Origin of the sequence: uncultured Ramlibacter sp. (assembly GCF_936925435.1) — a bacterium.
Taxonomy (GTDB): Bacteria; Pseudomonadota; Gammaproteobacteria; order Burkholderiales; family Burkholderiaceae_C; genus Ramlibacter.
Map to the genome: position 1 here is coordinate 1 of NZ_CAKZHQ010000022.1, position 56,489 is coordinate 56,489.

The window sequence follows — 56,489 nt, forward strand, 5'->3', positions numbered from 1 at the left end:
GCGTGGGCGGGGAGCGGATAATTGGGGTCAGAGCCAATTTCGGACGGTACCTCGGGCTCCGGCATGAGCTTTGTCTCTAATTTGGATCCGACCCCATTTCTCCGTCGGGCCGGCGCCCAGATTCCGCTGGGCTCGCTACGGTTTCCATAGCGCCTCAGGTCCATTGGACGGGGGTTACAGAATGATTTTCCTTTTGCAGGGTCGCCGCATTACAATTGCAATGCATTTCCAGGAGCCGCCATGAAAACCGCCACCTTGCCCGCTCTGCGCGTGAACCCCAAGCTGCGCGATGCGGCCGAACGGGCCTTGCTCCCTGGTGAGACGCTGTCCAAGCTGATGGAAGCGGCGCTGGAAAGCCACATCGACCAGCGCGCCGCGCAACAGGAATTCATCGCGCGCGGCCTGCACTTTGCGCAAGAGGCTCGCGCGCAAGGCCAGTACATCAGCGCAGCCACCGTTGTGGCCAAGATGGAGAAAAAGCTGGCTGCCGCCCAAAGAAAGGCGAAGCGCTCCACGGACAAGCCGTGAACAGCTACCGCGTCCGGTTCACCCCGCACGCCGAGGCAGATTTGCTACGGCTCTACGACTTCCTGCTTGAGCACGATCTGGACACCGCGGAGCGCGCCCTGGCCGTCATCGGGCAGGCCCTGAAACTGCTGGAGCAGTTCCCCTTCTCATGCCGCAAGGCCGGCGACGGCCAGCACGGCCCACGGCTGCGCGAGATGGTGATCCCGTTTGGCGCGGCAGGCTACGTGGCGCTGTTCGAGATCGAGGACGCCAGCACGGTCACCATCCTGGCGGTGCGCCACCAGCGCGAGAACGACTACCACTGAGACCGGGCACGCCAACGCTCCGGCGCGGCTCACAGGCGGTCTAAGGGGTTTTGCGCATGCTGCGCAAACCGGTGCCCCCTATACTTTTGCAATGAACGAACTAGTACAAAAGCGCCGACTGGCCCCTGCCAGCGAGGCGCCGGCCAAGGAGACAGGCCGCACCAACGATCCGGAGCGGACCAAGGCCAACATCCTGCAGATTGCCGCTGCCGAATTCGCCGACAAAGGCCTGGCCGGCGCGCGCATCGACGAGATCGCCGCCGCCACCCAGACCAGCAAGCGGATGATCTATTACTACTTCGGCAGCAAGGAAGGCCTGTACTTGGCCGTGCTGGAGGAGTCCTACCGCCAGGTGCGCGACATCGAGGGCGAGCTGCACCTGCAAGACCTGGAGCCAGAGCAGGCCCTGCGCCGCCTGGTGGCCTTCACCTTCGACCACCACCTGCAGCACCAGACCTTCATCCGCCTGGTGATGTCCGAGAACATCAACCGCGGCCTGTTCCTGGCGCAAAGCGCCCGCATCCAGGAGCTGAACGTGCCGGCCATCGCCGCCATCGAGCACCTCTACAAGCGCGGCCTGGCCAGCGGGGTCTTCCGGCCCGGGCTGGATGCGCTGGACATCCATGCCTCGATCTCGGCGCTGAGCTTTTTCAACGTCTCCAACCAGCACACCTTCGGCCTGATCTTCAAGCTGGACATGCTCTCGCCGGCCTACGTCGCCCATCGGCGCGACAGCGTGATCGAGATGATCGTGCGTTTCATGCGCTCGCCTTGAGGGGGCCACCCCACCAAATCCGGCATAACAGCTATCGCTGGTATGTCGAAACCGTGCGGGTTTCCACGTACCCGCCAAAGTAACCAGTCCGTACAAAATCCCTGCCAGGAGACTTTTTGATGGTAGATAAATTGATTGACCAGGCCTGCCGGCTGCTCACGCTGCTGATGGTGGTGGCGCTGGCCCTGATGGTGCTGATGGTGTTCGGCAACGTGGTGCTGCGCTACGGCTTCAACACCGGCATCACGGTGTCGGAAGAACTCTCGCGCTGGATGTTCGTCTGGATGACGTTCATGGGCGCCCTGGTCGCGCTGCGCAAGCACGGCCACCTGGGCACAGACAGCCTGGTGTCGCGCCTGCCCAAGCTGGGCAAGAAGATCTGCCTGGGCCTGACCCATCTGCTGATGATCTGGCTGTGCTGGGTGATGCTGCAGGGCGCCATCGCCCAGACCAAGATCAACTGGGGCTCGACCAGCGCCGTGATGGAAGCCTCGATGGCCTGGTTCTATGCCAGCGGTGTGGTGTTTGCCGCCCTGGCCATGGTCATCATCGCCGCCGATTTCTGGAAACTGGTCACCGGCAAGCTGTCGGAGAAAGACCTGGTCGCCGTGGTCGAGTCCGAAGAAGAAACCCCCACCGAGAAGAACGCGCAAGCCAAGGCCTGAGACCATGACCATTGCAATTTTCCTGGGTGCCCTGCTGGGCACCATGGCCCTGGGCCTGCCGATCGCCTTCGCCCTGCTGGCCTGCGGCGCCGCGCTGATGTGGCAGATGAACATGTTCGACGCCCAGATCCTGGCGCAGAACGTGATCGAGGGCGCCAACAGCTTCCCCCTGCTGGCCGTTCCCTTCTTCATGCTGGCCGGCGAGGTCATGAACACCGGCAGCCTGTCGCGCCGCATCGTCAACCTGGCCATGGCCCTGGTGGGCCACGTCAAGGGCGGCCTGGGCTACGTGGCCATCCTGGCCGCGGCCCTGATGTCGGCCCTGTCGGGCTCGGCCGTGGCCGATGCCGCCGCCCTGACCGCTTTGCTGCTGCCCATGATGGTCAGGGCCGGCTACAACAAGCCGCGCTCGGCCGGCCTGCTGGCCTCGGCCGCGGTGATGGGCCCCATCATCCCGCCGTCCATCGGCTTCGTGGTGTTCGGCGTGGCGGCCAATGTGTCGATCTCCAAGCTGTTCATCGCCGGCATCTTTCCGGGCATCCTGCTGGGCGCGGCCCTGTGGGTGACCTGGTGGTTCCTGGTGCGCAAGGAAGTCCATGCGCCGCCGCCGCGCGCCAGCCGCGCCGACGTGATGGTCGCCCTGAAGGACGCCGCCCTGGCCATGGGCCTGCCGGTGATCGTGATCGTCGGCCTGAAGTTCGGCGTGTTCACACCGACCGAGGCGGCCGTGGTCGCCGCCGTCTACGCCCTGTTCATCTCCATGGTGGTCTACCGTGAGCTCAAGATCTCGCAGCTGTACGGCCTGTTCGCCGCGGCGGCGCAGACCACGGCGGTGATCATGTTCCTGGTGGCCGCCGCCATGGTCTCGGCCTGGATGATCACCGTGGCGAATCTGCCGGCAGAACTCGTGAGCCTGCTCAAGCCCCTGCTGGACCAGCCCATCCTGCTGATGATGGCCATCATGGTCATCACCATGCTGGTGGGCACGGCCATGGACATGACGCCCACCATCCTGATCCTCACGCCGGTGTTCATGCCCATCGTCAAGGCCGCCGGCATCGACCCGGTGTACTTCGGCGTGCTGTTCATGATCAACAACTCCATCGGCCTGATCACCCCGCCAGTGGGCACCATCCTGAGCACCGTTGCCGGCGTCGGCAAGATGAGCATGGACGAGGTGACCAAGGGCGTCTGGCCCTTCATGCTGGCGCAGTTCGCGGTGATGTTCCTCATGGTTCTGTTCCCCAGCATCGTCATGGTGCCGGCTAAGTGGTTCTTTGGCTGATCGATCCGAATCCCAACCCCCCAGGAGACAAAAGATGAAGCGACTGTTCCTCAAGACCGTGGTGGCCGCTGTTGCAGTGGCCGGCTTTGGCCTGGCGCAAGCCCAGACCAAGACCATCAAGTTCGCCAACCAGAACGCCAAGGGCCATCCCATCGTGATGGGCATGGAGAAGTTCGGCGAGATCGTTGAAGCCAAGTCCGGCGGCAAGCTCAAGGTCAACATCTTCCCGGGCGGCGCCCTGGGCAACGACCAGGCCAATGTGTCGGCCCTGCAGGGCGGCACGCTGGAGATGGCCTCGATGAACTCGGGCATCTTCGCCAGCATCGTCAAGGACTTCGCGATCTACGACTTCCCCTTCCTGTTCGCCAGCGCCAAGGAAGCCGACACCGTGGTCGACGGCGCCTTCGGCAAGGGCCTGCACGCCAAGCTGGAAGACAAAGGCCTGGTCGGCCTGGCCTACTACGAACTGGGCTTTCGCCAGATCACCAACAGCAAGCGCGCCATCGCCAAGGTGGAAGACATCGCCGGCCTGAAGCTGCGCGTCATCCCCAACCCGATCAACATCGACTGGGTCAGCGCGCTGGGCGCCAACCCCACGCCCCTGCCCTTCCCCGAGCTGTACGCCGCGCTGGAACAAAAGGCCGTGGACGGCCAGGAGAACCCCTTCGCGACCATCCAGGGCGCCAAGCTGTTCGAAGTGCAGAAGTTCATGACGCTGACCAACCACCAGTACAACCCGCAGTCGGTGGTCATCAGCAAGAAGTTCTGGGACTCGCTGTCGGCCGAGGAGAAAAAGATCGTGGCCGACGCCGCCAACGAGTCGGCCAAGTACCAGCGCGAGCAGTCGCGCGCTGCCGCCGGCGGCATCCTGGAGCAGCTCAAGAAGAGCGGCATGCAGGTCACCGAGCTGCCGCCCGCCGAAGTGGCCAAGCTGCGCGAGAAGATGAAGCCGGTCATCGCCAAGCACGCGGCCAGCGTCGGTGACGCCACCGCCGCGGCCATGATGGTCGAGCTGGACAAGCTGCGCAAATAAGGGCCTCGCCCTCCCGGTCCCGGCCCGTACGGCCGGGACCACACCCCTCTCGCAATGAACGCACGCATTCCCACTCCCATGCAGATCGACGGCCACACCGAGCTGATCGCCCACGTCGGCTGGCCGACGCACACGTTCAAGTCGCCGATGATCTACAACCCGTATTTCGCATCGGCGGGCATCAACGCCCTGGTCGTGCCCATGGGTTGCAAGCCAGAGAACTTCGCCGGCCTGCTGCGCGGCCTGTTCACCCTGGAGAACATCCGCGGCGCCCTGATCACCATGCCCCACAAGGTCAGCGTGGTCGGCCTGCTCGATGAGGTGACCCCCACCGTCAAGGTGGCCGGCGCCTGCAATGCGGTCAAGCGTGCGCCGGACGGCCGCCTGCTGGGCGACATGTTCGACGGCGCCGGCTTCGTGCGCGGCGTGCAGCGCAAGGGCCTGGAATTGAAAGGCGCGCGCTGCCTGGTCGTGGGCAGCGGCGGCGTGGGTTCGGCCATCGCCGCATCGCTGGCCGGCGCCGGCATCGCCGCGATCTCGCTGTACGACGTCAATTCCCCCGCAGCCGAAGGCCTGGCCCAGCGGCTGCGCACCCATTACCCGGCCATCGAAGTGGCCACCGGCAGCAACGACCCGGCCGGCCTGGACCTGGTGGTCAACGCCACGCCCATGGGCATGAACCCGGGCGACCCGCTGCCGCTGGACGTGGCGCGGCTCGATGCCCGCACCTTCGTCGGCGAAGTGGTCATGCAGGCCGAGATGACGGCCTTCCTCACCGCCGCCCAGGCGCGCGGCTGCCGCATCCAGGTGGGATCGGACATGCTGTTCGAGCAGATCCCCGCCTACCTGGAGTATTTCGGTTTCCCCACCACGACCGCGCAGGTGCTGCGCGATGGTGCCCGCCTCCAGTATTGAAGGAGTCACCCCCATGAGCGATCTGCTTGCCCGCGAGCCTTTGCAAGACTCGTACAGCGACGATGCCAACCCTCTGGGTCTGGACGGCGTCGAGTTCATCGAATACGCCACCTCCCAGCCCCAGGCGCTGGGCAATGTGCTGGAGATGATGGGCTTTCGCCCGGTGGCGCGGCACCGCTCGCGCGAGGTGCTGCTGTACCGCCAGGGCGGCATGAACATCATCGTCAACGCCCATCCGATGGAGGCGCCCTCGACCGTGCCCACCATCAGCGCCGTCGCCCTGCGCGTGCGCGATGCGCGCGCCGCCTACCGCCATGTGCTCGAGCGCGGCGCCTGGGAGGTGCCCACCCACCCCGAGGCCATGGAGCTGAACATCCCGGCCATCCATGGCGTGGGCGGCAGCCGCATCTACTTTGTCGACCGCTGGCGCGAGTTCTCCATCTACGACGTGGACTTCATCAAGATCCCGGCGGTGGAGCAGAACCCGCCGGCCACGGCCGGCCTGCATTTCTTCGGCATCGTGCAGTACATCGGCGTGGGCCGCGGCTACGACTGGATCGAGTTCTACAAGGAGCTGTTCGGCACGGCCCTGATCCCCGACGAACAGCGCTTTGGCATCATGCCCTCGGGCAAGCTGCTGCGCGCGCCGGCGGTGGAGGCAGCCAACCGCTTCATGCTGCAGCTGGTCGAGCCCGAAGCCGACTCCTTCTCGCGCGAAGAGCGCCTGCAGCGCCTGGGCCTGGGCGTGCCCGACGTGCTGGCCGCGGTGCGCGCCCTGCGCGCGCTGGGCATGGAGTTCGTCGAGACCGAAGCAGCGCACACCGAAAAGCGCGGCGCCCTGTCCAAGACCTACCTGGGCGGCGTGGTCTTCGAGCTGGTCCACAGCGAACAAGCCTGAGGACCCGGCCGTGAACCACGAGCGCAGCATCCGCCAGGCCATCGCCGGCCTGGGCATGGACACCATCACCCTGGCCGGCCCGCTGGAGGCCAAGCTGGAGGCAATGAAGGACGCGGGCTTCAGCCAGGTGATGCTCAAGGCCAACGACCTGGTCGGCCACCCGCAGGGCTGGAAGGCCGCCGTGCAGGCGGTCAAGGCCAGCGGCCTGCGCGGCACGGGCTTCCAGGTGCTGCGCGACTTCGAGGGCCTGTCGGGCCATCTGCACCAGTACAAGGTGGACATCGCCAAGACCATGCTGGAGATGTGCGCCGCCCTGGGTTGCGATGTGCTGCTGGCCTGCTCGTCGACCTCCACCCACGCCAGCCAGGACCTGGACCACATCGCCCGCGACCTGCGCAAGCTGGCCATGCTGGCCATCCCCTACGGCATCCGCATCGCCTACGAAGGTTTGAGCTGGGGCCGCACGGTCAACGAGTACACCACCGCCTGGGATGTGGTCACGCGCGCCGACTGCCCCAACCTGGGCCTGGGCCTGGACTCCTTCCACATCTTCGCGGCCAAGACGCCGCTGGCCGGCATCGAGGAGCTGGACCCGTCCTGGATCTTCCTGGTGCAGCTGTCGGACTTCATGTGGCAGGAGACCCGCACCTTCGAGGAGCGCATGGCGACGGCGCGCACCTTCCGCGTCTTCCCCGGCGAAGGCGTGCACACAGAGCAGGTCGTCGACCTGGTACAGAAGATTGACGCCCTGGGCTACACCGGCGACTACAGCTTCGAGGTCTTCAACGACGACTACGTGCAGATGCCTCTGCCCATGGTGGCCGAGCGCGCCCGCCGCTCCGCCCTGTGGCTGGCCGAAGACGTGCTGCGCCGTGCCGCGCCGCTGCCGGGGCAGCTGAAGCTGCGCACCTGATGCGCACCTGATTTCCGACAACAACAGGAGACAAGCATGAGAGTTCAGACATTGGCACGCGCAAGTGTGCTGATCGGCGCAGCCCTGCTCGCCGGCTGCGCGGGCATGGCGCCCACCGGCAAGCCGCTGGCCTGCGACGACGGCCTCAAGACCGCCTTCAAGCCCGACGCCCTGACCACCGTGGTGGCCGTGCGCGACATCAAGAAGGGCACGGCCCTGACAGCGGTGGACTCGGCCACGCCCATCGTCGCCGCCAACGACATGTGCCTGGTCAAGCTGCTGGTCGGCCCCGGCGTGACGGCCGAGAAGGACAAGACGGCGCGCTCCTATTCCGAGGGCATCGGCATCGAAGTCTGGCTGCCGGCCCATGCAGTCTGGAACGAGCGCATCCGCAACTACGGCGGCGGCGGCTGGGTCGGTGGCGGTCACCGCTACGCCGGCCAGATCGGCAGCAAGGTGCCGGCCCTGGTCAATGCCAACATGGGCTATGCCTCGGGCACGACCGACGCCGGCCAGCCCTTCTACCAGGACCCGTCCTTCGCCTTCCTGTCGGACGGCAAGGTCAACCTGGAAGCCTTCCGCGACGTCTCGGCCCGCGCCATGTACGAGCAGGCCATCAAGACCCAGGCGCTGGCCCAGCTGTATTACGGCAAGCGCCAGAAGTACGCCTACTACGACGGCCACTCGCAGGGCGGCCGCCAGGGCATGAAGGTGGCGCAGGAGCGCCCCGAGCTGTACGACGGTTACCTGATCGCCCAGCCGGCGCTGAGCGTGCCGCAGTTCGGCCTGTCGGGTTTCTGGACCCAGGTGGTGATGAAGAGCGAGCTGGGCATCAATGCCCTGAACAAGCCCGCTGCCGCCGCCTTCGCCAAGAAGGTCGATGCCGCCACCGCACGCGCAGTGAAAAGCTGCGACAAGGAAGGCCTGGGCTTTCTGCTCGATCCCTTCAGCTGCAGCTATGACCCGGTGCGCGACAGCGCGGGCCTGTGCACCGCGGCCGGCGGCAGCAATGCAGACGCCGCCACCTGCCTGTCGGCCAAGGAAGCCCTGGCGCTGGCCAAGATCTGGAACGGCCCGACCCGCGACGGCAGCTACGACGCCAACGCCTCGGTTGCCGCGCGCAGCGGCAAGACGCAGGCGCCACAGCAGCTGTGGTGGACGGTGACGCGCGGCTCTTCGCTGGGCGGCCAGATCAACAGCGCCGGCACCGACTTCATCGCGCTCACCATGCAGGATGTGAGCTACTCGGCCGACGGCAGTGCCACCAGTTCCATCCCGCCGGCCAATGCCTCGACCACGCGCCGCAACCGCTGGGCCGAAATGGGCTACGCCGCCTATGCCGACACCTATGCCAAGGCCGCGACCCTGCCCTTCCTGCGCGACTACGCCACCGACAACACCGATCTGGCCAAGCTGCGTGACCAGGGCCGCAAGATCCTGTTGTGGAACGGCCTGGCCGAGGACGTGATCCCGCCCCAGGGCGCAGTGCGCTACTACGAGCAGGTGGCGGCCCGCCTGGGCGGTGAAGCCCAAGTGCAGAAGTTCTTCCGCATGTACAACATCCCCGGCATGGCGCACAGCTCGCAGGGCCGGGCCTGGACCGTGGGCAACGTGAACAACACTGTGCCCATGCCCAAGCTGCCGGGCAATGCCAACCAGAACCCCACGCGTGAACAGGACACCATGTTCAGCGCCCTGGTCGACTGGGTGGAACGTGGCACGGCCCCGAACGACATCGTGCTGGCTTCGCGCGACAACGCCACCAGCTACCCGGTCTGCGTCTACCCGAAGAAGATCAGCTGGAACGGCACGGGCCCGGCCCGCCAGGCCGCCAGCTACAGCTGCCGCTGACGGACCACTGCGCCTTTAGAGGGAGGCGCGGCGGCCCGGCCCTGGGCACAATGGCCCATGCAAGAGCTCCTGCGGCTTTTTGACCAGCACGGCCCGCTGCTGGTCTTTCTCAATGTGCTGGTCGAGCAATTCGGCCTGCCGGTGCCGGCCGTGCCCAGCCTGCTGGTGGCCGGCATGCTGGCCGCCCAAGGCCAGCTTGTGGCCTGGCAGGTGCTGCTGCTGGCGGTGCTGGCCTCGGGCATCGCCAACTTCAGCTGGTTCCTGGCAGGCCGGCGCCACGGCATGCGTGTGCTAGGCCTGATGTGCCGCATCAGCCTGTCGCCCGACGCCTGCGTGCGCCGCACCGAGAGCGTCTTCACCCGCTGGGGCCTGGCCGCGCTGCTGGTGGCGCGCTTCATCCCTGGCCTGTCGGCCGTGTCCTCGCCCCTGGCCGGCGCCATGGGCTTTGGCGCCGGTCGCTTCCTGCTGTTCGATTCGGTGGGCACGGCCTTGTGGGCCGGCAGCGCCATCGGTGCCGGCATGCTGTTCCATCGCCAGGTCGACGCATTGATCGACACCTTGTCGCAGATCGGCGGCCTGGCCATCCTGGTGCTGGCCGGCCTGCTGGCCTTGTTCATCGCCTGGCGCTGGGTCGAACGCCAGCGCCTGCTGGGCTTTGTACGGCGCCACCGCATCGACGTGCTGCAGCTGCGCGCCCTGCTGGCGGCCGAGGCGCCGCCGGTGGTGGTGGACGTGCGCTCGCAGGCCACACGCGACCTGGACCCGCGCCGCATCCCCGGCGCGCGCGAATCCGACATCGAGGGCGTGCGCGCCCTGCTGGCCGACATACCGCTGGACCGCGAGGTCGTGCTGTACTGCGACTGCCCCAACGAAGCCTCGGCGGCGCGGGCGGCGCGCCTGCTGCTCAAGGCCGGCTACCAGCGAGTGCGCGCCCTGCACGGCGGCCTGCAAGCCTGGGAAGACCAGGGCTAGCTCCTATTTTCATAGCGCCTCAGGCTCATTTGACGGGGGCTAGAGGCTTATTTCCCTCTGAACGCCGCAAAAGAGGGCATGCCCGGCCGGCCCCATGCACCGCTCGCGTGCATTTTGTACGCAATGCTGCGCTGCGATTGCGTACAAAGCTGGCACGGCTGTTGCATCCGGCCCAGGCATGGATGAAGTCACCCCCACGCCTGCCGCCATCGAACTGGTCGCGCTGACCAAGCGCTATGCGCAAGGCGCGCCGGCGGTGGACGCCATCAACCTGCGCATCGCCAGCGGCAGCTACTGCTGCCTGCTGGGGCCCTCGGGCTGCGGCAAGAGCACCACCTTGCGCATGATCGCCGGCCATGAGAGCGCCACCAGCGGCGACATCCTGCTGGACAACCGCAACATCACCAACCTGCCGGCGGCCGGCCGCGGCACGGCCATGATGTTCCAGAGCTTCGCCCTCTTCCCCCATCTGAGCGCGCTGGACAACGTGGCCTTCAGCCTGAAGATGAAGGGGGTTGGCAAAGCAGAACGCCACAAGCAGGCCGGTGATCTGCTCGAACGGGTGGCCATGGGCCATCTGGCGCAGCGCAAGCCCGGCGAGCTCTCGGGCGGACAGCAGCAGCGCGTGGCCCTGGCCCGCGCGCTGATCACCCAGCCCAAGGTGCTGCTGCTGGACGAGCCGCTGTCGGCGCTGGACCCCTTTTTGCGCGTGCAGATGCGCGCCGAGCTGCGCCGCTGGCAAAAGGAACTGGGCCTGACCTTCATCCACGTGACCCACTCGCAGGAAGAGGCCATGGCCCTGGCCGACACCATGGTGGTGATGAACCAGGGCCTGATCGAACAGGTGGGCTCGCCGCACGAAATCTACAACGCGCCAGCCACCGAGTTCATCGCCCGCTTCATGGGCGGCCACAACGTGATCGAAACCGGCGTCGGCAAGATCGCCGTGCGCAACGACCACATGCTGATCGCCCCCTCCGAGCCGACGGCTCCTGCACAGGGCATCGCCGGCATGGCCGCGACCATCACCGACGTCGAGTACCAGGGCACCTATGTGCTGCTGGGCCTGGATGCGCGCACCGCCACCGGCTCCACGGGGGTCTCGGTGATGTTGCCCGAAGCCGCCTTCGCCCAACGCCCCTACACGCTGGGCGAAGACGTTCATTTGTCCTGGCACGCTGCCCATTCGTTGCGCGCCTGATTCGTTTTTTACCAAGGAGAGCCACCATGTCCGACGACACCATTGAATCCACCAGCGGCCTGCAACGCCGCACCGTGCTGACCGGCATGGCCGGCATCCTCGCCACCGGCATGGCGCCGGCCATCGGCCAGGAAAAAATCACCCTGCGCTACCTGGGCACGGCAGTGAACCAGGACAAGGCCATCGGTGAGAAGTTCGAGAAGGACACCGGCATCAAGATCCAGTACGTGGCCGTCACCACCGACGACGTCACCAAGCGCGCCGTCACCGCGCCCAACAGCTTCGACCTGATCGACACCGAGTACTTCTCGCTCAAGAAGATCGTGCCCACCGGCAACCTCAAGGGCATCGACACCAAGAAGATCAAGAACGCCGACAAGATCACCTCCCTGTTCACCACCGGCACCGTCGCCGGCAAGGCCGTGGGCGACCAGGGCACGGCGCCCAAGAAGGTGATCTACCTGGAGAGCGAGAAGAGCAAGAAGTTCTCGGCCACGCCGACGCAGTTCATGTCGCTGATCCCCACGGTCTACAACGCTGACACGCTGGGCATCCGTCCCGACCTGATCAAGCGTCCGATCTCCTCCTGGGCCGAGCTGCTCAACCCCGAATTCAAGGGCAAGGCCGCCATCCTGAACATCCCCTCCATCGGCATCATGGACGCCGCCATGGTGGTGGAAGCCAAGGGCATCTACAAGTACCCGGACAAGGGCAACATGACCAAGAAGGAGATCGACCTGACGATCGCCACCTTGATCGAAGCCAAGAAGGCCGGCCAGTTCCGCGCCCTGTGGAAGGACTTCAACGAGTCGGTCAACCTGATGGCCTCGGGCGAAGTGGTGATCCAGTCCATGTGGTCGCCGGCCGTCACCGCCGTGCGCACCAAGGGCATCGCCTGCAACTTCCAGCCCCTGAAGGAAGGCTACCGCGCCTGGGCCGCCGGCTTCGGCGTGCCGGCCACGCTGTCGGGCAAGAAGCTCGACGGCGCCTACGAATTCATCAACTGGTTCCTCGACGGCTGGGCCGGCGCGTACCTCAACCGCCAGGGCTACTACAGCGCCGTGCTGGACACGGCCAAGGCCAAGATGGAAGCCTACGAGTGGGCCTACTGGATGGAAGGCAAGCCCGCTTCGCAAGACATCAAGAGCCCCAACGGCGACGTGCTGGCCAAGACCGGCGCGGTGCGCGACGGCGGCAGCTACGAAGCACGCATGGGCGGCATCGCCTGCTGGAACGCCATCATGGACGAGAACGAGTACATGGTGAAGAAGTGGAACGAATTTGTTGCAGCCTGATTGACTGAGCAATGACCACAAGCACGAGCACCACCAAGACCCTGCCCGCCTGGCTGCAGGCGGCGCCGTTCACGGCGGTGTTCGTGCTGTTCTTCCTGGTTCCGCTGGCCCTGATCGCCATGGTCAGCTTCTGGAACTTCAACGAGTACGAGCTGCTGCCCGGCTTCAGCCTGCGCAACTACTTCGCCATCTTCGAAGGCTGCGGCGCGCTCAACGAGCGGGGTGACCTGTGCGTCACGCTCGCCACCTATTTGTCCACCCTGAAGTTCTGCCTGCTGGTCTGGGCCATCACCCTGGTGGTGGGCTTCGCGGTGGCTTACTTCCTGGCCTTCCACGTCAAGTCGTCCGGCATGCAGACGGCGCTGTTCGTTCTGTGCACCGTTCCCTTCTGGACCTCGAACGTGATCCGCATGATCTCCTGGGTGCCCCTGCTGGGGCGCAACGGCCTGGTCAACCAGGGCCTGATGGCCACCGGCCTGGTCCACGAACCTGTGGAGTGGCTGCTGTTCTCCGACTTCTCGGTGGTGCTGGCCTTTGTGCACCTCTACACCATGTTCATGATCGTGCCCATCTTCAACAGCATGATGCGCATCGATCGCTCACTACTGGAAGCGGCCAGCGACTCGGGCGCCTCCGGCTGGCAGACCCTGTGGAACGTGGTCGTGCCGCTGTGCAAGACCGGCATCCTCATCGGCTCGATCTTCGTCATCACCATCGTCATGGGCGACTTCGTCACCATCGGCGTGATGGGCGGCCAGCAGATCGCTTCGGTCGGCAAGATCATCCAGGTGCAGACCTCTTACCTGCAATTCCCGCTAGCGGCGGCCAACGCCGTCATCCTGCTGGCGGTCGTCCTCATGATCATCTGGGGCCTGACCCGGCTGGTCGATATCCGCAAGGAACTGTGATGCGTGAAGCGCGCGCTCCCGGCTTCTGGCCACTGGCCACCGTCTTCGGCCTGTTCGTGCTCTTCATGTACGGGCCCATGCTGACCATCTTCGTGCTGTCCTTCCAGGGACCGGAGGGCGGCCTGACCTTTCCGCTGCGCGGCCTGTCGCTGCACTGGTTCCGCAAGCTGGCCGAAGGCCTGGGCACGGTGGACATCGGTGGGGCCTTCCAGCGCTCCCTGATGCTGGGCGCGGTGGTGATGGCTTTCACCGTGGTCCTGTCGGTGCTGGCCGGCCTGGCCTTCCGCAAGAAGCTCACCGGCGGCAACCTGCTGTTCTATGTGACGGTGGCCAGCCTGATCATGCCGTCCATCATCGTCTCGCTGGGCATCGGCCTGCAGTTCCGCCTGCTCGACACCGGCATCAAGGCCATGCTGCCCGAGAGCATGCTGGAGGACTACGGCACGGCCCTGGGCCTGCTGACCTCAGCGCTGGGCGCGCACCTGACCTGGACCTTGCCCTTCGGCCTGCTGATCATGTTCGCGGTGTTCAACCGCTTCAACCCGGCTTACGAAGAAGCGGCACGCGACCTGGGCGCCACGCCCTGGCAGAGCTTCCGCTTCGTCGTGCTGCCGCTGATCGGCCCCTCGGTGGTGGGCATAGGCATGTTCGGCTTCACCCTGAGCTGGGACGAGATCGCCCGCACCTCGCAGGCCATCGGCGACGTCAACACCTTGCCGCTGGAGCTGCAAGGCCTGACCTCCACCGTCACCACGCCGTCCATCTACGCGCTGGGCACGGTGACCACCATCGTCTCCTTCCTGGTGATGGGTGTGGCCGTGGGCCTGGCCATGGCACTGGGCAAGCGGCAGAAGAAGGGCAGGACGTGAGCGTCAGCCCGCTGCCGCTGACCGACAACGAGATGTACGAGCGCATGGTCTCGGCCATCCTCGACCACCGCCTGCCGCCGGGCACCAAGCTGGTGGAAGACAAGCTGGCCACGGCCTTCGGCGTCTCGCGCACGCGCATCCGGCCTGTGCTGGTGCGCCTGGCCAACGAGCAGGTGGTGACGCTCACACCCAACCGCGGCGCGGCCATCGCCCAGCCCAGCGAGCAGGAGGCGCGCGAGGTGTTCGAGGCACGGCGCCTGATCGAGCCCACCCTGGTGGCGCTGTTCATCGCCAAGGCCGACGCCGCCGACATGGCGCACCTGGCCTCCAGCATCGAGGCCGAGGAAGCGGCGCGGCTGGCCGGCGACATGCGCCGTGCCATCCGCCTGTCGGGCGACTTCCATCTGCAGATCGCCGAGCGCGCCGGCCACCAGACCCTGGGCCGCATCCTGCGTGAGCTGACCTCGCGCACCTCGCTCATCCTCATGACCTACAGCTCGGCCCATGCCGGCGAGCGCGAGGAAGCCACGGCCTGCGGCTGCCGCGAGCACCGCACCTTGCTCGACGCCATCCGCCTGCGCGATGCGGCGGAAGCGGGAAACCGCATGCGCGAACACCTGAACCGGCTGGAGTCGCAGCTGCAGTTCAGCGCGGCGGCCGAAGCCGCGCCCGACCTGGCCGTGCTGTTCGGCACCTGATGCCCACCATGCGCCGGCTGCTGGTCGTCAACCCCAATACCTCGGCCTCGGTGAGCGCGCTGCTGCAACAACACGTGCAAGCCGAGGCCGGCCTGCATGTGCGGGTGCGCACCGTCACCGCGCGCTTTGGTGCGCCCTACATCGCCGACGAAGCCAGCTACGCGGTGGCGGGACACGCCACGCTCGATGCCTGGGCAGCGGCGCTGGCGTCCAGGGAGGCCGAGCCCGATGCGGTGCTGATCGGCTGCTTTGGTGACCCAGGCCTGCTGGCCCTGCGCGAGAGCAGCCCCGTGCCCGTCACCGGCCTGGCCGAAGCAGCTTTCATCGAGGCCGCGCGCCACGGCCGCTTTGCCATCGTCACCGGTGGCCAGCGCTGGGGGCCGATGCTCCAGCGCCTGGCCCATGCCCTGGGCCATGGGCCAGCGCTGGCCGGCATCCACACCGTAGTTCCCACCGGCGCGCAACTGGCGGCCGACCCCGTGGCCGCGCGCGAGCTGCTCAGCCAGGCCTGTCTGGACGCGGTGCGCCAGCTTGGCGCGCAAGCCGTCATCCTGGGCGGCGCCGGCCTGGCCGGCATGGCGGCGCAGATCCAGCCTTCGCTGGGCGTGCCCCTGATCGACAGCGTGCTGGCCGGCGCCCGCTGGGCCCTGCGCAGCCATGTGCTTGCGCCGGCGCGCGAGACCGCGGGCTTCGACCTGCCCTGGCAGGGCCTGTCGCCAGAACTGACGGCGCTGGGAACGAAGCCAGCCTGAAGCGGCTCAGGTGGCTTCGGAGGGATGCGCGATCGCCGCATCCGTCTTGCGCTTGAAGATGGCGAAGCTGCCGCTGGCCTTGGCCACCAGCACGCCATCGAGATGAATGCTGGCCTCCATGGCCGCCACCGTCTTGCCCCGGCTGATGGTCTCGCCGGTGCAGACCAGCTCGCCGTCGAAGACCGGCTTGAAGTAGGTAATCTTGCATTCGATGGTGGCGCAGATCTCGCCGTCTTCCAGCGTCGAATACAGCGCCGCCCCCATCGCCGTGTCCGCCAGCGTGAACAGCACCCCGCCATGGACCACGCCCGTGCCGTTGCGGTGCAAGTCCTGCACTTTGAGCAAGCAGCGCGACCGCCCCTGCGCCGGCTGCTCGAACTGCAGGCCGATGTGGTTGGTGAAGCGCGCTTTTTTGGGCATCAGAAGCCGGCAGCCAGGCCGTCGCGGCGCGGGTCGCTGGCGACGACGTAGCCTTCCTTCTTGGGGTTGCCCATGCGCCAGATGAACTGGCCGGCGCCGAAGTCCTGGTAGTTGTCGTTGATGACCTCCACCTGGTGGCCGCGCTGCTGCAGCGCCGCCACGGTGGTCTTGTCCATCTGCTGTTCGACGTTGATCTCCAGGCCGGCGTTGTAGCGCCAGCGCGGCGCGTCGCAGGCGGCCTGCGGGCTCTGCTTGAAATCGAGCATGCGCACCAGGGTCTGCATGTGGCCCTGCGGCTGCATGTTGGCGCCCATCACGCCATAGCTCATCACCGGCTGGCCGTCCTTGGTCAGGAAGGCCGGGATGATGGTGTGGAAGGGCCGCTTGCCCGGCGCCACCTGGTTCGGGCCTTCATTGAGGCTGAACGCGTGGCCGCGGTTTTGCAGGCTGATGCCGAAGTTCGGCTCGACGCAACCCGAGCCGAAGCCCATGTAGTTGCTCTGAATGAAGCTGACCATCATGCCGTTCTCGTCGGCCGTGGTCAGGTAGATGGTGCCACCCTTGACCGGGTTGCCGGCGCCGAAGTCCTGCGCCTTCTTCATGTCGATCAGCTTGGCGCGGCTGGCCAGGTAGGCGTCGTCCAGCATCTGGTCGACCGTCACCTCCATGTTGGCCGGCTCGGCCACGTACTTGTAGACGTCGGCAAAGGCCAGCTTCATGGCCTCGATCTGCAGGTGCTGCGCGTCGGGGCCGTCCACCGCCATGCCGGCGATGTCGAACTTGTCCAGGATGCCCAGTGCGATCAGCGCGGCGATGCCCTGGCCGTTGGGCGGGATCTCGTGCAGGGTGTGGCCGCGGTAGTTCTTGCCGATGGGCTTGACCCACTCGGGCTTGTAGTCGGCGAAGTCGCGCGCCGTGATGCTGCCGCCATTGGCCTTGGAGAAGCGCTCGATGGCGTGGGCGATCTCGCCGCCGTAGAAGGCCTCGCCCTTGCTGCGGGCGATGGCGCGCAGGCCCTTGGCCGCCGCCTTGAACTGGAACAGCTCGCCGACATTGGGCGCGCGGCCCCAGGGCATGAAGGCCTGGGCAAAGCCCGGGCCCTGGCCCAGTTCGGCCAGCGCCGCGGCCCACTTCTGCTGCACCACCACCGGCAGCAGGTAGCCACGCTCGGCGATGTCGATGGCCGGCTCCAGCAGGTCGCCGAAGGGCAGCTTGCCAAAGCGCTCGCTCATGGCCATCCAGCTGCCGACGGCGCCGGGCACGGTGACCGAGTCGAAACCGCGCTTGGGCGGCGTGGCGGCGTCCTGGCCGTACTTGCTCTTGAAGTTCTGCGCGGTCCAGGCGGCGGGCGCGCGGCCCGAGGCGTTCAGGCCGTGCAGCTTCTTGCCGTCCCACAGGATGGCGAAGGAGTCGCTGCCCAGGCCGTTGCTGACCGGCTCGCAGATGGTCATCACGGCGGCGGCGGCGATGGCGGCGTCCACCGCGTTGCCGCCCTTCCACAGCATGCGCAGGCCGGCCTGCGAGGCCAGCGGGTGCGAGGTGGAGACGGCGTTGCGGGCAAAGACCGGGATGCGCGTCGTGGGATAGGGGTTGTGGAAATCGAATGCGTGGGCCATGGAACTGTTGGTCTTTGTCTGTTTAGTCGGTCGTGATCTTGCGGTCGGCGATGATCTTCTTCCACTTGGCGCGGTCGGCCGCGGCCATGGTGGCGAACTGCTGGGGCGTGCCGCCCACCGGGTCGATGCCCAGGCGCGCCAGGCGCTCCTTGACGTCGGCTTCCTTGAGCGCCTGGACGATGCCGGCGTTGACCTTGGCCACCATGTCGGCCGGCAGGTTCTTCGGGCCGTACATGCCGAACCAGGTGACCGACTCCCAGCCGGGGATGGTCTCGGAGATGGCCGGCACGTCCGGCAGCAGCGGCGAGCGCTTCAGGGACGTGATGCCCAGGGCGCGCAGACGGCCTTCCTTGACATGAGGCAGGCCGCTGGGCAGCGAGTCGAACAGCACGTCGACCTTGGCGCTGACCAGGTCGGGGATGGCCAGGGCCGTGCCACGGTAGGGGATGTGGACCAGGAACAGGCCGGCCTGGGCCTTGAAGTACTCGGACGTCAGGTGCACCACCGTGCCGTTGCCGCTGCTGGCGTAGTTGAGCTTGCCGGGGTTCTTCTTCGCGTGCTCGATCCACTCCTTGACGGTCTTGGCCGGCGAGTTGTTGGGCACGACCATGATGCTGGGCGCGTCGCCAATGTGGGAGATCGGCGTGAAGTCATTGACCGCGTCGTAGGGCAGCTTGCCGCCGAAGGCCGGCGCGATGCTGTGCGTGCTGGAGGTGGCCAGCAGCAGCGTGTAGCCATCGGGATGGGCCTTGGCCACGATGTCCGAGCCGATGGTGCCGCCGGCGCCGGGCTTGTTGTCGACCACCACGGTCGTGCCCAGTTTCTCGCCCAGCTTTTGCGAGACCGCGCGCGCGAAGATGTCGGTCGCGCCGCCGGCCGGGAACGGCACGACAAGGCGGATCGGCTTGTTGGGATAGGCGGCTTGGGCCAGGGCCTGGGACGGCGCAACGCCAAAAGCCAGGGCGGCGAGCAGGAAAGAGGAGATGAGCTTCATGGCTGCAATTATCCCGGCCCCAGGCACAAGCAAACGCGAATATTGCTTTATCAACGCTAAACCATTGCTTTAGCATGGAGGGATGAGCAGCATCCGCCTCCTGAAGACTTTCCTGGCCGCGGCCGGCGAAGGCTCGTTTGCCGGAGCTGCCCACCGCGTGGCCTTGACGCAGGCGGCCGTGGGCCAGCAAATGCGGGTGCTGGAGGCCGAGCTGCGCCGCCCGCTGTTCGAGCGCCAGGGCAAGGCCGTGGTGCTCAACGACGCTGGCCGCGAGTTGCTGCCCATGGTGCGGCGCCTGGTGGCGCAGTACGAGCAGATGCTGGCCAGCGCGCCGGCCCCCGAGCCCATGGCCGGCACGGTGCAGCTGGGCGCGGTGGTCTCGGCCCTGCGGCCGCTGATCCAGGCGACGCTGGCGCTCAAGGCCCGGCACCCGGCGCTGGAACTGCACGTCTCGGCCGCCAAGTCGGTGGACCTGGTGGCGCGGGTGCAAGCCGGGGAACTGGACGCCGCCATCGCGGTGCGCGAGCCCATGCCGGCCCAGCCGCAGCTGGCCTGGACCGCCTTGCATACCGAGCCCATGGTGCTGCTGGCCGGCCGCTCGGTGGAAGACGCGCCGGCGCGCGCCCTGCTGCTGAGCCACCCGTTCATCCGCTTCGACAGCACGCAGCACACCGGCCAGCTGGTGGAGCGCGCCCTGCGCAAGCTGCGCGTGCAGCCGCAGGAGTTTCTGGAGCTCAACGCCATCGAGACCATGGTAGAGCTGGTGCGTTCGGGCTTGGGCCTGGCCATCCTGCCCCTGTTGCGCGATGCACGCTGGCAGGCCGATGCCCGCCTGCGCGTGATCGAATTACCGGGTGTGCAGCAGCGCCAGATCGCGCTGGTGCAGCAGCGCCAGGCCGCCAACGCCGCCGTGGTGGCGGCCATCGTGCGCGAATTGCAGGCCCAGACAGCAGCCGGGCAACAGGCCGCCTGACTGCCAACAAATTCCGGGTTCCGCTGGAATTTCTGTCGCTTTTGTTCTCCGATGAACAAATCAATACAAAGCTGACAGTTTCCTGAAACATCCTGAGTTACCGCTGGCAACAAATAGCCCGTTGCCGCCTTACTCAACCACAAGGATGTTCAACGTGGCCACTCTCGACTTCAACGCCGTCAACACCGCATTTCGCACCGTGTTCGCCCGCGCCGCCACCACGGCGGAAGCACAAACCTATTCCAGCCATGCCTCCGTCGCCGCCGTATCGGCTGCGCTCTATGCGCAGGATGCGTACCAGACACAGACGCTGCCTATCGCCCGGCTGTACACCGCCATCCTGGGACGTGATCCGGAAGCCGGAGGCCTGAGCTTCTACATCAACCAGATCCGCGACGGCAAGATGAGCATGCAGACCGCCACGTCCGGCTTTCTCAACTCGCCGGAGGCGCAGGCGAAGTTCGGCTACACGGCGGCCAGCAACCTCGATTTCATCCAGACCCTGTACCGCACCTGCCTGGGACGCGAGGGCGAACAGCAGGGCGTCAACTACTACCTGAACGAGCTGTCCAACGGCACGCGCGACCGCGCCAGCGTCGCGCTGTCGTTCTCGTACTCGCCAGAGAACGTCGCCAAGGTGGGCAACAAGCAGTATTCGGCGTTCGACGCGACGCTCACCGCCAGCGGCTCCGTGCTGGACGGCTACCTCAAGGGCGCGATGGTGTTTGCCGACGCCAACGGCGACGGCATCTGGAACGAAGGCGAGGCCAAGACCTTCACCGACGACAAGGGTGCCTTCTCGCTGACCGGGGCGCAGGGCTCGCTGCTTGTCACCGGCGGCGTCGACATCTCCACCAACCTGGCCCACACCGGCGTGCTCAAGGCGCCCGAGGGCGCAACGGTGGTCAATCCCCTGACCTCCCTGCAGGAAGCGCTGATCGCCCAGGGCCAGACCGCAGCGCAGGCCCAGAGCGCCGTGGCCAAGGCCTTCGGGCTGAGTCCAACGATAGACCTCAAGAACTACGATCCGCTGGCCGTTGCCTTCAGCCCAACCGCCACGGCAGCCGAAAAGGCAGCGGCTGTGCAGGTGCAGGCAGCAGCGGCCAAGCTGCAGAACCTGATGGTGACGGCCGCCAGCACTCTGGTGGGCGCCGCCGGCGCGGGCGGCATCACCGATGCCGCGGCCTCCGACGCGGTGCTCCAGTCGATTGCGCAGGCGGTGGGCAACGATGCCGACGGCGTGGTGAACATGAGCGACCAGTCCTTCCTGAGCGCGGTGCTCCAGGACAGCGTGGCCCTGAGCGGCAACGCCAGCTTGCAGGCCACCGCCGCCAGCGTCACCGCCATGTCCGGCAGCTTCGCCAGCATCATGGCGGACTCGGCGGACAAGGTCGACGCCATCATCAGCGCCGGCACAAGCAACACCATCGCCGCGCTGGCCAAGATCAGCCAGGTCCAGACGGCCGTGCAGGGCGAGGTGGCCAACCAGATCGAAGCCGCCGCCGGCGGGGGGACGCTGAGCGCCATCGTCGACAACGTGACGGGCGACTCGCTCACGGACATCGTCAACAACTCCGACGTCGGCGACCTCGACCCCGACAGCACAGACGACACCAGGATCATCGAAGCGGTCAACGCCGGCGCCGGCGCCGTGATTCCCGAGGGCCCTCCTCCCGCACCGGCTCCGCCGCCTGCGCCTCCTCCGGCCCCCGCGCCACTGGCTGTCACACGCTCCGTTCGGGCAACGCTGGATGCATCGGCCATCGACACCGACGGCGACATGTATCCCGGAGACGGCAACCTGGTCACCGGTTTCGCGATCGCGCGCTCAGCCGACGTGGGTCTGGAGCTGGCGCTCAAGGCCAAAATCCGCGGCGGCGCCGACGGCACCGGCAGCGACAACGTGTACTTCGTGCCATCCGGCACTCCGGACGGCCGCGCCGATCTCGCGGTCTGGAACATCGACTTCTCCATCGCGGCCGACACCGACGCCAACGGCGCGAACGTGCTCGGCCGCTACACCTACCAGTTCCTGCTCGACGCCGACAAGGGGGAGGGAACCGACTTCAAGATCTTGCCGATCAACTACACGGCAGACCACAACTTCAAGAGCGGCACCGCGAACCCGACATCGGTGGGCAAGGGCGTGCTGCAGAACAGCTTCAACTATGGCTTCAACAGCCTGGATGCCACGCTCGGCACCACCATCGACTACGCCGCTCCCGGCCGCTACGACATCAAGCTGCAGGTCCTGGACAGCGGCACCGTTGTGATGGAGAACGCCATCCAGGTTGTCGCGCAAAAGACCGGCTCCAACGTGAGCCTGGACGCCTCCGCCACCGGTGCCGACGGCAAAATGTACGTGGGCAACGGCAACCCGGTGACCGGCTTCCATACCGTGCGAGCCGACGACATAGGCCTGGAACTGGCGATCAAGGCCAAGGCCAGGGAGGGCTCGATCACGGTCAACAAAGAGGCCTACACCGTGGCCAGCGGAAACCTCAGTACCAATTCCAACCTCGCCAAGTGGAACATCGACTTCTCCATCGCTGCGGACACCGACCACAACGGCAGCGTGCGCAACGAGTACGGCTACCGCATCCTGGTGGACGTGGACCCCACCGTGGCCACGCGCTATGTGACGCTGAACGCGCTGACCTACGCTGGCGACAACAACTTCTATGACCCGCCCCCCGCCGGTGGCGGCCAGGTGCCCAACCCCGCGGCGGTGGCCGCTGCAGTGGAGCAGAACAGCTTCAACATCGGCTTCGCCAGCTTCCGGGCAGCTTTCGACAACCCGGCCACCAACGGCGTGACCGAGAACTATGCCTTGGGCAACGGCCGCTTCGACGTCAAGCTGCAGGCGCTGGACCTGGTCAGCGGCAACGTGCTGCTGGAAAACGCCATCGTCGTCATCGTGGGCACGGGCGTGGCCTGAGGGCTGCGCCAGCCGCCCTACACTGGGCGGCATGAAACGCGAGTCGATCGGGCCCTTCTTCGCCACCCTGCAGGCCGCCAACCCGCAGCCCAAGACCGAGCTGGAATACAGCTCGCCCTTCGAGTTGCTGGCGGCGGTGCTGCTGTCGGCCCAGGCCACGGATGTCAGTGTCAACAAAGCCACGCGAGTGCTCTGGCCGGTGGCCAACACGCCGCAGCAGCTGCTCGAGCTGGGCCTGCCCAAGCTGGAGGGCTACCTCAAGACCATCGGCCTGTACCGCAGCAAAGCCAAGAATCTGCTCGAGACCTGCAAGCTGCTGATCGAGCGCCACGGCAGCGAGGTGCCGCGCACCCGTGAAGAGCTCGAAGCCCTGCCGGGTGTGGGCCGCAAGACCGCCAACGTGGTGCTCAACGTGGCCTTCGGCGAGCCCACCATGGCGGTGGACACCCACATCTTTCGCATCGGCAACCGCACCGGCCTGGCGCCGGGCAAGACGCCGCTGGCGGTGGAACTCAAGCTGCTCAAGCGCATCCCGCCGCAGTACATGCTGCACGCCCACCACTGGCTGATCCTGCACGGCCGCTATGTCTGCGTGGCGCGCACGCCCAAGTGCTGGCAGTGCGCGGTGGCGCCGTACTGCGACTACAAGCCCAAGACTCCGTCGCCTGCTTGAGTCCCTAGAATCTCCCGCATGTCCGACCAGGCTCTTGCCGCCCTCAGCACCCAGGTGCTCTGGGCCGCCTTCTTCGTTGCCATGGCCTTCGGCGCCATCGTGCAGCGCACGGGCTTTTGCACCATGGGTGGGGTCGCCGACGTGGTCACCATGGGCGACTGGACGCGGCTGCGCCAGTGGGCCCTGGCCGCCGGCGTGGCGATGCTGGGCTTCGCCCTGATGGCACAGGCCGGCGTCATCCGGCCTGGTCTGGTGCTCTATGCGTCCAACCGCCTGATCTGGCTGTCGGCCCTCGTGGGCGGCGTGCTCTTCGGCTTCGGCATGGTGCTGGCCTCGGGCTGCGTCAGCAAGAACCTGGTGCGCATCGGCGGCGGCAACATGAAATCGCTGGTGGTCACCCTGGTGCTGGGCCTGTCGGCCTTCGCCACACTCAAGGGCCTGAGCGCGGTCTGGCGCAGCGCCACGGTGGACCGCGTGGCCGTCGACTTCGCGGGCAACGCCAACCTGGCGGCCTGGGCCGCGCAGGCGACCGGCCTGGCGCCCGCGACGGCGGGCCTGACCGTGGCCCTGCTGCTGGGCGGCGCGCTGCTGGCCTGGGCACTGGCGGGCCGCGAGTTCCTGTGCACCAACAACCTGCTGGCGGGCCTCGGTGTGGGCGCCGCCGTGCTGGCCATGTGGTGGGTCAGCGGCCATCTGGGTCACCTGGCCGAGCACCCGCAGACGCTGGAAGAAAGCTTCATCGCCACCAACTCCGGCCGCGCGGAAGCCTTGAGCTTCGTGGCCCCGGTGGCCTACACCCTGGACTGGCTGATGTACTTCAGCGACCGCAACAAGCTGTTGACAGTGGGCATGGCCTCGGTGTTTGGCGCCATCGCCGGCTCCTTCACGATGGCGCTGGCGCAGCGCAGCTTCCGCTGGGAAGGCTTCGGCTCCACCGGCGACCTGGGCCACCATCTGGCCGGCGCGGTGCTGATGGGCGTTGGCGGTGTGACGGCCATGGGCTGCAGCATCGGCCAGGGCGTCTCGGGCGTCTCCACGCTCAGCGCCACCAGCTTCATCGCGGTGGCGGCGATGGTCGGCGGCGCGGTGGCCGCCCTGCGCTACCAGGCCTGGCGGGCTTAAGATCTGCCATATATTCGCGCAGAGCGATTCATTGATAGAAGAAACGGAGACCGAAATGAAACCCATCATGCAATGGCTGGCCGCCCTGACCCTGGCGTTCGGTGCCCTGGCCGCGCAAGCGCAGGACAAGGTCGTCTACCACATCGACAACGCCGAGAACCAGGCCACCAAGGGCCTGCGCAACGTGCGCAACCACCTGGACGTGGCGCCCGACACCAAGATCGTCGTCGTCACCCATGCCGAGGGCATCGACTTCCTGATGGAAGGCGCCAAGGACAAGAAGAACCCCAACATCGACTACGCCTCGCTGGTCAGCGCCCTGAAGGCGCGCGGCGTGCGCTTCGAGATCTGCGAGATCACCCTGCGCAACCGCAACATCGACAAGAAGCAGTTCATCATGGACGCCGACTTCACACCTTCGGGTGTGGCGCGCATCGGCCAGCTGCAGGCGCGCGAACACTACGCCTACATCAAGCCCTGAGGCAGGCATGGCCAAGCGAGCTGCCGCCACCGCAAGCGCCCAGGGCATCGAGTCCGACGAGGTCTTCGAGCTGGCGGCCGAGGTCTTTCGCGTGATGTCGGCGCCGATGCGCCTGAAGATCATCAGCAGCCTGTGCAACGGCGAGAAGAACGTCAGCGAGCTGCTCGAAGAGATAGTGACCACCCAGCCCAATATGTCGCAGCACCTGAACACCCTGTACCAGGCGGGCGTGCTGGGCAAGCGGCGCGACGGCGTGCAGATCTACTACCGCATCATCAACGACCGCGTGGTCACGCTGTGCCGGGCGGTCTGCACCCAGATCGCCATCGAGACCGACCTGGGCTGAAGGCCTCGCCATGAAGCGCCGCCTCGCCTGTCTCTGCGCGGCCTGGGCCTGCGCCGCCTTCGCCCAGGTGCCATTGCCCTCACCCGTTCCAGCCGCCACGCCGCGGCCCGTGCTGGCACAGCAAGTCTCGCCCTCGGCCTGGTATGTGCAGGGCGACGCCGCCCTGGGCAGCCCCGCCAACCGCAACTTCATCTCCAACGCCGGCTTCATCGCCACGCCGGCCGGCGCGGTGGTCATCGACGCCCTGGGCTCGCCGCAGTTGGCGCGCGAACTGATCGCCGAGATCCGCCGCGTCACAGGCAAGGGCGTGAGCCACGTCATCCTCACCCACTACCACGCCGACCACATCTACGGCCTGCAGGAGTTCAAGAAGGCCGGCGCCACCATCGTGGCCCAGCGCGCCGCCCAGGAGTACCTGAACTCCGACACCGCCGCATCCCGGCTGGCGGTCTCGCGCACCGAGCTGGCGCCATGGATCGACGCGGCGACGCAGCTGGTGCCGGCCGACCAATGGCTGGACGGCCCGCGCGAGCTGGTGGTGGGAGGCACGCGCATCCACATCCGCCCTGTGGGGCCGGCCCACACGCCGGAAGACCTGGTGGTCTGGCTGCCATCCGAGAAGGTTCTGTTCGCCGGCGACCTGGTGTTCCGTGGCCGCATCCCCTTTGTCGGCCAAGCCAACAGCGCGCACTGGATCGACGCCCTCAACACCATGCTGGGCTTCGGCGCCGAGGTGGTTGTGCCCGGCCACGGTCCGCTGTCGACCCAGGCACGCGCCGACGCGGAGCTCACGCGCGACTACCTGAGCTACCTGCGCGCCACCATGGGCCGGGCGGCGCGCGAGATGGAACCTTTCGACCAGGCCTATGCGCAGGTGGATTGGTCGCGCTTCGAGCAGCTGCCGCTGTTTCGCGCCGCCAACCGCATGAACGCCTACAACACCTACCTGCTGATGGAGCGGGAGGCAAAGTGAAGCGGCGCAGCCTGCTGGCCCTTCCCTTCGCTGTCGGCCTAGTGCAGCCGGTGCGCGCGGCCGACGCCCAGCTGCCGGCGCCCCAGTCGCTGGCCGATGAACTCGCCGCCGCGCTGGCGGCGCAAAAGCCGCTGCTGCTGATGGCCAGCCTGCCCGGCTGTCCCTTTTGCCGTGTGGTGCGCAACAGCTATCTCGCGCCCTTGCGCGAGAGCGGCCAACCCGTGCTGCAGCTGGACACGGGCAGCGCCGCTGCCGTGCGCGACTTCCGCGGGGCGGCCAGCACCCACGACAAGCTGTTGCGCGCCTGGGGCCTGACGGTCTGGCCGACCGTGCTGTTCTTCGGCCGCAACGGGCGCGAGGTGGCCGAGCGCCTGGTGGGCGCCTCCATCCCCGATTTCTACGGCGCCTACCTGGACGAACGCCTGCAAACCGCCGTGCGCAGCCTTAGGTAAATTCCCCAGTGGCCAGCCGCCGGCTTCCTCTATATATTCGTGAATGTGAATATACCGATTGAACCCGGCCGGCTGCGCAAGGCGCCGGAAAACTTCCTGGACCGCCAGGCCATCCAGACGGTGGCGGCGCAAGCCAAAAACGGCCGGCGCGACTTCCTGCGCGGCGCCTTCACCGCGGCGGCCAGCGGCCTTGCCGTGCCGGTGGCGCTGGCCCAGAGCGCCGGCGATCCGAACATCCTGACCCTGCCCGAGCACAGCACCGGCCTGGGCCAGGCCGTTGCCACCGACGGCTACGGCAAGCCCTCCAAGTACGAGGCCAACGTGCAGCGCCGCCCCAGCCCGGGCCTGACGCAGACGCGCCAGGCCTCGGTCTCGTTCGCGCCGCTGCAGTCGCTGTTCGGCATCGTCACGCCCAGCGGCCTGCACTTCGAGCGCCACCACCAGGGCTGGTGGGACATCGATCCAGCCAAGCACCGCTTCATGGTCAACGGCATGGTCAAGGCGCCACGCGTCTTCAGCATGGACGAGCTGATGCGCCTGCCGGCGGTGTCGCGCTTTCACTTCATCGAATGCGGCGCCAACACCGGCATGGAATGGGGCAACGTGGCCGTGCCCACCTGCCAGTACACCCACGGCATGCTCTCGTGCAGCGAGTTCACCGGCGTGCCCCTGATCACCGTGCTGGAGCAGTGCGGCGCCGACCTGAAGAACGGCAAGTTCGTGCTGGCAGAGGGCGCCGATGGTTCGGGCATGACGCGCACCATCCCCATGGACCTGATCAAGTCCGGCGAAGTGCTGCTGGCCTACGGCCAGAACGGCGAGATGCTGCGGCCGGAGAACGGCTACCCGCTGCGCCTGGTCGTGCCCGGCGTGCAGGGCGTGAGCTGGATCAAGTACCTGCGCCGCATCGAGGTGGGCGACAAGCCCTGGGCGGCCAAGGACGAAGAGGTGCACTACATCGACCTGATGCCCGATGGCCAGCACCGCCAGTACAGCAGCATCCAGGAATGCAAGAGCGTGGTGACCACGCCTTCGGGCGGCCAGGTGCTGCTGGACAAGGGCTTTTTCAGCATCAGCGGCCTGGCCTGGTCGGGCCGCGGCAAGGTCAAGCGCGTCGACGTGTCCGTCGACGGCGGCCGCAACTGGCGCACGGCGCGGCTGGAGGCGCCGGTGATGAGCAAGTGCCTGACACGCTTTTCCATCGACTGGGCCTGGGACGGCAAGAGCGCCCTCATCCAGAGCCGCGCCACCGACGAGACCGGCTATGTCCAGCCGACTTACCAGCAGCTGCGCGCGGTGCGCGGCAAGCGCTCGATCTACCACAACAACGCCATCCAGACCTGGCTGGTGCAGGAAAGCGGCGAGGTGAAGAATGTTCACCTGGCTTGAACGCTGGACAGCCCTTGTGCTGCTGGTCACTGTCTTTGGTGCGCAGGCGCAAGAGCGCTTCCCCGGCATAGGTCGCGTGGCGACGCCGCAGGAAGTGGCAGCCTGGGACATCGACGTGCGGCCCGACTTGAAGGGCCTGCCCGCCGGCGCCGGCAGCGTCGCCAAGGGCCAGGATGTGTGGGAGGCCAAGTGCGCCTCCTGCCATGGCGTCTTCGGCGAAGCCACCGAGGTCTTCAACCCGCTGGTGGGCGGCACGACGGCCGACGACATCAAGACCGGCAACGTCGCCGCGCTGCGCAGGCTCGACTACCCGAGCCGCACCACGCTGATGAAGGTCTCGCAGGTCTCCACCCTGTGGGACTACATCAACCGCGCCATGCCCTGGAGCCAGCCCAAGTCCCTGAGCGTGGAAGAGGTCTACGCCGTCACCGCCTACCTGCTCAATCTGGGCGGCGTGGTGCCCAACGACTTCGTGCTGTCGGACAAGACCATGGCCGAAGCGCAAAAGCGCCTGCCCAACCGCAACGGCAAGACCACGGCGCACGCGCTGTGGCCCGGCCGCGAGCTCGGTGGCGCCGCCAAGCCCGACGTCAACGCCACGGCCTGCATGAGCAACTGCAAGGCCGGCACGACCATCGCCTCCAGCCTGCCGGCCCATGCCCGCAACGCGCATGGCGACCTGTCGGAGCAAAACCGCACGGTGGGTCCGCAGCGCGGCGCCCAGACCCTGCTGCCCGAGTTGCCGCAGGGCACGGCGCTGGCGCCCCTGCCACCTGTTGCCCCGACCGCGGCCACCAAGCCAGCCGCCGCAACGGCGCCAGCGTCCACCGCGCCGGCCAGCGATGCCAAGGCCGTGCAAGCCCTGCTGCAGAAAAACACATGCACGGCCTGCCACGCCGCCAGCAGCAAGCTGGTGGGCCCGAGCTGGGCCGAGGTCGCCAAAAAGCATGCGGGCAAGGCCGAGCACCTGGCTGCGAAAATCAGGTCCGGCGGCTCCGGTGTCTGGGGGCCCATTCCCATGCCGCCGCAGGCCCTGGCCGAGCCCGATGCCAGGCGCATCGCCGCCTGGCTGGCCGCAGGCGCCACCCCCTGACAAGAGGGGCGTAGCGAGAGGGATAGTCCCGATACACTGGGTTCATCCATTTATTAGTATTGACTTAACCATGAGGAGAGCACGATGACAACCCGTCGCGAGACACTGCAACACGGCGCCGTCGTGGCCGGCCTGCTGGCCGCCGCAGGCCTGTTGCCGCAACAGGCGCTGGCCGCCTGGAACAAGAACGCTTTCGATGCCAAGAGCGTGGCCGAAGTGGCCAAGGCCATGGGCGCCGGCGCACCGGTCGAGAGCAAGGACGTGACCATCACCGGCCCCGACATCGCCGAGAACGGCGCCGTCGTGCCGCTGGGCGTGTCCACCACCCTGGCCAACGTCAAACAGCTGCTGATCCTGGTCGAGAAGAACCCCGCCACCCTGGTCGCGCGCTTCGACGTCAGCGACGCGGTGGAAGCCAACTTCTCCACCCGCGCCAAGATGGGCCAGTCGTCCGACGTCTACGCGGTGGCCATCACCGCCGACGGCAAGGCTCTCTTCGCCAAGAAGGAAGTCAAGGTCACCCTCGGCGGCTGCGGCGGATAAATTGGCTCCCCCCCGAAGAGCCCTCATTTTTTCGATTTAGGAGAAAGCAAATGGCAGATCCGATGCGCATCCGCGCCCAAGCCGCCGGCGGCAATGCAACAGTCCGCGTGCTCATGGGCCACGAAATGGAAACCGGCCAGCGCAAGGACGCGGCTGGCAAGACCATCCCCGCCTGGCACATCACCGAAGTGACGGCCAGCCTCAACGGCAAGCCCGTGATGAGCGCCGAATGGGGCCCGGCCGTGGCCAAGAACCCCTTCCTGCAGTTCAGCGTCAAGGGCGCCAAGGCCGGAGACAAGATCGCCGTCACCTGGAAAGACAACAAGGGCGACAGCCGCACCGACGAAGCCGTCGTGTCCTGAAAGACCCGGCCCTTTCGGCCTTTTCTCACCCACGAGGAGACACGATGAAGAAGACCACGCAAACGTGGCTGGCGCTGGCTGTGTGCTGCATGGCCACAGCGGCCCTGGCACAGAAGTCGGCCACCCAGGCGATCGAGGAATACCGCGCCATGCTGGCCGACGGCAACCCGGCCGACCTGTTCGAGGTCAAAGGCGAGGGCCTGTGGAAGCAAAAGCGCGGCCCCAAGAACGCCTCGCTCGAGACCTGTGACCTGGGCAAGGGCCCGGGCGTGGTCAAGGGCGCCTTCGTCGAGCTGCCGCGCTACTTTGCCGACACGCAGCGGGTGCAGGACCTGGAGTCGCGCCTGGTCTCGTGCATGGCCACGCTGCAGGGCTTGAGCGAGAAAGAGATCGCCGCCACGCCGTTTGGCCGTGGCGAGCAGAACAACGTGACGGCGCTGGCCACCTACGTGGCGGCCGAGTCCAGGGGCATGCAATTCAACCTGCCGCAGCAGCATGCGCAGGAGCGCATGGCCTATGAGGTGGGCAAGCGCATGTTCTACCTGCGCGGCGGCTCGCACGACTTCGCCTGCGCCTCCTGCCACGGCGAAGACAACAAGCGCATCCGCCTGCAAGACCTGCCCAACCTGACGCAGAACCCCGGCGCCGGCAGCGGCTTCGGCGCCTGGCCGGCCTACCGTGTCTCCAACGGCCAGATGTGGAGCATGCAGCTGCGCCTGAACGACTGCTACCGCCAGCAGCGCTTCCCCTACCCCGGCTTCGGCAGCGACGCCACCATCGCCCTGGGCGTGTTCCTGGGCGTCAACGGCAAGGGTGGCGCCACCACCGCACCGGCCATCAAGCGCTGATCAAAGGGGCACACAACATGACAAAGAATCCCACGCGCACCCTCCTCGTCTCGCTGGCCGCAGCCGCCGCCGTCCTGGGCTGCGCCACGCCGCCCAGCGCGGCCGACGTCGACAAGGCCACGGCCGATGCCATCAAGTCATCCTTCCGCGCCGAAGGCATCGCCGGCATGGACCGCCTGGTGCAGGACGACTCCAACCGCGAATGCAGCCTGGCCGAGGCCACCGGCAAGCCGCTGACCGAGGCCCGCGCCAAGGCCATTGAGGAAGCCAACTTGAAGACCGTCAAGTGGCCCAGCGACGGCAAGTTCGTCGGCGACTGGAAGGAAGGCGAGAAGATCGCCCAGAACGGCCGCGGCATGACCTGGACCGACGAAGCCAAGGCGCTCAACGGCGGCAATTGCTACAACTGCCACCAGATCAGCAAGGAAGAAATCTCCTTCGGCACCATCGGCCCCAGCCTGTACAACTACGGCAAGCTGCGCGGCGTGACCAATCCCAACGACCCGGCCTCCAAGCCCATCGTCGAATACACCTGGGGCAAGATCTGGAACGCCAAGGCCTACAACGCCTGCTCCAACATGCCCCGCGCCGGCCATGCGGGCATCCTCAACGAGCAACAGGTGCGCCATGTCGTCGGCCTGCTGCTGGACCCCCAGTCCCCCGTCAACAAGTAAGCCTGCCTTGAACCTGAGCAAACGCGAATTCCTCCAGGTGCTGGGGGCGGCCAGCGTCGCCGGCATGGGCCTGGGCCGCTGGTCCGACGCCGATGCGCAGACGGCGAGCAACAGTCTGTACGAGCTGCCGCGCTTTGGCAATGTCAGCTTCCTGCACATGACGGACTGCCATGCGCAGCTGCGGCCCATCCACTTTCGCGAGCCCAGCGTCAACCTGGGCATAGGGTCCATGCAAGGCCGCCTGCCGCATCTGGTGGGCGAGCACCTGCTGAAGGTGGCCAAGCTGCAGCCCGGCTCCTTCGAGGCCCATGCCCTGACCCACCTGGACTTCGACCAGGCGGCGCGCCGCTACGGCAAGGTCGGCGGTTTCGCGCACCTGGCAACGCTCGTCAAGCGCATGAAGGCCAGCCGGCCCGGCGCTTTGCTGCTCGACGGCGGCGACACCTGGCAGGGCTCGGCCACCGCGCTGTGGACCCAGGGCCAGGACATGGTCGACGCCGCCAAGCTGCTGGGCGTGGACGTGATGACCGGCCACTGGGAGTTCACGCTAGGCATGGAGCGGGTCCAGCAGATCATCGAGAAAGACTTCGCCGGCAAGGTGGACTTCGTGGCGCAGAACGTCAAGACCGCCGACTTCGGCGATCCGGTGTTCAAGCCCTATGTGATCCGCGAAATCAACGGTGTGGCCTGCGCCATCATCGGCCAGGCCTTCCCCTACACGCCGGTGGCCAACCCGCGCTACTTCGTCGCCGACTGGACCTTCGGCATCCAGGACGAGAACATGCAGAAGATGGTCGACGAGACGCGCGCCAAGGGCGCGAAGGTCGTCGTCGTCCTCAGCCACAACGGCATGGACGTGGACCTGAAGATGGCCGGCCGCGTCAGCGGCATCGACGCCATCCTGGGCGGCCACACGCACGACGGCATGCCGGTGGCCAGCGTCGTGGCCAACAAGGGCGGCCAGACCCTGGTGACCAACGCCGGCTCCAACGGCAAGTTCCTGGGCGTGATGGACTTCGACGTGAAGAACGGCAAGGTGGCAGACTTCCGCTACCGCCTGCTTCCGGTGTTTGCCAACATGCTGCCGGCCGACAAGGACATGGACGCCCTGATCACCAAGATCCGCGCGCCGTATGAAGCCAAGCTGGCCGAGCAGCTGGCCGTGACCGAGGGCACGCTGTACCGCCGCGGCAACTTCAACGGCAGCGGCGACCAGCTGCTGCTGGACGCGATGATGGAAGTGCAAGGCGCGCAGATCGCTTTCTCGCCGGGTTTTCGCTGGGGCACCAGCCTGCTGGCCGGCCAGCCCATCACCCGTGAGTGGTTGATGGACATGACGGCAACGACGTATTCGTACGCCACGCTGAGCGACATGACGGGCGAGACCATCAAGACCGTGCTGGAAGACGTCTGCGACAACCTGTTCAACCCCGACCCCTACTACCAGCAGGGCGGCGACATGGTGCGCGTGGGCGGCATGGAGTACGCCTGCAACCCCCTGGCCAGCATGGGCAGTCGCATCACCGACATGCGCCTGAACGGCGCACCGATCGAGGCCAGCAAGGTCTACAAGGTGGCAGGCTGGGCCCCCGTGGCCGAAGCCGCCCGCACCGCCGGCAACAAGCCGATCTGGGAAGTGGCCGAAACCTGGCTCAAGTCCAAGGGCGGCAAGGTGCCGGCGCGCAAGGTCAACACGCCCAGGCTCACTGGCGGGTTGCCGAACCCCGGATACGCCAGCTAGTTGGCGTGCGAGCCAAGCCGCATGCGGCTTGGCAGCTTGCTTCTGGGTCAAACTTCAAGAGAAAACGGCCTGTATCCCGCATGGGATGGCCGTTGTCAGCTATGAAATCAGGAGCAGCGCGGACGCTGCGCCAGCGCCTTGTCGATGAAAGTCAGCCAGACTTCATCCGGCGTCCATGCCTGGCGCATGACGGCGAAGGCATCGCCCTCCTCCCAGCCCTGGCGCAGCACGCGGTCCAACGCGACGAACACAGGCACGCGCTTGTTGTGCCGGCAATGCACGAACACCTTTTTGCCTTGGGCCTGGGCCATCGCCTCGGAGAAGCGCGCAAGGTCTCCAAGACCAGGCGAAGAAAACTCCACCGGGATGTGCACGTACTGCATGCCCAGGGATTCAGCGGTCTTGCCCTCGTCCGCCAGCGCATAGCTGGGATCGCGCAGGCCCAGGTTGATGACCACTTCAAAGCCCGCTGCCGCCACCGCGGCAAGCTGCGCCTCCGACGGCTGCCCCGCCGTCGCCAGGGCGTCGTCCAATGCAATGAAGCGGGGAATGGCCGCGAGGCTCATACCCGAAGCAGGCCCCGGAAGCCCCGTACGGCGTAGTACGACTGCGCGCCGTTGTGATAGACGAAGACCTTGCCGTAGCGCCTGTCGCAGAACAGCGCGCCGCCCAGCTTTCTGACGTCGGCCGGCGTCTGGATCCAGCTGGACGTCTTGAGGTCGAACTCGCCCAGCTTCTGCAGCTCCCGGTACTGCTCCTCGGTCAACAACTCGACACCCATCGCAGCCGCCGTCTCGAGGGCGCTGCCTTCCGGTTTGTTTTCCTTGCGGGCTTGCAGCGCTTCAGCGTCGTAGCAGAGGCTGCGGCGGCCGCTGGGTGTCTCTGCAGAGCAGTCGCAAAACAAGTAGGGTCCAGCCTTGCTGTCCTGGCCGATGACGTCGGGCTCGCCACCGCTCGCCTCCATCGCAAGAAGCGACTTCAGCGCATCGAGATTGCCTTCAAGCCTGGCTTGCACGTCGGCCCAGGCGATGCCTTTGTGGTGGCGTGTGTTTTTCTCGAAGCGGGCTTGCAGTGTCTGAAGAAGCTCGGTGCGCTCTTGTGCTTTCATGGTGCTGGACATGAATCGGGTACGGGGATGCTGAAGATGCTACACCCGCACAGATCCGCCAAGGCCCCCCGCACGCCCGCCAACACAACCGGCCGGCGCAGGCCGTGCTGCGGGCTGCGAAGAAGGGCTTCGACAGGCCTCTGCCCGAACGGAGGGGCGGCAGGGAACCATGGATTGCGGGTCGAGCCCGAAATGACAACCGAGCGCAATGGCTTTCGGGCGCTACTGTTTCAATAGCACCCCAGGGCCATCAGCCGGTGGCCAGAGGCCTAATTCGTCTCAATCCCCGTCCAGCCACCACCCACCGACTGGATCAAGGCCACGGCGGCGGTCTGGCGGTCGACCTGGGCTTCGAGGATGGAGCGGCGGGTGTTGGCGGCTGTGGCCTGGGCGGTGATGACCTCGGTGTAATTGACCTGGCCGGCCTGGTAGCGATTGAGCACCTGCTGCTCCACCAGGTCGGCGGCGGCGCCGGCTTGTTGGCGCAGGGCGAGCTGCAGCGCCAGCAGGCGTGTGGCCACCAGCTGGTCCTCCACATCCTTGAAGGCCGTCAACACGGTCTGGCGGTAGTTGGCCGAGACCTGTTCGAACGCGGCTCTGCGCTGGTCCACCCGCGCACCGGTGGCGCCGGCGTCGAAGATGGTTTGCGCCAGGGATGCACCCAAGGACCACACCAGGGCCGATGCATTGAACAGGTCGCCGATGGAGGCGGCGCCGGTGCCGGCCGCGCCGCTCAGGCGAAAGCTCGGGTAGTAGCCGGAGATGGCGACGCCGATCTGCTCGTTGGCCTGGGCCACGCGGCGCTCGGCTGAGGCGATGTCGGGGCGCCGCTGCAGCAGCGTCGATGGCAGGCTCAGCGGCAGGGCCGGCACAAAGGGCTGCCAGCCTTCCTGCGGCGCCAGCGCAAAGTTGGCGGGTGACTGGCCCACCAGCACGGCGATGGCATGTTCCAGTTGCGCACGCACCCGGTCCAGGATCAGCAGGTCGGCGCGCGCGTTGGTCAGTTGGGTCTGGGCCTGCAACTGGTCGGTGCGCGCGGCGATGCCGGCGGTGTAGCGGTTGCTGGCGATCTGGTAGGCGCGTTCGTAGCCGGCAATCGTGTCGCGCGTGATGCCGCGCTGCAGGTCGGCCAGCCGCAGCTTGAAGTAGTTGACCGCCAGCTCGCCCTGGATGGCCAGGCGCACGGCTGCCAGGTCGGCCTGACTGGCCTGCTCGCCGGCGCTGGTGCCCTGCACCGTGCGGCGCAGGCGGCCAAACACATCGGGCTCCCAGCTGGCACCGATGCCCAGCCGGTAGCCCGTGGCTTCCGGCGTGTCGCCGCGGCCGCCGGCGCGGGTGCCGCTGCCGTCCAGGGAGACGCTGGGGAACAGCGAGGCGCGCTGCTCCGCCGTCACGGCGCGTGCCTGCGTGTAGCCGGCCACGGCGGCGGCAATGCTGTTGTTGTTGACCTCCACGCGCTGGGCCAGTGCGTTCAGGCCCGGGTCGTTGAACAGCTGCCACCAGGGGCCGCGCTCCAGCGCGTCGGCCGGTGCGGCGGCCACCCACTCGCCCTGCCCCTGCTTGAAGGCCGCAGGCGTGTCCACGGCCGGCGCGCCCTTGTAGTCGGGGCCGACGGCGCAACCGGCCAGGGCCAGCGCAAGAACAACGGTGGAGAGGCGAAACAGAGGCATATCAAACGGCTTGCGGTTCGGGATCTTGGTGGCGCGCGAGTTCGCGCTCTTGCGGGCTGCGGCGGCGCAGCTTGTCCAGCAGCAGGTAGACCACCGGTGTGGTCAGCAGGGTCAGCAGCTGGCTGGCGATCAGGCCGCCGATGATGGTGATGCCCAGCGGCCGGCGCAGCTCGGCCCCCTCGCCAAAGCCGATGGCCAGCGGCAACGCGCCCAGGATAGCGGCCAGGGTGGTCATCAGGATGGGACGGAAGCGCAGCAGGCAGGCCTCGCGCACCGCCTCCACCGCGGACAGGCCGCGGGAGCGCTCGGCATCCAGCGCGAAGTCGATGATCAGGATAGCGTTCTTCTTGACGATGCCGATCAGCAGGAACAGGCCGATCAGCGCCATGGTGGAAAAGTCCAGCTGGAACATCAGCAGGGCCAGCACGGCGCCCACGCCGGCCGAGGGCAGCGTGGACAGCACGGTGATGGGATGGACCAGGCTTTCGTACAGGATGCCCAGCACGATGTAGATGACGACGATGGCCGCCAGGATCAGCAGCGGCTGTTCACCCTGCGAGTCCTGCGCCGCCCGCGCCGCCCCCTGGAAGCTGCCGCGCACATTGCGCGGCATGGCGATGCCGGCCTCGGCCGCGCGCACCGCCGCCTGGCCGTCGGCCAGGGTCATGCCCTCGGCCAGGTTGTACGAGATGGTGGTTGCCAGCTCGCCGTCCTCGTGGTCGATCGAGCTGGCCGTGGGCCGCTCGGAAAAGCGCGCAATCGCCGACAGCGGCACCATGGCCCTGGCCGTGGTGCTCAGCGCCGCGCCCGTGCTCTGGTTGCGCAGCGAGGGGTTGACCGTGGCGGCGCTGGCCACCGTGGTGGTACCGCTGGTGGTGGAGGCCGCGGCGCTGACGTTTTTGGCCGGCACGTAGATGTCCTTGAGCGCCTCGGGGCTGCGGATGTAGCGCGGCGCCACGCCCATGATCACCTTGTACTGGTTGAGCTCACCGTAGATGGTGGCCACCTGGCGTTGGCCGAAGCCGTTGTACAGCGCGTTGTCGATGTCGCGCGAGCTGATGCCCAGCCGCGCCGCGCTGTCCTTGTCCACGTGCACATAGGTCTCGATGCCGTTGTCCTGCTGGTTGGTGTCCACATCCACCAGGGCCTCCTGCTGCTTCATGGCCTCGGCCAGGCGCAGGGCCCAGGCCTTGAGGTCGGCCGCGTTGTCGCTCTTCAAGGTGTACTGGTAGGTCGAGTTGGTGGAGCGCCCGCCCATGCGCAGGTCCTGCACCGGGTTGAGGAAGATGCTGATGCCGGTCACCTGGGCCAGCTGCGGGCGCAGCCGGGCGATTACCGCCTGGCCCTTGTCGGTGCCGCGCTCGGCCGCCGGCTTGAGGTTGATGAACATGAAGCCGCCGCCGGGGCGGCTGCCGCCGGTGAAGGCCACCACCGTGTCCACCGCCGGATCGGCGCGGATGATGTTGACGATGTCGCGCAGCTTGTCGCGCATGGCCTCGAACGAGATGCTGCGGTCGGCCCGCAGTCCGCCATTGATCTGGCCCGTGTCCTGCTGCGGGAAAAAGCCCTTGGGGATGTGGATGAACAGGTAGGCGTTGAGCACCACCACCAGGGCCAGGATCAGCATCACCAGCCAGCGCGCATGCAGGGCCCAGTCCAGCGCATGGGCATAGCCGCGGTGCATCCAGTCGAAGCCGCGCTCGAACCAGCGTGCGACGCGGCCCGGCGGCTTGCCCTGGCCCTGCGGCTTGAGCAGCCAGGCGCACATCATGGGTGTGGTGGTCAGCGAGATGAGCAGCGAGATCAGCACCGCCGCCGACAGGGTGACGGCGAACTCGCGGAACAGCCGCCCCACCTGGCCGCCCATGAACAGCAGCGGGATGAAGACGGCCACCAACGACAGGCTAATCGACAGCACGGTGAAGCCGACCTCGCGCGCGCCCAGCAGGGCCGCCTTGAAGCGGTTCATGCCGGCCTCGATGTGGCGGCTGGTGTTCTCCAGCACCACGATGGCGTCGTCCACCACGAAGCCGGTGGCCACGGTCAGCGCCATCAGGCTCAGGTTGTTCAGCGAAAAGCCCAGCAGCAGCATCACGCAGAAGGTGCCCAGCAGCGAGACCACGGTGGCGATCGCCGGGATGAAGGTGGCGCGTGCGCTGCGCAGGAAGGCACTGACCACCAACACCACCAGGGCGATGGAGATCAGCAGCGTGATCTCCACCTCATGCAGCGAGGCGCGGATGGAGTTGGTGCGGTCGGAAGCGACCTGCAGCTTGATGTCCTTGGGCAGCGAAGCCTGCAGTTCGGGCACCAGGGCGCGCACCGCATCCACCGTCTTGATCACGTTGGCGCCGGGCTGCAGCGTCACCGGAACGATCACGGCAGGCTCGCCGTTGAACAAGCCCAGGGTGTTGATGTTCTCCACACTGTCGCTGACATCGCCCACGTCCGACAGGCGCACGGCCGCGCCGTCGCGCCAGGCCACGACCAGGCCCCTGTAGTCGGCGGCCGTGCGGCCGCTGCCGTTGGGCCCGCTGCCGGTGTAGATCTGCAGCCGTCCGCTGGCGGCATCGAAGTCGCCCTTGGGCCGGTTCACGCTGCCGGCCTGCAGGGCGGCGCGCACGTCCTCGGTGCTGATGCCGTAGCGGTTGAGCGCAAAGGGCAGCAGGTCGACCCGCACGGCCGGCTGCGAGCCGCCACCGAGCTCCACGTCGCCCACGCCAGGCACCTGGGCCACCTTCTGCTGCACGACGTTGGAGACGGCGTCGTAGATCTGGCCGGGCGAGCGGGTCGGCGAGGTCAGGGCCAGGATGATGACGGGCGAGGCCGCCGGGTTGGACTTGCGGTAGGTCGGGTTGCTGCGCAGGGTGGACGGCAGGTCGGCGCGCGAGGCATTGATGGCAGCCTGCACCTCACGCGCGGCGGCATCGATGTTGCGGTTGAGGTTGAACTGCAGCGTGACCCGGGCCGAGCCGTTGGCGCTGCTGGAGCTCATCTCGGTGACGCCGGGAATCACCCCCAGCCGCCGCTCCAGCGGCGTGGCCACGCTGCTGGCCATGGTCTCCGGGCTGGCCCCCGGCAGGCTGGCGCTGACCGAGATCACCGGGTAGTCCACCTGCGGCAGGGAGGCCACCGGTAAGACGAAGAAGGCACCGATGCCGGCCAGGGCGATGCCGATGGTCAGCAGGACCGTGGCAACGGGGCGGCGGACAAAGGGCTCGGAGAGGTTCACGCCGCGGCCTCCTGGCCTTGCGGCTTCTTCGGCCGCCAGCGCCGCGCCAGCCTGTCGAAGCCCAGGTAAATCACCGGCGTGGTGAACAACGTCAGCAACTGGCTCAGGATCAGGCCGCCGAAGATGGACAGGCCCAGTGGCCGGCGCAGCTCGGCGCCCTCGCCCCAGCCCAGCATCAGGGGCACGGCGGCGAACAAGGCGGCCAGGGTGGTCATCAGGATGGGCCGAAAGCGCAGCAGCGCGGCCTGGCGGATGGCGTCTTCGGGCGACTTGCCCTCGTTGCGCTCGGCGTCGATGGCGAAGTCGATCATCATGATGGCGTTCTTCTTGACGATGCCGATCAGCAGGATGATGCCGATGATGCCGATCACGCCCAGGTCGTTGCCCGTCACCATCAGCATCAGCAGCGCGCCCACGCCGGCCGACGGCAGGGTCGACAGGATGGTCAGCGGGTGGATGTAGCTCTCGTACAGCACGCCCAGCACGATGTAGACGCAGACCACCGCCGCCAGGATCAGCCACAGCTGGTTGGTCAGCGAAGCTTCATAGGCGCCCGAGGCGCCCAGGAAGGTCATGGTCACGCTGGCCGGCAGCTCGATGGCTTTGGCGGCCGCGCGGATGGCGTCCACCGCCGAGCCCAGCGACACGCCTGGCGCGGTGTCGAAGCCCAGCGTGGTGGCCGGGTACTGGGCGACATGGGTCACCTGCAGCGGCGCGCGCCGCTCCGACACTTTCGCCACGGCCGACAGCGGCGCCGGCTCACCCGAGGCGGTCTTGAGCTGCACCATGCCCAGCGAGGCCGGCGTGGCCTGGCTGTCGGGCCGCGCCTCCAGCACCACCCGGTACTGGTTGGTCTCGGTGAAGATGGTCGAGACGATGCGCTGGCCATAGGCGCTGTACAGCGCCTCGTCGATGGCCGAGGCCGTGATGTTCAGTCGCGCCGCGGTGTCGCGGTCGATGTCCACGTAGACGGCGGCGCCGGTGGCGTCGGCGTCCGAGACCACGTTGCGCAGCTGTTGCACCTCCCGCAGCTTGTCGGCCAGCTTGCCGGCCCAGGCCACGACAGTGGCGTTGTCGGCGGCCTCCAGCGAGAAGCGGTATTGGGTGGGCCCGCTCTCGGCGTCGATGGTCAGGTCCTGCACAGGCTGCAGGTACATGGTGATGCCCGGCACGCGCTGGGCCTGGCGGCGCAGCCGTTCCATCAGCGCCTGCTGGCTGCCGCGCGAGCTTTTCAGGTTGATCAGCATGCGGCCCGTGTGCAGCATGGTGTTGTTGGCGCCGTCCACACCGACGAAGCTGGCGATGGTGGCGACCTCGGGGTCTTCCATCAGCAGGCGCGCCACCTCCTGCTGCATCTGCGCCATCTTGGGGTAGGAGACCGACTGCGCCGCCTCCACCCGGGCCTGCAGCTGGCCGGTGTTCTGGGTGGGAAACAGGCCCTTGGGAATCCACATGTAGAGCAGCACCGTCAGCACCAGGGTGCCCAGCGCCACCAGCAGGGTCAGGCCCTGGCGCGCCAGCACCCAGCCCAGCATGTGGTCGTACTGCACGATCACCTTGTCGAAGCCGCGCTGCATCTTGCCGGCCCAGCCGCCCATGTGGGCGTGGTCGGTCTTGGGCGCCTTGAGCCAGCGCGCCGACATCATGGGCACCAGGGTCAGCGAGACCACGGCGGAGATCAGGATGGTGATGGCCAGGGTGACGGCGAATTCGCGGAACAGCCGTCCCACCACGTCGCCCATGAACAGCAGCGGGATCAGCACGGCGATCAGCGACACCGTCAGCGAGATGATGGTGAAGCCGATCTCGCTGGCGCCCTTGAGCGCGGCCTGCATGGGCGGCTCACCCTCCTCGATGTGGCGCGAGATGTTCTCGATCATGACGATGGCGTCGTCCACCACGAAGCCGGTGGCAATGGTCAGCGCCATCAGCGACAGGTTGTTCAGGCTGTAGCCCAGCAAATACATGGCGCCGCAGGTGCCGATCAGCGAAATCGGCACGGCCAGGCTGGCAATGACGGTGGCGCGCGGGCTGTGCAGGAAGGCAAAGATCACCAGCACGACCAGGATGACGGCCAGCAGCAGCTCGATCTGCACGTGGTGCACCGAGGCGCGGATGCCGGTCGTGCGGTCCGACAGCACGTCGACCTTCAAGGTCTCGGGCAGGCCGGCCGCCAGCTCGGGCAGTCGCTGCTGGATGGCGTCCACCGTGGCGATGACGTTGGCGCCGGGCTGGCGCTGCACATTCAGGATGATGGAGGGCTTGAGCGTGCCCGAGACCACGGACCAGGCGCCCAACTTGACGTTCTCGGCGCTTTCCACCACCTGGGCCACGGCCGACAGCCGCACTGGCGCGCCGTTTTTGTAGGTGATCACCAGATCGCCATAGTCCTTGGCGGCCACCAGCTGGTCGTTGGAGTTGATGGTGTAGGCCCGGGTCGGGCCGTCGATGCTGCCCTTGGCGGCGTTGGCGTTGGCGCCGCTGATGGCGCTGCGGATGTTGTCCAGCGTCAGGCCGTAGGAGGCCAGGGCCCGGGTGTCGGCCTGGATGCGCACGGCTGGCCGCTGGCCGCCCGACAGCGTGACCAGGCCGACACCGGCCACCTGGCTCATCTTGAGCGCCAGCCGGGTGTTGACGATGTTCTGCACATCGGTCAGCGGCATGGTGTCGGAGGTGATGGCCAGGGTCAGCACCGGCGCGTCGGCCGGGTTGACCTTGGCATACACGGGCGGGGCCGGCAGGTCGGCCGGCAGCAGCGAGCCACCGGCGTTGATGGCGGCCTGCACCTGCTGCTCGGCCACGTCCAGCGCCAGGCCCAGGCCGAACTGCAGGGTGACGATGGAGACGCCAGCGGCGCTGGTGGAGCTCATGCGCGCCAGGCCGGCCATCTGGCCGAACTGCCGCTCCAGCGGCGCGGTGACGGTCTGGGCCATCACCTCAGGGCTGGCGCCCGGGTACAGGGTCTGGACCTGGATGGTGGGGTAGTCGACCTGCGGCAGGGCCGACAGCGGCAGGAACTTCAGCCCCACCAGCCCCGCCAGCACGATGGCCAGCATGAGCAGCGAGGTCGCGACCGGCCGCAGGATGAAGGGACGAGAGGGCGACATCTGGCTTTACTGCGGCGGACCGCCGCCTTCGCGCCGGCGCTGCTGCATCTGGGCCCAGCGCTCCATGGCGGCCGGGTCGCCGCGGTCCAGCGCCTCCAGGAACTTCTTGAGCCGCTCCAGCTGCTCGGGGTTGTCCTTGGCCGAGTCCAGCATGCGGGCGCGCCGCTCGGCGCTGGGGCCCTTGCTGTCGCCGGCGGCGACCGGCGCAGCAGCCGCAGGCGCGGCGGGCCGGGCAGCGGCGGGTGCGGCTGCGGCGGGTGTCGCCGGTGCAGCGGGCGCCGTGCTCTCGCCACCGGTGGCGCGCTGGCGCGGCTGGGCCGGCGCGGCGGCCTCGGTGCCGGCTGGCGCAGCGGCGGCAGAGGCCCCGCCTTGCGGCGCAGAGGCGCCCAGCCGCCTGCGCATGCCGGCGCCGGGCGCGTCGCCTGGCAGCGCCACGCGCGAGCCTTCGCGCAGGCGGTCGGCGCCTTCGGTGATGACGCGCTCGCCCACGGCCAGGCCGCTGGCGATCTGCACCTTGTCCACCGTCGCCTGACCGCGCGTGACGGGCCGCATGGTCACCGTGCGGTCTTCCCTGAGGATGAAAACGTAGTCGCCGTTGCCGCCGGTGCGCAGCGCCGACACCGGCACCACCACCGCGCCGGTGATGGTGCGCAGCTGCAGGCGGATGTTGACGAACTGGCTGGGAAACAGCTGGCCGCGCGTGTTGTTGAAGCGGGCCTTGGCGCGCACCGTGCCGGTCTGGACGTCGACCTGGTTGTCCAGCGAGGCAAAGACGCCGGTGTCGAGCTCGGTCGAGCGGGTGCGGTCCAGCGCCTTGGCCTCCATGAAGGCGGCGGCATTGCGCTGCAGCGCTGGCGCCTGGTCCTGCGGCACGGCGAACTCCACGTCGATGGGCGCCATCTGGGTCACCAGGGCCACGCCGTTGGCGTCGCCCGTGCCCACCACATTGCCCACGTCCACCGTGCGCAGGCCGACCCGGCCGGCAATGGGCGAGACGATGCGGGTGTAGCCCAGGTTCAGGCGGGCCGTGCCCTCGTTGGCCTTGGTGATCACCACCGCCGCCTCCAGTTGCTTGACCAGGGCGCTCTGGGTGTCGACCTCCTGGCGGGCAATCGAGTCCTGCTGCAGCAGGGTGCGGTAACGCTCCAGCGTCACCTTGGCCGCCTCCAGCTGGGCCTCGTCGCGCTGGCGCTGGCCGATGGCCTGCTGCAGCGTCATCTCGAACTGGCGCGGGTCGATGGTGGCGAGCAGCTCGCCCTTGCGCACCAACTGGCCTTCCTTGAACAGCACCTGCTGCAGCACGCCGCCCACCTGGGGCCGCACCCGCACCGTGGCCTGCGGCACGACCGTGCCCAGTGCCTCCAGGCTGACCGGGATGTCGGCGCGCTCGGCCACTGCCACACCCACCGTGGTGGCCGGACCGCGGCTGCCGGGAACGCCCGGGGCCCCACCGCCCGGGCGCGCGGCACCGGGCGCGCCTGCCGCCGGTACCTGCGGGTGCGTCAGGCTCCAGGCCAGCCAGCCCACGCCGCCCACCACCAGCAGGGCAACCACGCTGCCGATGATGGACGCGCGGCGGCTGATGCGCTTGCGCGCCGGCAGTGCGGGCGGGCCATCGACGGCTTCGAAGGGCGGCTCAGGCTTGCGGGGGTCCATCCAGGGTCCTTTGTTCTGTTTCTACTTCAGTCGTCCGGCGCGCGCGCGGCAACCGCTGAGCGTGCTGCAAGGCGGGCCGCATGGCCATCGGCGGGCCACGCCAGGGAATGTAGGCCAATTCCTGCGGCCGGCCGGGCTCAGGCCGGACAGCCGGAGGATGGCATGCCCTTGTATCCGTTCGGTGAACCGCAGGCAGCGCCCGCGCAAACTCAGGGTGCGCGCACCGGCAGCAGCCTGCCGTCGCTGGCCGAGGGCGCCGCCACGCCCAGCAGGCGGGCCAGGGTGGGCGCCAGCTGCACCGTCTCGACCCGGCTGTCCACGCGCCCCGGCTGCAGCCATCGGGGGCCGTACAGCAGGATGGGCACGTTGGTGTCGTAAGGGTGCGGCGAGCCGTGGGTGGCGATGGAGGTGCTGGAGGCGAACATCCAGCCCGGCTTGGGCACGTACTGCACGTCGCCCGAGACATCCTTGTTCCAGGACAGGCGGATCTGGTCGAAGAAGGGCGCGCCGGCCCGGCTGCCCGAGAGCAGTTCCTTGCGGGTGTAGGCGGCGGCGATGTTCGGGTCGGCGGCGATGGCTTCGCGCGCCGCTTCCGCCACCACATCCAGGTCCAGCTTGTTCTCGGCCAGCAGCTTGCGGTCCAGCACCAGGGCCGAGGCCGAGAAGAAGGCGCCCAGCTTGGCCAGCTTGAAGCGCTGCTCCAGCTGCGCGTTGATGCGGCCCAGGAACTGGCTGGACGAGATGCGGCCGCCCTCCTGCCCCCTGGCCAGGCGGGTCTCGGGCGCCGGCATGAAGCCGTGGTCGGCCGTCAGCACGGCGACGTAGTTGTCCTTGCCCACCGTGGCGTCCAGGTCGCGAAAGAAGTCCTGGAACAGCCGGTCCAGCTGCAGCAGGTGGTCATGCGACAGGCGCGACTCGGCGCTGTAGGCGTGGTTGACGTAGTCGTGGCCCGACAGGCTGATGCTCAGGATGTCGGGCGTGCTGTCCTTGCCCAGTTGCTCGCCGGCGATGGCGGCACGGGCGAAGTCCAGGGCCAAGGCATCGGCGAACGGGCTGCGCAGCAAGGCGCTGTAGTAGGCCGGGCCGGGCGCCTCGTCGGCCGCCACGCCCATCAGCATGGGCAGCTTGCCGCCGCGCGGGCCGAACCAGGGCTGGCTGTCGGGGATGGAGCGCGCATAGGCCGCGTCGGGCAACAAGGGCTTCCACTCGGTCTTGAAATAACGGTCGGCTGGCTTGGCGCCGTTGAAAGTAGTGACCCAGGCCGGGTGCTCTTTCATGTAGTAGGTGGTGGAGGCGAACTGGCCTGTGCCGCCCATGTACATGTAGGCCGTGCCGGCCTGGCCGCCAGGCAGGATGGCGCCTCTGTCCTTGCCCGAGATGGCGATGACCTTGGAGACCGGGGTGGCGCGGCGCAACACGTCGCCCACCGTTTCGGCCTTGAGATTGGCCGGGCTGGTGCCGTCCAGCGCATTGGTCTTGTTGCCGATGTAGCTGTAGCGGGTGTCGCCGGTGTTGTAGACGTTGGCGCCGGTCTCCCGGTCGCGCCAGTCGTTGCCGATGATGCCCGAGCGGGCCGGCGGCGCGCCGGTGAGCATGGTGGCGTGGCCGGCCGCGGTGACGGTGAAGGCGTAGGGATAGTGGGCGTCGGCAAACCAGGTGCCGCGGTCCAGGAAACGGGCCAGGCCGTCGGGCGCGAGCTGGTCGCGATAGCCCGTGACCTGGCGCATGGGCAGGCCATCGACCACCATGAAGACCAGCAGCTTGGGCTTGACGGCCGGCTCTTGCAAGCTGGCGCAGCCACCGAGCAGGGCGCCGGCCAGGGCCAGGGGGAGGAGTTGGAGGACCAAGCGTTTGCTTTGCATGGCCGCAAGCCTAATGGCAGGCCGCGCGGCCTGCATCGGGACTGACCCCGAAAGTGTTTTCAACTCGTGATGACCACCAACACGCTGCAGGGCGCGTGCTCGATCAAAGCGCCCGAGATGGAACCGCGCCACCAGCGGGCGGCCCAGCTGTCCAGGTGCTTGTGGCCGACCACGATCAGGTCGGCGCTGCACTTGCGGGCTGCCTTGGCGATCTCGTCGATGGCCTCGCCGGTCACCACCTCGCCCTTGGCCGCATAGCCCGCCTCGGCCAGCCGGCGCAGGCCATCCTGCAGCACGGCCTCGTACTTCTTCTTCTCGCGCTCTTCCAGCTCGATGTCGTAGACCCCGCCTTCCAGGCCGACGAAGCTCATGGCCGAAGGCATGACCGCCACCAGGCACAGCTCGGACTGACTCCATTGCGCCAGGTCCTGGCAGTCCAGCAAGGCTTTCTGGCCGGCATCGCTGCCGTCATAGGCCAGCAGAATCTTCTTGTACATGGCGCTCTCCAACGTGGTTGTGGGACTAATGCGAAAGCTAGCATAGAACGGGCCCGGCGGGGAAGGCTGGCATCCCTCCCCGGTCGTGACCTCTTGTGTCATCCCGGGCCTGACCCCTGACCGTCATCCCCGCGCAGGCGTGGATCCAGCGCTTCCGAATTCGCTCGTTTTGTCATGCGTGACCCGGCTTGCCGGCGCACGCAGCGCGATGGAAGGCTCAGGCTTGACTGAGGTAGCCCCGTTCCAGCTGTTGTTGCTGATTCTCAAAGAGGGCCATCGCAGTCTTCATGCGAAGAAAACCGAACTTCCGATAGAACGGCTCTTTTCCAGGAACCGCATACAGGATGATCTTCTTGTGCCCTCGCGATGCCTCGACAAGATGGCTCACCACTTGCTTGCCGAGCCCCGTACCTTGATAGCTTGGCAGGACTGCAATATCGCAGAGATACGAGCAGTCGCAGCCATCAGCCAGTGCCCTTCCCACTGCAACGAGCTTCGTGTCTTCGTACACGAAGCACACGAACATGCTGTTAGAAAAGACTTTCCGAAGATGCTCCGCATTTTTGTCCCCCAGCGGAGCTGCGCGATACAAAGCCGACAGTTCTTCCCAATCGACTCCGTCGCTGACGTATTTCCATTCGATCGCCACTTGCTGTCTCCTGTGAAGCCTAAGGTTTGAGCCTCTATGCCTTGAGCACCGTGGCCTGCACTTCGACCAACTGCCCCGCATAGCCCAGGCCTGCGACGCCCAACAAAGTAGCTGGAGGTACCTGTCCACCGAAAAAGTCCGCGACAGTTTTCCATGCAGCTGAGAGATTGGCTTGCCCCCCGACAACGTAGACGACAAGTTGGCGGACATCAGAGATTGAGAAACCATGAACCGCCAATACTGCTTTCAGGTTGCTCAAGCACTGGAGAGCTTGAGCATGGGGGTCATCCAAGCCTACGACCTGCCCTTGGGAGTCATGGGGCACCTGACCAGCTACAAAGAGCTGGTTGCCGACGCGCTCGGCATACTGGTACTGGGCGGTAGCCGGCAGCCCGGCGGCACGTTCGGCTTCGTTCATGGGCGTGACACCAAACTTGATCTATGCCGCAGCAGTCTGCGGGATAAGCTGGTCGTTGCGGGATAACCTGGAAAACCTCGCACGGCAAGCCTTTGATCTGGAATGTGCTTTTTCATGTTGTTGGTTATCTCCACGAATAACTGCAACCGGAGAACCCGCAGTCTAGCGAAGCAGGGGGCGAGCGAGGGGGTTCGAGCGCGACCAGCGAGAATGGGCCGATGGCTGTACAACAATCTCTCGGCCTCGTCTGTCTTGTCGTGCGCGACTACGACGAGGCACTGGCCTTCTTTGTCGGCAAGCTGGGCTTCCTGCTGGTCGAAGACACGCCGGTGCCGGAACAAGGCAAGCGCTGGGTCGTGGTCCAACCGCCAGGCGGCACGGGCGCCTGTCTGTTGCTGGCACGGGCGGCCGGACTGGAGCAGCTGGCCGCTGTCGGCAGGCAAGCGGCAGGTCGCGTCTTCCTCTTCCTCTACACCGATGATCTCTGGCGCGACTACGAGCGCTACACGGCGCAGGGCGTCAGCTTCCTGCGCGAGCCGCAAGAGCAGCCCCATGGCACGGTGGCCGTCTTCAAGGACGTCAGCGGCAACGCCTGGGACCTGATCCAGCCCAATGCCCAGAACCGAAGCTGGCCGGGAGTGCTTCTGAATCCATAGCAGGCAGCGCCCATTCCCCGGGCGCTAGAGGCCAATTTTCCTTGCAACGGAGGGTTGGCGCGGCGCCATGGATTGCAGGTCAGGCCCGCAATGACAAACGCTTCAGCTTTTCGTCGACACCCCAGCCTCACCAAAGCTCGCCATCTCGCGCAACACGGCGCAGGCCGAGACCAACAGCGGCCAGGCGAGAGCGGCGCCTGAGCCTTCGCCCAGGCGCAGGCCCAGGTCCAGCAAGGCTCTGGCCGGGGTGTTGCTGTCGGGGCCCAGGTGGCGCAGCAGCAGGCCGTGGCCGCACTCGCCCGAGCGGTGCGAGAAGACGCAGCGTTGCACCACATGCGGCTCCAGCTTGCAGGCCACCAGCACCGCGGCGCTGGCGATGAAGCCGTCGACCAGGATGACGCGGCGCTGTTGCGCCGCCTCCAGCACCGCGCCCACCATGGTGGCGATCTCGAAGCCGCCAAAGGCCGCCAGCGCCTGCAACGGTTCTTTCGCATCCGCATGCAGTTGCAGCACCTCTTGCAGGATGGCGCGCTTGCGCGCCATGCCGGCTTCGTCCAGGCCCGTGCCCGAGCCCACGCAGTCCACCAGGCCGGCGCCGGTCAATCGCGCCAGCAGCAATGAGGCCGACGAGGTGTTGCCTATGCCCATCTCGCCCAGCAGCAGTGCGTTGCCCGGCAGGCCTTGCACCAGCTCTTTGCCATTGGCGATCGCCTGTTCGCATTGCGCCGCGCTCATCGCCGGGCCGGCCGAAGCGTCCTGCGTGCCGGGCGCGATCTTGCGCACGATCAGGCCTGGGCTGGGCGCGAAGGCATGCCGCACGCCGCAGTCCACCACCGTCAGCGCCAGGCCGTGCTGGCGGGCCAAAACGCTGACGGCGGCGCCGCCGGCCAGGAAGTTGCCCACCATCTGCCAGGTGACGTCGCTGGGATAGGCCGAGACGCCACGCGCCGCCAGGCCGTGGTCGCCGGCAAAGACCACCAGCTGCGGCTGCAGCAGTTGCGGGCTCTCCGTGCCCAGGATCAGGCCAATCTGCAGGGCCAGGGCCTCGATGCGGCCCAGCGCGCCAAGGGGTTTGGTTTTGCCATCGAGCTTGGCTTGCAGGCGCTGCACCAGCGCGGGGTCATGGAGGTCAGGGATGGGCATGGAGCAGGCCGGCGAGGACGCCGGGCTCGAAGTTCTTGTCAATGAAATCGGCCAGGCCGTCGAAGACGCTGTCCAGCGTGGGTGCGGCGGCGCCGAACAGGGCGTGCAGCACGCCGGGGTCTTCGAACAGGCCGTGCAGGTAGACGCCCAGCACGTTGCCGGCCTGGTTCTGCCAGCCCAGGCCGTCCGCCATCACCTCGCGGCCCGGCGACATCCCGGCGTGCTGCGTGGTGCGGCCGTGGTGGATTTCGTAGCCGCCCACCTGCAGGCCCGACAGCGCCGCCCAGGTGCCATGCAACTGGCCGAAGCCCGCCTGCGTGCGCTGCACCGTCTTGTCCTGCTCGAACAGCGTCACCAGGGGCAGCAGGCCCAGGCCAGGGCCGTTGCCGTCAATCCCGTGCGGGTCGATCAAGGCCTCGCCCAGCATCTGCAGGCCGCCGCACACGCCCAGCACCGCCCTGCCCTGCCCTGCGTGTTGGGCGATGGCGCGGTCCAGGCCCTGGGCGCGCAGCCAGGCCAGGTCGCCACTGGTGTGCTTGGAGCCGGGCAGGATGACCCAGTCGGCGCCGGCGACGTCGGCCGGGCTGCGGGCCCACAGCAGGCGCACACCGGGCACGTTCTTCAGCGGCTGGAACTCGTCCAGGTTGCTGATGCGCGGATAGGCGACGACGGCGATGGTGGTCTTGACCACACCGGTGGCCAACGTGCGCTCGTCGAAGACGCCGTCTTCTTCCGGCAAGCCGTGCTGCCACCACATGGGCAGGGTCGCCACCGTAGGGATGGCGGTGCGCTCCTGCAGCATCTGCGGCGCCGGCGCCAGCAGGGATGCATCGCCGCGGAACTTGTTGAGCACATAGCCGCGGATCAGCTTGCGGTCGACCTCCTCCAGCAGGGCCCAGGTGCCGTACAGGTGGGCGAAGGCGCCGCCTCTGTCGATGTCGGTCACCAGCAGGCAGGCGGCATCGGCGTGGCGGGCGACGCGCATGTTGACGATGTCGCTCTCGGTCAAGTTGATCTCGGCCGGCGAGCCCGCGCCTTCGATCACCACCACATCGTTCTCCGCGCGCAGTTCGTCCAGGGCCTTGGCCACCACCGGCCAGACGCTGGCGCTGCGGCCGCGCCATGGCATGCGCGACAAGGCCTCGTCGACCTGGCCCAGCAGCACGACCTGGCTGTGGGTGTCGTGCTCGGGCTTGAGCAGCAGCGGGTTCATGCGCACCTCGGGCTCGGCGCGTGCCGCCAGGGCCTGGAAGTACTGGGCCGCGCCGATCTCGCCACCCGGTCCAGCGATGCCCAGGGCCCCTCCCCCAGGCACGACCCGCGCGTTGTTGCTCATGTTCTGCGCCTTGAAGGGCGCGACCTTCAGGCCCTGGCGGGCATACCAGCGGCACAGCGCCGTCACCAGCCAGCTCTTGCCGGCGCCGCTGGTCGTGCCCAGCACCATCACGCACTTGGCCGTCATTGCAATGCCTCCCGCAAAGCGTCTTGTGAGGCCGGTGCCAGCACGCCCAGGCGCACATGGCCTGGCAGGCCGAAAGAAGCGCAGTCGCGCAACTTGATGCCGCGCGTGCGCAGAATTTCCGCCATCCCGGGCTCGGCATGACCGACCTTGGCCACGAAAAAATTCGCGTCGCTCGGCAGGCACTCCCAGCCCAGTTCCTGACAAACGGCAATTTGCCTGGTCTTCCAGCCACGCAGCGTCGCAAGGCTCTCCTGCAGCCAGTGCTGCGCCGCCTGCGTGCACCAGGCCAGCAGCATGGCCACGGCATGGGCGCCCAGCGGCCAGGAAGGCGCCAGCGCTTGCACAGGCCCGGTGTCGGCATCGGCCGGCGCGATGGCATAGGCGCCGCGCACACCGGTCAGGCCCAGGGCCTTGTTCGGTGTCCAGAGCTGCCACATACGCGCCAGCAACGCTGCCACCGGCGGTGTGCCGTCCAGGCGCAAGGGTTCGTAGGCGCGGTCCAGCGCCATGACGCCAGGGCCTTCGATCAGAGGATGGCTGGCGCCCAGCGGGCTCGAGGGATTGCAGGCCCAGGCCAGATCGCTGTGCGCGGCATCCACGCTCTCCATGCCCCAGGCCTGGGCTGCGGCGGCGTAGTCGCCGTAGCCATGGGCCGGCAGCGCCACGCAGCGGCCACCGCGCGAGGCCACCCAGGCCGTCAGGCGGAAGATCAATTCGCTGGCGCTGGCGGCCGGCACGATGCGCGACGCCGCCACGCCATGCAGGCCGGCCAATGCTTCGCGCAGTGCCGCATACGCCGGATCGGGGTAGCGCGTGGCGTCGGCGCCCCGCACCGCTGCCCATGCCTGGGGACAAGGCCCGCAGGCATGGGCGTTGGTGGAAAAGTCATGCAGGGGCACGCCCAGCGCGTCCGCTCCACCATGCAGGCGCTGCGCGGCGCTCACCAGAGTTGCTCCTGCGCCAGCACGAACAGCATCGCGCAGGCCAGCACAAGCAGCCAGGCGAGGGCCAGCACGGCCAGGACGATGGCGCGCCTCGTGTGCGCCGGCGTGGGGGCCGCACCATCGGGGTTGAGCGCGTAGACGCCGCTCTTGCGCAGCCGCACGCCCAGGGCCAGGGCCATCGCCGCCATCGGCCAGCCGCTGTTGGGCGAGGCGGTCTTGCGCGCCTCGCTGCGCAGGCGGCGCCAGGGCAGGCCGCGGGCGCCGGCGGCCAGCAACAGGGCCGCCAGCCGCGCCGGCAACCAGGACAGCACATCGTCGGCGCGGGCCGCCCACTTGCCCGCCCACTCCCAGCACAGGCCGGCGCGCATGCCGCGGTAGCCCCACATCGCATCGGCGGTGTTGGCGAAGCGGTACAGGGCCGCGCCCGGCAGGCCGGCGAGCACGAACCAGAACACCGGCGCCACCACCGAGTCGTTGAAGTTCTCGGCCAGCGACTCGATCGCACTCTCGCGCACCTGGCCTTCGTCGAGCTGCATCACCTCGCGGCTGACCAGCCAGCCCAGGCGGCGCCGGCCGGCGTCCAGGGATTCGGCCAGTGCTTCCTCCACGGCCACCACCTCACCGCGCAGCATGCGCCAGGCCAGCATGGGCTTGAGCAGCGCGCCCAGCAGCAGGCCGGCCACGGCCTCGTCCAGGCCGCTCAGGGCCGACTGCAGCAGCAGCGCGGCCAGCACCACCAGGGCCGCGCCGCCGTACCAGGCCAGGGCGCCGGCACTGAAGGCGCGCCAGTCGCGCCCCGCCGCCATCTCGCGTGGCGCGATGCGAGCGCCGATCCAGCCCAGGTACTTGCCCATCCAGACCACGGGGTGCCAGCGCGGCGCGGGCTCGCCGAACCAGCGGTCCAGGCAGAACGCGAACAGCAGCGCGATCAGCAGGGTCCAGGGGGAGAGTTCGCTCATCTAGTCTTCGATGCCGCGCTGGGCGGGAACACCGGCGTTGAATGCGTGCTTGATCTTGCTCATCTCGGTCACCGTGTCGGCCAGTTCGATGATCTCGGGTGGGCAGCGGCGGCCGGTGATGACCACGTGCACGTCCCGTGGCCGGTCGCGCAGCGTCTGCAAGACGTCATCGAGCGGCATCCAGCCATAGATCAGAGGATAGGTCAGCTCGTCCAGCACCACCAGGAAGTACTCGCCCGACAGGATGGCGGCCTTGGCCTTCTGCCAGCCGTCGCGCGCCAGCTGGGCCGAGTTCTCCAGGTCCTGGCTTTTCCAGCTGAAGCCGTCGCCCAGGCCTTCGATGGGAATGCCGATCTGCTCGAACATGCGGTGCTCGCCAAAGCGCGCTGTCGGCACCTTCATGAACTGGTAAATCTTCACCGCCTTGCCGCGGCCATGCGCCCGCAGCGCCAGGCCGAAGGCTGCCGTGCTCTTGCCCTTGCCATCGCCGGTGTTGACGATGACCAGGCCGCGGCGCTCGCCCTCGGGCTTTTCATAGGGCTTGGCCGAGGGCGGTGTTTCGATTTTCATATTCGGGGTCAGATTCCAATTATTTGGGTAAGGCCAGCCACTGGCCATCGAGTTCGCGCACCGCGATGCGCTGGTCGAACACGGTCTCCAGCGCGCGGTGGGTGGCGGCATCGCCGCTGGCGCCCTGGTGCAGCACACGGCCGCCGCACAGCACCACCACCTCGTCGGCGTGCAAGGCCATGGAGATCTCGTGCAGCACGCTGACCACGGTCTGGCCGCGCTCGACCAGGGCGCGCACCAGGGCCAGCCAGTCGGCCTGGTGCGGCGGGTCCAGGTTGGCCAGGGGCTCGTCCATCAGCAGCACGTCGGCCTGCACCGCCAGCGCCCGCGCCAGCAGCACACGCTGGCGCTCGCCACCGGACAGCTGGCCCAACAGGCGCTCGCGCCAGTCCCAGGCCTGGGTGCTGCGCAGTGCCTGCTCCACCGCAATGCGGTCGGCTGGGCTGGGCGGGGCCAGCCAGGGCTGGTGCGGCAGGCGGCCCAGCATGGCGACGTCGTAGACCGTCAGGTCGTCGGCAGCCGATTCGTTCTGGCCCAGCCAGCTCAGTTGCCTGGCCCGCTCACGCGCCGCCATGGTGCCCAGCGGCCGGCCGTGCAGGAAGACCTCGCCCTGGTGCGGCAGCAGGCCGGCCAGCACCCGCAACAAGGTGGACTTGCCCGCGCCATTGGGGCCGACAATGCTGGTCCAGCGGCCGGCAGCCAGCGCCAGGTCGATGCCGTGCAGCACGGGCGTGTGGTCGGCGCCCAGGGCGGCGCGCAGGCCGCGCCCTTGCAAGGCGGCGATCACAGCCCGCCCCCCCTGCCCTTGCGCCTGTGCATCAGCCACAGGAGATAAGTACCACCCAACACCGCGGTGAGCACGCCCACCGGCAGTTCCTGCGGCGCGATCACCCAGCGGGCCAGCACGTCGGCGGCCATCAGCAGCAGGCCGCCCATCAGGGCGCTGAGCACGACCAGGCGGCCGTGCGTGGTCGGCGCGATCGAGCGCACCAGGTGAGGCGCCGCCAGGCCAACGAAGGCAATCAGGCCGGTCTGGGCCACGGCCGCGCCGGTGGCCAGGGCCAGCACGCCCACCAGGGCCGCGCGCAGCGCGCCCAGCGGCAGGCCCAGGCTGGCGGCCGTGGCCTCGCCCAGCGCCAGGCCGTCCAGCCCCCGGCCCAGGGCCCAGGCCAGGGCCAGCATGGGCGCCAGCGCCGCGGCCATCACCGCGCAGGCGCTCCAGCCGACAAAGCCGGTGCTGCCCAGCATGAAGGCCTGCATGGCCTGCAGCACGTCGGGCACGGCCAGGGTCACCAGGTCGCGCGTCGCGCCCAGCACCACGCCGACGATGACACCGGCCAGCAGCAGGCGCAGCGTGTGCAGCACGCCGTTGGCCAGGGCCAGGGTGAGCAGCACGCCGGCCACTGCGCCGGCAAAGGCGGCGCCGGTCAGGCCCAGGCGCACCAGCCACTGGGTGGCCAGGGGCGAGATGCCGAACAGCGCCAGGGCCAGGGCCACGCCCAGGGCCGCGCCCGAGGCGCTGCCCAGCAGATAGGGGTCGGCCAGGGGGTTGCGGAACAAGCCCTGCGCCACCGCGCCAGCCAGGCCCAGCAGCGCGCCGGCCACCCAGGCGCCCAGGGTGCGCGGCAGGCGGATGTCCCAGATGATCTGCCAGGCGATGGGGTCCCGCCACGCACGCGCCACACTGGTCCAGCCCGTGCTGCCCACGCACACCCCCACCAGCAGCACGCACAGGGCAGTCATCAGCAGGGCCAGGCCCAGCAGCCAGGGCAGGCGCTGCGATGCGGCCAGGCCCCGCGACGCGCTCACCGCGTGCCCCCCAGTCCCTTGGCGGCGATGCAGCCGGCCATCAGCCGGGCCGCCTCCGCCATGCGCGGCCCGGGCCGCACCAAGACGTCGGACTCTTCCGGCGTGAAGATGCAGATCCGCTGTTCGCGCAGCGCCCGCAGACCGGCCCAGCCCGGACGCGTCTGCAGGCCGGCGGCGTTGCGCGCGCCGATCATGATGAGGTCGGGGTTGGCGCGCACCACGTACTCCGGATTGATGCGCGGAAAGGGCCCCAGGTCCGCCGTCACGATGTTCTGCACGCCCAGGCGCTGCATGGTCTCGCCGATGAAGGATCTGGTGCCTGCCGCGTAACCGCCGTTGCTGACCTCGTAGTACACACGCAGCTTCTTGGCCGCCGGCGGCAGGGACTGCGCCGCCGCCGAGACGCCGGCATCGATGTTGCGCCAGATGCGCTGCGCGTCGGCCACCTCCAGCAAAGTGCCCAGCTTGGTCATCACCCGCAAGGCGTCGGCGGCGGTGCGCGGCTCCAGCGCCACCACCTTCAGGCCCAGGGCCTCCAGCCGTTGGGCGGCGCGCGAGGAGGTGGCCATCAGCACCACATCGGGCTTGAGGGCCAGCACCGCCTCGATGTTGGGGTCGATGCCGCCGCCCACCTGGGGCAGGGCCCGCACCTGGGCCGGGAAGTTGGAATAGCGGTCCACGCCCACCAGGCGCTGGCACTGGCCCAGCTCGCAGACGGTCTCGGTCAGCGAGGGCAGCAGGCTGACGATGCGCTGCGGCGATTTGTCCAGCGTCACCGTCACACCCCGGTCGTCGGTCAGCTGCAGCGCCTGCGCCTGCAGCGCGATGGCCGCCAGCAGCGCCAAGCAAAATGCCTTCATGCCTTGCCTTTGAGAATGAGCGGCTGGCCGGCCGCCATGAAAGTGACGCGCTCGCAGACGGCCGCCACCTCCTGGTTCAATACGCCCAGTGCGTCGACGAAGGCGCGGGTCTCGCGCCCCATGGGGATCACGCCCAGGCCGATCTCGTTGCTGACCACCACCAGCGGGCCAGCGCAGTTTGCTATAAAAATGGGAGCGCCCGAGGTCCATTTGCCGGGGGCTAGAGGCCGATTTCCCTCCGAAACCGGCATCAACAGGCCGGTCAGCCACAAAGTCAGGCAATCCACCACCAGCAGGGTATCGGCCGCACCGTGGCGGGCGATGGCGCCGGCCAGGTCATGCGGCTCTTCCACCGTCTGCATGCGCGGCACGCGTTGCGCGCGGTC

The 56,489-nt window shown here is 67.8% G+C and carries 55 protein-coding genes (1 of these 55 running past the window's edge); 33 read left to right on the forward strand and 22 right to left on the reverse strand.

Translation table 11 applies throughout. The features are described from left to right. Window positions 1-240 precede the first annotated feature (240 nt). The 17 genes from Q0632_RS10085 (at window position 241) to Q0632_RS10165 (ending at window position 15,863) form a co-directional block, all read left to right on the forward strand. Window positions 241-528, forward strand: coding sequence for a YlcI/YnfO family protein (locus tag Q0632_RS10085; RefSeq protein ID WP_298928361.1), 288 nt, complete (start codon window positions 241-243; stop codon window positions 526-528). Beyond that, a complete protein-coding gene (locus tag Q0632_RS10090) occupies window positions 525-833 on the forward strand; it encodes a type II toxin-antitoxin system RelE/ParE family toxin (protein WP_298928367.1) in 309 nt (102 codons plus the stop codon). The genes Q0632_RS10085 and Q0632_RS10090 overlap by 4 nt, the downstream gene beginning before the upstream one ends. A 91-nt stretch (window positions 834-924) precedes the next feature. After that, window positions 925-1,608: a TetR/AcrR family transcriptional regulator gene (locus Q0632_RS10095; protein WP_298928370.1), complete on the forward strand. Its 684-nt coding sequence runs from the start codon at window positions 925-927 to the stop codon at window positions 1,606-1,608. Between the two features lie 119 nt (window positions 1,609-1,727). Beyond that, complete coding sequence (locus Q0632_RS10100) at window positions 1,728-2,273, forward strand: TRAP transporter small permease (RefSeq protein WP_298928373.1); 546 nt, start codon at window positions 1,728-1,730, stop codon at window positions 2,271-2,273. A 4-nt stretch (window positions 2,274-2,277) separates the two neighbouring features. After that, on the forward strand, window positions 2,278-3,558 hold the full coding sequence (locus Q0632_RS10105) for a TRAP transporter large permease subunit (RefSeq protein WP_298928377.1): 1,281 nt from the start codon (window positions 2,278-2,280) through the stop codon (window positions 3,556-3,558). A 34-nt stretch (window positions 3,559-3,592) separates the two neighbouring features. Further along, window positions 3,593-4,591, forward strand: coding sequence for a TRAP transporter substrate-binding protein (locus tag Q0632_RS10110; protein ID WP_298928380.1), 999 nt, complete (start codon window positions 3,593-3,595; stop codon window positions 4,589-4,591). 54 nt (window positions 4,592-4,645) lie between these two features. Then, window positions 4,646-5,506 (forward strand): shikimate dehydrogenase, encoded by an 861-nt coding sequence (locus tag Q0632_RS10115; RefSeq protein WP_298928383.1) that lies wholly within the window; start codon window positions 4,646-4,648, stop codon window positions 5,504-5,506. A 13-nt stretch (window positions 5,507-5,519) separates the two neighbouring features. Beyond that, entirely contained in the window at window positions 5,520-6,404 is an 885-nt protein-coding gene (locus Q0632_RS10120; RefSeq protein WP_298928386.1) for a 4-hydroxyphenylpyruvate dioxygenase, read from the forward strand. Between the two features lie 55 nt (window positions 6,405-6,459). Continuing rightward, the gene (locus Q0632_RS10125; RefSeq protein WP_298928895.1) at window positions 6,460-7,317 is read left to right on the forward strand and encodes a sugar phosphate isomerase/epimerase; all 858 of its coding nucleotides are present in this window, start codon (window positions 6,460-6,462) and stop codon (window positions 7,315-7,317) included. Between the two features lie 36 nt (window positions 7,318-7,353). Then, the gene (locus Q0632_RS10130; protein ID WP_298928390.1) at window positions 7,354-9,168 is read left to right on the forward strand and encodes a tannase/feruloyl esterase family alpha/beta hydrolase; all 1,815 of its coding nucleotides are present in this window, start codon (window positions 7,354-7,356) and stop codon (window positions 9,166-9,168) included. Between the two features lie 57 nt (window positions 9,169-9,225). Beyond that, window positions 9,226-10,140, forward strand: a complete 915-nt coding sequence (locus Q0632_RS10135) for a rhodanese-like domain-containing protein (RefSeq protein WP_298928393.1) — start codon at window positions 9,226-9,228, stop codon at window positions 10,138-10,140. Between the two features lie 178 nt (window positions 10,141-10,318). Beyond that, window positions 10,319-11,341 (forward strand): ABC transporter ATP-binding protein, encoded by a 1,023-nt coding sequence (locus Q0632_RS10140; RefSeq protein ID WP_298928397.1) that lies wholly within the window; start codon window positions 10,319-10,321, stop codon window positions 11,339-11,341. Between the two features lie 26 nt (window positions 11,342-11,367). After that, on the forward strand, window positions 11,368-12,636 hold the full coding sequence (locus Q0632_RS10145) for an extracellular solute-binding protein (protein WP_298928400.1): 1,269 nt from the start codon (window positions 11,368-11,370) through the stop codon (window positions 12,634-12,636). A gap of 11 nt (window positions 12,637-12,647) precedes the next feature. Next, a complete protein-coding gene (locus tag Q0632_RS10150) occupies window positions 12,648-13,544 on the forward strand; it encodes an ABC transporter permease (protein ID WP_298928403.1) in 897 nt (298 codons plus the stop codon). Beyond that, on the forward strand, window positions 13,544-14,413 hold the full coding sequence (locus tag Q0632_RS10155) for an ABC transporter permease (RefSeq protein WP_298928405.1): 870 nt from the start codon (window positions 13,544-13,546) through the stop codon (window positions 14,411-14,413). The genes Q0632_RS10150 and Q0632_RS10155 overlap by 1 nt, the downstream gene beginning before the upstream one ends. A 32-nt stretch (window positions 14,414-14,445) precedes the next feature. Next, entirely contained in the window at window positions 14,446-15,111 is a 666-nt protein-coding gene (locus Q0632_RS10160) for a GntR family transcriptional regulator (RefSeq protein WP_298928898.1), read from the forward strand. Between the two features lie 8 nt (window positions 15,112-15,119). Further along, complete coding sequence (locus Q0632_RS10165; RefSeq protein ID WP_298928901.1) at window positions 15,120-15,863, forward strand: aspartate/glutamate racemase family protein; 744 nt, start codon at window positions 15,120-15,122, stop codon at window positions 15,861-15,863. A gap of 6 nt (window positions 15,864-15,869) precedes the next feature. On the opposite strand, the gene Q0632_RS10170 is transcribed toward Q0632_RS10165, so the two are convergent. From Q0632_RS10170 to Q0632_RS10180, 3 genes are read right to left on the reverse strand one after another with little or no spacing between them, the layout of a single operon-like run. After that, window positions 15,870-16,283, reverse strand: coding sequence for a PaaI family thioesterase (locus tag Q0632_RS10170; protein ID WP_298928408.1), 414 nt, complete (start codon window positions 16,281-16,283; stop codon window positions 15,870-15,872). Beyond that, on the reverse strand, window positions 16,283-17,899 hold the full coding sequence (locus tag Q0632_RS10175) for a gamma-glutamyltransferase family protein (protein ID WP_298928411.1): 1,617 nt from the start codon (window positions 17,897-17,899) through the stop codon (window positions 16,283-16,285). Before Q0632_RS10175 ends, Q0632_RS10170 begins: the two co-directional genes overlap by 1 nt. A 22-nt stretch (window positions 17,900-17,921) precedes the next feature. After that, entirely contained in the window at window positions 17,922-18,893 is a 972-nt protein-coding gene (locus Q0632_RS10180) for a tripartite tricarboxylate transporter substrate binding protein (RefSeq protein ID WP_298928413.1), read from the reverse strand. A gap of 82 nt (window positions 18,894-18,975) precedes the next feature. On the opposite strand from Q0632_RS10180, the gene Q0632_RS10185 reads away from it, so the two are divergent. From Q0632_RS10185 to soxB, 15 genes are all read left to right on the forward strand, one after another. Next, complete coding sequence (locus Q0632_RS10185) at window positions 18,976-19,866, forward strand: LysR family transcriptional regulator (RefSeq protein ID WP_298928416.1); 891 nt, start codon at window positions 18,976-18,978, stop codon at window positions 19,864-19,866. Window positions 19,867-20,020: 154 nt separating this feature from the next. Next, window positions 20,021-22,804, forward strand: coding sequence for a DUF4214 domain-containing protein (locus Q0632_RS10190; RefSeq protein WP_298928419.1), 2,784 nt, complete (start codon window positions 20,021-20,023; stop codon window positions 22,802-22,804). Between the two features lie 31 nt (window positions 22,805-22,835). After that, window positions 22,836-23,477: an endonuclease III gene (gene nth / locus Q0632_RS10195; RefSeq protein ID WP_298928422.1), complete on the forward strand. Its 642-nt coding sequence runs from the start codon at window positions 22,836-22,838 to the stop codon at window positions 23,475-23,477. Between the two features lie 18 nt (window positions 23,478-23,495). Then, entirely contained in the window at window positions 23,496-24,599 is a 1,104-nt protein-coding gene (locus tag Q0632_RS10200; protein ID WP_298928425.1) for a YeeE/YedE family protein, read from the forward strand. Between the two features lie 55 nt (window positions 24,600-24,654). Beyond that, window positions 24,655-25,080: a DsrE family protein gene (locus Q0632_RS10205; protein WP_298928428.1), complete on the forward strand. Its 426-nt coding sequence runs from the start codon at window positions 24,655-24,657 to the stop codon at window positions 25,078-25,080. 7 nt (window positions 25,081-25,087) lie between these two features. Further along, entirely contained in the window at window positions 25,088-25,426 is a 339-nt protein-coding gene (locus Q0632_RS10210) for a helix-turn-helix transcriptional regulator (protein WP_298928431.1), read from the forward strand. A gap of 10 nt (window positions 25,427-25,436) precedes the next feature. Further along, window positions 25,437-26,399, forward strand: coding sequence for an MBL fold metallo-hydrolase (locus Q0632_RS10215; RefSeq protein ID WP_298928435.1), 963 nt, complete (start codon window positions 25,437-25,439; stop codon window positions 26,397-26,399). After that, the gene (locus tag Q0632_RS10220) at window positions 26,396-26,851 is read left to right on the forward strand and encodes a thioredoxin fold domain-containing protein (protein WP_298928437.1); all 456 of its coding nucleotides are present in this window, start codon (window positions 26,396-26,398) and stop codon (window positions 26,849-26,851) included. Before Q0632_RS10215 ends, Q0632_RS10220 begins: the two co-directional genes overlap by 4 nt. A gap of 51 nt (window positions 26,852-26,902) precedes the next feature. After that, a complete protein-coding gene (soxC, locus tag Q0632_RS10225; RefSeq protein ID WP_298928904.1) occupies window positions 26,903-28,240 on the forward strand; it encodes a sulfite dehydrogenase in 1,338 nt (445 codons plus the stop codon). Next, window positions 28,224-29,333 (forward strand): c-type cytochrome, encoded by a 1,110-nt coding sequence (locus Q0632_RS10230; protein ID WP_298928439.1) that lies wholly within the window; start codon window positions 28,224-28,226, stop codon window positions 29,331-29,333. The genes soxC and Q0632_RS10230 overlap by 17 nt, the downstream gene beginning before the upstream one ends. A gap of 84 nt (window positions 29,334-29,417) precedes the next feature. Further along, window positions 29,418-29,876 carry a thiosulfate oxidation carrier protein SoxY gene (gene soxY, locus Q0632_RS10235; RefSeq protein ID WP_298928441.1) on the forward strand — a complete coding sequence of 153 codons (459 nt, stop codon included), beginning with the start codon at window positions 29,418-29,420 and terminating at the stop codon, window positions 29,874-29,876. Between the two features lie 50 nt (window positions 29,877-29,926). Next, window positions 29,927-30,238, forward strand: coding sequence for a thiosulfate oxidation carrier complex protein SoxZ (soxZ, locus tag Q0632_RS10240; RefSeq protein WP_298928443.1), 312 nt, complete (start codon window positions 29,927-29,929; stop codon window positions 30,236-30,238). A 44-nt stretch (window positions 30,239-30,282) separates the two neighbouring features. Continuing rightward, on the forward strand, window positions 30,283-31,086 hold the full coding sequence (gene soxA, locus Q0632_RS10245; RefSeq protein WP_298928445.1) for a sulfur oxidation c-type cytochrome SoxA: 804 nt from the start codon (window positions 30,283-30,285) through the stop codon (window positions 31,084-31,086). A 17-nt stretch (window positions 31,087-31,103) separates the two neighbouring features. Further along, the gene (gene soxX, locus Q0632_RS10250; RefSeq protein ID WP_298928448.1) at window positions 31,104-31,760 is read left to right on the forward strand and encodes a sulfur oxidation c-type cytochrome SoxX; all 657 of its coding nucleotides are present in this window, start codon (window positions 31,104-31,106) and stop codon (window positions 31,758-31,760) included. 7 nt (window positions 31,761-31,767) lie between these two features. Beyond that, entirely contained in the window at window positions 31,768-33,501 is a 1,734-nt protein-coding gene (soxB, locus tag Q0632_RS10255; protein WP_298928451.1) for a thiosulfohydrolase SoxB, read from the forward strand. 107 nt (window positions 33,502-33,608) lie between these two features. On the opposite strand, the gene Q0632_RS10260 is transcribed toward soxB, so the two are convergent. From Q0632_RS10260 to Q0632_RS10305, 10 genes are all read right to left on the reverse strand, one after another. Continuing rightward, window positions 33,609-34,067 carry a protein tyrosine phosphatase family protein gene (locus Q0632_RS10260; protein WP_298928455.1) on the reverse strand — a complete coding sequence of 153 codons (459 nt, stop codon included), beginning with the start codon at window positions 34,065-34,067 and terminating at the stop codon, window positions 33,609-33,611. Then, on the reverse strand, window positions 34,064-34,621 hold the full coding sequence (locus tag Q0632_RS10265) for a DUF4256 domain-containing protein (RefSeq protein ID WP_298928458.1): 558 nt from the start codon (window positions 34,619-34,621) through the stop codon (window positions 34,064-34,066). The genes Q0632_RS10260 and Q0632_RS10265 overlap by 4 nt, the downstream gene beginning before the upstream one ends. Before the next feature lie 257 nt (window positions 34,622-34,878). After that, complete coding sequence (locus Q0632_RS10270) at window positions 34,879-36,279, reverse strand: efflux transporter outer membrane subunit (protein ID WP_298928461.1); 1,401 nt, start codon at window positions 36,277-36,279, stop codon at window positions 34,879-34,881. Between the two features lies 1 nt (window position 36,280). Continuing rightward, window positions 36,281-39,511 carry an efflux RND transporter permease subunit gene (locus Q0632_RS10275; RefSeq protein WP_298928466.1) on the reverse strand — a complete coding sequence of 1,077 codons (3,231 nt, stop codon included), beginning with the start codon at window positions 39,509-39,511 and terminating at the stop codon, window positions 36,281-36,283. Then, the gene (locus Q0632_RS10280; protein WP_298928469.1) at window positions 39,508-42,618 is read right to left on the reverse strand and encodes an efflux RND transporter permease subunit; all 3,111 of its coding nucleotides are present in this window, start codon (window positions 42,616-42,618) and stop codon (window positions 39,508-39,510) included. Before Q0632_RS10280 ends, Q0632_RS10275 begins: the two co-directional genes overlap by 4 nt. 6 nt (window positions 42,619-42,624) lie before the next feature. After that, window positions 42,625-44,274, reverse strand: a complete 1,650-nt coding sequence (locus tag Q0632_RS10285; protein ID WP_367181187.1) for an efflux RND transporter periplasmic adaptor subunit — start codon at window positions 44,272-44,274, stop codon at window positions 42,625-42,627. Window positions 44,275-44,483: 209 nt separating this feature from the next. After that, entirely contained in the window at window positions 44,484-46,136 is a 1,653-nt protein-coding gene (locus Q0632_RS10290) for an alkaline phosphatase family protein (RefSeq protein ID WP_298928472.1), read from the reverse strand. Between the two features lie 59 nt (window positions 46,137-46,195). Further along, window positions 46,196-46,633 (reverse strand): universal stress protein, encoded by a 438-nt coding sequence (locus Q0632_RS10295; RefSeq protein WP_298928475.1) that lies wholly within the window; start codon window positions 46,631-46,633, stop codon window positions 46,196-46,198. A 217-nt stretch (window positions 46,634-46,850) separates the two neighbouring features. Beyond that, entirely contained in the window at window positions 46,851-47,282 is a 432-nt protein-coding gene (locus tag Q0632_RS10300; RefSeq protein ID WP_298928478.1) for a GNAT family N-acetyltransferase, read from the reverse strand. Window positions 47,283-47,316: 34 nt separating this feature from the next. After that, a complete protein-coding gene (locus Q0632_RS10305) occupies window positions 47,317-47,700 on the reverse strand; it encodes a RidA family protein (RefSeq protein ID WP_298928481.1) in 384 nt (127 codons plus the stop codon). Between the two features lie 218 nt (window positions 47,701-47,918). On the opposite strand from Q0632_RS10305, the gene Q0632_RS10310 reads away from it, so the two are divergent. After that, entirely contained in the window at window positions 47,919-48,356 is a 438-nt protein-coding gene (locus Q0632_RS10310; RefSeq protein ID WP_298928484.1) for a VOC family protein, read from the forward strand. Window positions 48,357-48,458: 102 nt separating this feature from the next. On the opposite strand, the gene cobT is transcribed toward Q0632_RS10310, so the two are convergent. From cobT to Q0632_RS10355, 9 genes are all read right to left on the reverse strand, one after another. Then, window positions 48,459-49,499 carry a nicotinate-nucleotide--dimethylbenzimidazole phosphoribosyltransferase gene (cobT, locus tag Q0632_RS10315; RefSeq protein ID WP_298928487.1) on the reverse strand — a complete coding sequence of 347 codons (1,041 nt, stop codon included), beginning with the start codon at window positions 49,497-49,499 and terminating at the stop codon, window positions 48,459-48,461. Next, complete coding sequence (locus Q0632_RS10320) at window positions 49,486-50,961, reverse strand: cobyric acid synthase (protein ID WP_298928490.1); 1,476 nt, start codon at window positions 50,959-50,961, stop codon at window positions 49,486-49,488. The genes cobT and Q0632_RS10320 overlap by 14 nt, the downstream gene beginning before the upstream one ends. Beyond that, on the reverse strand, window positions 50,958-51,905 hold the full coding sequence (locus tag Q0632_RS10325) for an aminotransferase class I/II-fold pyridoxal phosphate-dependent enzyme (RefSeq protein WP_298928493.1): 948 nt from the start codon (window positions 51,903-51,905) through the stop codon (window positions 50,958-50,960). Before Q0632_RS10325 ends, Q0632_RS10320 begins: the two co-directional genes overlap by 4 nt. Continuing rightward, entirely contained in the window at window positions 51,902-52,864 is a 963-nt protein-coding gene (cbiB, locus tag Q0632_RS10330) for an adenosylcobinamide-phosphate synthase CbiB (RefSeq protein ID WP_298928496.1), read from the reverse strand. The genes Q0632_RS10325 and cbiB overlap by 4 nt, the downstream gene beginning before the upstream one ends. Further along, window positions 52,865-53,434, reverse strand: coding sequence for a cob(I)yrinic acid a,c-diamide adenosyltransferase (gene cobO, locus Q0632_RS10335; protein ID WP_298928499.1), 570 nt, complete (start codon window positions 53,432-53,434; stop codon window positions 52,865-52,867). A gap of 19 nt (window positions 53,435-53,453) precedes the next feature. Beyond that, on the reverse strand, window positions 53,454-54,221 hold the full coding sequence (locus Q0632_RS10340) for an ABC transporter ATP-binding protein (protein WP_298928502.1): 768 nt from the start codon (window positions 54,219-54,221) through the stop codon (window positions 53,454-53,456). Beyond that, on the reverse strand, window positions 54,218-55,177 hold the full coding sequence (locus Q0632_RS10345; protein WP_298928907.1) for an iron ABC transporter permease: 960 nt from the start codon (window positions 55,175-55,177) through the stop codon (window positions 54,218-54,220). Before Q0632_RS10345 ends, Q0632_RS10340 begins: the two co-directional genes overlap by 4 nt. Window positions 55,178-55,239: 62 nt before the next feature. Further along, window positions 55,240-56,103, reverse strand: a complete 864-nt coding sequence (locus tag Q0632_RS10350; RefSeq protein ID WP_298928505.1) for an ABC transporter substrate-binding protein — start codon at window positions 56,101-56,103, stop codon at window positions 55,240-55,242. Further along, window positions 56,100-56,489: the 3' portion of a bifunctional adenosylcobinamide kinase/adenosylcobinamide-phosphate guanylyltransferase gene (locus Q0632_RS10355; RefSeq protein ID WP_298928508.1), read on the reverse strand. It continues 186 nt past the right edge of the window; the window shows 390 of its 576 coding nt (coding positions 187-576); the start codon falls outside the window, past its right edge; the stop codon is at window positions 56,100-56,102. The genes Q0632_RS10350 and Q0632_RS10355 overlap by 4 nt, the downstream gene beginning before the upstream one ends.

Bases quoted from the DNA above. Each gene is read 5' to 3' on its own strand.
- Q0632_RS10135 (WP_298928393.1), top strand. From the start codon at position 9,226: ATGCAAGAGCTCCTGCGGCTTTTTGACCAGCACGGCCCGCTGCTGGTC.
- Q0632_RS10125 (WP_298928895.1), top strand. From the start codon at position 6,460: ATGGACACCATCACCCTGGCCGGCCCGCTGGAGGCCAAGCTGGAGGCA.
- Q0632_RS10165 (WP_298928901.1), top strand. From the start codon at position 15,120: ATGCGCCGGCTGCTGGTCGTCAACCCCAATACCTCGGCCTCGGTGAGC.
- Q0632_RS10210 (WP_298928431.1), top strand. From the start codon at position 25,088: ATGGCCAAGCGAGCTGCCGCCACCGCAAGCGCCCAGGGCATCGAGTCC.
- Q0632_RS10270 (WP_298928461.1), bottom strand. From the start codon at position 36,279: ATGCCTCTGTTTCGCCTCTCCACCGTTGTTCTTGCGCTGGCCCTGGCC.
- Q0632_RS10180 (WP_298928413.1), bottom strand. From the start codon at position 18,893: ATGAAGCTCATCTCCTCTTTCCTGCTCGCCGCCCTGGCTTTTGGCGTT.
- soxY (WP_298928441.1), top strand. From the start codon at position 29,418: ATGACAACCCGTCGCGAGACACTGCAACACGGCGCCGTCGTGGCCGGC.
- Q0632_RS10345 (WP_298928907.1), bottom strand. From the start codon at position 55,177: ATGACTGCCCTGTGCGTGCTGCTGGTGGGGGTGTGCGTGGGCAGCACG.
- Q0632_RS10295 (WP_298928475.1), bottom strand. From the start codon at position 46,633: ATGTACAAGAAGATTCTGCTGGCCTATGACGGCAGCGATGCCGGCCAG.
- Q0632_RS10205 (WP_298928428.1), top strand. From the start codon at position 24,655: ATGAAACCCATCATGCAATGGCTGGCCGCCCTGACCCTGGCGTTCGGT.
- Q0632_RS10310 (WP_298928484.1), top strand. From the start codon at position 47,919: ATGGCTGTACAACAATCTCTCGGCCTCGTCTGTCTTGTCGTGCGCGAC.
- Q0632_RS10200 (WP_298928425.1), top strand. From the start codon at position 23,496: ATGTCCGACCAGGCTCTTGCCGCCCTCAGCACCCAGGTGCTCTGGGCC.
- Q0632_RS10170 (WP_298928408.1), bottom strand. From the start codon at position 16,283: ATGCCCAAAAAAGCGCGCTTCACCAACCACATCGGCCTGCAGTTCGAG.
- soxZ (WP_298928443.1), top strand. From the start codon at position 29,927: ATGGCAGATCCGATGCGCATCCGCGCCCAAGCCGCCGGCGGCAATGCA.
- Q0632_RS10175 (WP_298928411.1), bottom strand. From the start codon at position 17,899: ATGGCCCACGCATTCGATTTCCACAACCCCTATCCCACGACGCGCATC.
- Q0632_RS10285 (WP_367181187.1), bottom strand. From the start codon at position 44,274: ATGGACCCCCGCAAGCCTGAGCCGCCCTTCGAAGCCGTCGATGGCCCG.
- Q0632_RS10105 (WP_298928377.1), top strand. From the start codon at position 2,278: ATGACCATTGCAATTTTCCTGGGTGCCCTGCTGGGCACCATGGCCCTG.
- Q0632_RS10160 (WP_298928898.1), top strand. From the start codon at position 14,446: ATGTACGAGCGCATGGTCTCGGCCATCCTCGACCACCGCCTGCCGCCG.
- cobT (WP_298928487.1), bottom strand. From the start codon at position 49,499: ATGCCCATCCCTGACCTCCATGACCCCGCGCTGGTGCAGCGCCTGCAA.
- cbiB (WP_298928496.1), bottom strand. From the start codon at position 52,864: ATGAGCGAACTCTCCCCCTGGACCCTGCTGATCGCGCTGCTGTTCGCG.
- Q0632_RS10140 (WP_298928397.1), top strand. From the start codon at position 10,319: ATGGATGAAGTCACCCCCACGCCTGCCGCCATCGAACTGGTCGCGCTG.
- Q0632_RS10305 (WP_298928481.1), bottom strand. From the start codon at position 47,700: ATGAACGAAGCCGAACGTGCCGCCGGGCTGCCGGCTACCGCCCAGTAC.
- Q0632_RS10185 (WP_298928416.1), top strand. From the start codon at position 18,976: ATGAGCAGCATCCGCCTCCTGAAGACTTTCCTGGCCGCGGCCGGCGAA.
- Q0632_RS10260 (WP_298928455.1), bottom strand. From the start codon at position 34,067: ATGAGCCTCGCGGCCATTCCCCGCTTCATTGCATTGGACGACGCCCTG.
- Q0632_RS10120 (WP_298928386.1), top strand. From the start codon at position 5,520: ATGAGCGATCTGCTTGCCCGCGAGCCTTTGCAAGACTCGTACAGCGAC.
- soxA (WP_298928445.1), top strand. From the start codon at position 30,283: ATGAAGAAGACCACGCAAACGTGGCTGGCGCTGGCTGTGTGCTGCATG.
- Q0632_RS10265 (WP_298928458.1), bottom strand. From the start codon at position 34,621: ATGTCCAGCACCATGAAAGCACAAGAGCGCACCGAGCTTCTTCAGACA.
- Q0632_RS10350 (WP_298928505.1), bottom strand. From the start codon at position 56,103: ATGAAGGCATTTTGCTTGGCGCTGCTGGCGGCCATCGCGCTGCAGGCG.
- Q0632_RS10145 (WP_298928400.1), top strand. From the start codon at position 11,368: ATGTCCGACGACACCATTGAATCCACCAGCGGCCTGCAACGCCGCACC.
- Q0632_RS10320 (WP_298928490.1), bottom strand. From the start codon at position 50,961: ATGACGGCCAAGTGCGTGATGGTGCTGGGCACGACCAGCGGCGCCGGC.
- Q0632_RS10085 (WP_298928361.1), top strand. From the start codon at position 241: ATGAAAACCGCCACCTTGCCCGCTCTGCGCGTGAACCCCAAGCTGCGC.
- soxX (WP_298928448.1), top strand. From the start codon at position 31,104: ATGACAAAGAATCCCACGCGCACCCTCCTCGTCTCGCTGGCCGCAGCC.
- Q0632_RS10155 (WP_298928405.1), top strand. From the start codon at position 13,544: ATGCGTGAAGCGCGCGCTCCCGGCTTCTGGCCACTGGCCACCGTCTTC.
- Q0632_RS10290 (WP_298928472.1), bottom strand. From the start codon at position 46,136: ATGCAAAGCAAACGCTTGGTCCTCCAACTCCTCCCCCTGGCCCTGGCC.
- Q0632_RS10100 (WP_298928373.1), top strand. From the start codon at position 1,728: ATGGTAGATAAATTGATTGACCAGGCCTGCCGGCTGCTCACGCTGCTG.
- cobO (WP_298928499.1), bottom strand. From the start codon at position 53,434: ATGAAAATCGAAACACCGCCCTCGGCCAAGCCCTATGAAAAGCCCGAG.
- nth (WP_298928422.1), top strand. From the start codon at position 22,836: ATGAAACGCGAGTCGATCGGGCCCTTCTTCGCCACCCTGCAGGCCGCC.
- Q0632_RS10110 (WP_298928380.1), top strand. From the start codon at position 3,593: ATGAAGCGACTGTTCCTCAAGACCGTGGTGGCCGCTGTTGCAGTGGCC.
- Q0632_RS10230 (WP_298928439.1), top strand. From the start codon at position 28,224: ATGTTCACCTGGCTTGAACGCTGGACAGCCCTTGTGCTGCTGGTCACT.
- Q0632_RS10150 (WP_298928403.1), top strand. From the start codon at position 12,648: ATGACCACAAGCACGAGCACCACCAAGACCCTGCCCGCCTGGCTGCAG.
- Q0632_RS10130 (WP_298928390.1), top strand. From the start codon at position 7,354: ATGAGAGTTCAGACATTGGCACGCGCAAGTGTGCTGATCGGCGCAGCC.
- Q0632_RS10280 (WP_298928469.1), bottom strand. From the start codon at position 42,618: ATGTCGCCCTCTCGTCCCTTCATCCTGCGGCCGGTCGCGACCTCGCTG.
- Q0632_RS10215 (WP_298928435.1), top strand. From the start codon at position 25,437: ATGAAGCGCCGCCTCGCCTGTCTCTGCGCGGCCTGGGCCTGCGCCGCC.
- Q0632_RS10115 (WP_298928383.1), top strand. From the start codon at position 4,646: ATGAACGCACGCATTCCCACTCCCATGCAGATCGACGGCCACACCGAG.
- Q0632_RS10095 (WP_298928370.1), top strand. From the start codon at position 925: ATGAACGAACTAGTACAAAAGCGCCGACTGGCCCCTGCCAGCGAGGCG.